This window comes from Polyangium sp. y55x31 (assembly GCF_029946505.1).
Lineage (GTDB): Bacteria > Myxococcota_A > Polyangia > Polyangiales > Polyangiaceae > Polyangium.
Genome location: NZ_JARZHG010000007.1, coordinates 286,859 through 344,529 on the forward strand (window position 1 = coordinate 286,859; position 57,671 = coordinate 344,529).

Genomic DNA, 57,671 nt, shown 5'->3' on the forward strand with positions numbered 1-57,671 from the left:
GCGAGGTCGATGATCGGGTCCACGGTGCCGCTCGTCCCGGGCTTTCTTGCGCCGGGTGAGAGGAGCATGACGAAGGCGCGCCGCGCGGTCGAGCGTTACCGCGCACCCCCGATCGCCGAGGCGCCGATGTCGGTCCGGAAGTGCGCGCCCGCGAAGGAGATACGCCGCGCCGCCTCGTAGGCGCGCTCCCGCGCCTCCAGGATCGAAGCCCCGACGGCCGTGACGGCGAGGACGCGCCCGCCCGCGGTGACGATGCCCTCGGCGGTCCTCTTCGTGCCCGCGTGGTGCACGACCACGCCGGGCACTTCGGCAGCCTCGTCGAGCCCGCGAATCACGTCACCCGCGCGCGGCGTGCCCGGATACCCGGCCGCCGCGAGCACCACGACGACCGCGCTTCGCCCCGGCGCGACGCGCACCGCCGTGGGATCGAGCTTGCCACTCGCGACCGACGCGCACATCGCGGCGAGGTCGCCGTCGAGGAGCGCGACGAGCGCCTCGCACTCGGGATCCCCGAAGCGGACATTGTGTTCGAGCAGCAACGGATCGCCGGTGGGCGTGATCATGAGCCCCGCGAAGAGCACGCCCCGGAAAGGACGGCCCTCCGCGCGCATGCCGTCGATCGTCGGTCGCAAGATCTCTCGCTCGACCCGCGCGAGCAGCTCCGGCCCGACCTGCGGCGACGGCGCGAACACGCCCATGCCGCCCGTGTTCGGGCCTCGATCGCCGTCGAAGACACGCTTGTGATCCCGGGCGACGGGCAAGACGAGGAGCGACGTACCATCGGTGACCGCGAGGACGCTCGCCTCCTCGCCGACGAGGGCCTCCTCGATCACGACCGTACGCCCCGCGTCGCCGAAGCGATGCTCGACGAGCATCGCGCGCGCCGCCTCGATCGCCTCCGCCTCGGTCTGCGCCACGACGACGCCCTTGCCCGCGCAGAGACCGTCGGCCTTCACCACCACGGGCGCGCCGCGCCGTCGGATCTCCGCCGCGGCCGCGGCCATGTCCGTCACGATCTCGAAGTCCGCCGTGGGGATCCGATGCCGCGCGGCGAACTGCTTCATGAACGCCTTCGACCCTTCGAGCCGCGCCGCCTCCGCGCTCGGCCCGAAGACCCGGATCCCCGCCGCTTCGAGCGCGTCCGACACGCCCGCGCAGAGCGGACCTTCGGGGCCCACGACGACGAGGTCCACGGCTTCGCGCCGCGCGAGCTCGACGACGTCCGCGGCATCGAGCCGCGCGCCCGCGATGGAGCGAATCGGCGCTGTGCCCGCCCCGCCTTCGTCCACGGTGCCTGCGTTGCCCGGCGCCACGAGGACTTCGGCCGTCGTGCTCGACTTTGCCAACGCCCTGGCCAGGGCGTGCTCTCGCGCACCCGAGCCGAGCACGAGCACCCGCCGCCCCGACGACCGCTCCGATCCGGAAGCCCGCTGATTCACGGTGCGCCGGCTACCACGCGCCCCGACCTCGCGCGAACGAAAAGTGGTCCGGCGCGCCGAACGAGCAGGGACGTGCAGCCGCGCCCGGAACGCATGCCGATCTTTTTTCGATCGGGCGCTCGACAGGCGCGTTTCGATGCAGTACGACTGTGGCCGTTCGGGACCCGTCCCGTTGTGGGTCCGCCGACAGCGCACTGTGAACCCCGCCAGGCCCGGAAGGGAGCAACGGTAGCAGGAAGCGGGTGTGGCGGGCCCTTTTGCTTTTTGTCCCTCGAAGTCCCGCGGGGGTTGCTCTCCCGACGCCTGGCCGTACGCTACGGCCATCGTGGATTTTCTGTCCCCGGGCAACGACGAGCCGCGCGAGAGCCGCGTCTTCCGGTGGGTCGCGTTCGTCGCGTCCGCCGCCCTCGTCGCTGCAGGCCTGCGGTTTGCCCTGCATGAACCGCTCGTCGCCGCCCTCCTGATCGGCGTCCTGCTCGCGGCGCTGGTTGGCCGGTGGCTCTCGCGACGGCGGCTCCGACGCGTGTTGCGATCGGGCGACGTGATCGCGGTCCTGCGGAGCTGGACGGGCGCGCTCGAACGGATCCCCTACCCCGCCACGATGGGCCCGCTCATGGCGGCCACGGCGTTCGCCGCGTGCGGCTGGATCGACAAGGCGCGCGCCGCGCTCGCCGCCGCCGAGCGTGGGCCCGTGTGGGAAGCGGCGCTCGAGCATCGCCTCTTCCTCGACACGCTGCTCCTCACGTTCGAGGGCGACCGCGACGCCGCGCTCGAAAAAGCCCGCCGTCTCGTGCGTTTGCCCTTGCCGCGTGGCGCCAGCGCGCTGCGCGATCGTGTCCTCGCCTTGCGCTCTGCGGCGTTCGCGCTTGCGCGCGCCTTCGCGCACCAGAGCGAGCCCGGCGACGACGCTCTCCTCGAACGAGCGAGCGAGAACAGTCCGCTCGTCTTCTGGGCGATGCGGTATGCGGCGGCGGTCATCGCGATCGATCGCGGCGACAACGACAAGGCCACGCGCCTGCTCGCCGGCGCGCCGCCCTGGCCCGAGGAGTCGATCTTCCGCGCCTTCCACCTCGAGATCGAGGAACGCGCGCGGCTTTCGCCGTCCGCTTGTTCGTGAACGAACGATGGGCGCACGAGGTCGTTCGGCAGCCGAACGGCGGCCGTGCTAGAGCGAGCGCCTGATGTCCGGCCTCGAAGTCTTCAAGCACGCCGACAGCTGGGCGAGCCTCGCGACGCTCACGGGTCTCGAGGTCGTGCTCGGGATCGACAACATCGTCTTCCTGACGCTCACGACGAACAAGCTGCCGGCGAAGCAGCAGCCCGCGGCGCGTTCGCTCGGCCTCGCGCTCGCGCTGTTCATGCGCCTCGGTCTGCTCTTCGGGCTCACGTGGGTGATGAGCTTGACGAGTGATCTCTTCTCGCTCCTCGGCCATGCCTTCTCCACGCGCGACCTCATCCTTCTCGGCGGCGGCCTCTTCCTGATCGCGAAGAGCACGCACGAGATGTTCGAGCGCCTCGAGGTCGAAGGCGAGAAGGACGGCAAGCCCGTCAAGCACATGTCGTTCGGCTTCGCCGTCGCGCAGATCGTCCTGCTCGACATCGTCTTCTCGCTCGACTCGGTCATCACTGCGGTCGGCATGGCGCAGCACTTGACGATCATGGCCACGGCCGTCGTCATCGCCGTCTTCGTGATGCTGCTCTTCGCGGGGGCGATCGGCCGCTTCGTCAACCGTCATCCGAGCATGCGGATCCTCGCGTTGAGCTTCCTCCTGCTCATCGGCGTGCTGCTCGTCGCCGAGGGCATGCGCCAGCACATCAACAAGGGCTACGTCTACTTCGCCATGGCCTTCTCGCTCGGCGTCGAGCTCATCAACATGAAGCTGCGCGTGCGCCAGCAGGCGCCCGTCTCGCTGCACAACCCCTACGAGGATCGCGCGCCGTGACACGCGTCCTTCACCTCGCCGCGCTCGCCGCGTCGATGCTCGCCCTCGCGGGTTGTCCCGAGGGCTCCGCCGTCGCGCAAAGCACCGACGCAGGAGCGCCCGTCGACGCGGGCGTCTCGGATGCACAGGGCACGGTTCCCTGGCAGTCGTCGTCGTCCGCGCCGGCGTCTCCGCCTGCCGAGCCGAGCAGCGAGCGCGCTTCGCTCGAGTTGCTTCAGCTCACGCTCACGTCCGACGTGCAGAAGAAAGAGCCCGTCGACACGCTCGACGTCGCGCCTCCGGGCTCGCGCGTCTACGCGCACCTCAAGCTGCGCAACCGCTCGCAGGACAAGCGCAAGGTGCACGTCGACTTCCTCGTGAACGGCAAGCTCCGCACGCCGCTCGACCTCACCGTCGAGCCTTCGTGGTCGTACCGCACGTGGGGCTACAACACGATGCAAGCCGGCGACACGGGCGAGCTCGAAGTGCGCGTGCTCGACGACGGCGGCTCGACGCTCGCCACGGCGCGGCTGCCCATCAAGGCCAAATCGAAGGCCAAGTAGGCGCCGCGCGCGTGGCGCGCTTCTTCTTCGTTCAACCGCAACGCCTCCAGTGGAGGCGCAGCATCTGCACGCCCCACGCCGGCGTGAGCCGGATGCGGCCCGCGCCGGACGGGTTTCCGACCTTGCTCACGCTCGCGGCCGTGCGGATGTTGAGCGGCCGCTGCGCTCCGCACGGCGAAAACGGACCCACGGCGCCGGCCGGCTCGCGCACCACGAAGCCCTGCGCGAACGGGCCGCGCAGCGTCGTCTGGATCGGGTTCTCGCCGAATTCACCCGTGAAGTACCGCTCGACGTCGAGCGTCGCGGTGACGCCGTCCTCGAGCTCCGCGTAGCCACGGAAGCCGTAGTCGTTCGTCACGGCGTACGAGTAGCCCGGCGTGTAATCGAGATCGAGGATCACCTGGCAAAACACGCGTTGCTCCGAGGGCGGCACGCCGGGCCCCGCCGAGGCCGAGAGAGCGCCGTCGATGAGGACGATGTGCCCACCGTCGTTCGCGAGGATCGCCCGCACCGAACCCGACGGGCATCCGGTGCCGAGCGCCGTGACCGAGCGGAGGGAGACCTCGGGCGGCACCTCGGCCTCGGCGACGGCGGGCGCGAACAGCGCCGAGAGCCCGAGCCCGAACAACACCCGAGCCAACGTCTTTTTCATGGAATCCTCCCCTGGGGCCCGCGCCCCGGTATCGATGTGGGCGGCGCGAACGTGGCGCGCCGGTCGTCAGCACCTCGAGCCGATCGAGCTCTTCGGCAAGGCGATCCGCGCCGGACTCGTTCGCTCTGTTCGCCACGGATTCCCGGGGGAAAACTGATTCGCTGGTCATCACTCGGGGGCTCCGCTCGGACAAGCCGCGCTGTGCGCCCAAACCCCCGTTCACCGTCATCTTCGTCTTCGACTCGGCGTACACTCCGCGTCATGAGCCGCGAGGTCGACGCACCGCTCCGCTCCGACGTCCGTTTCCTCGGTCGCTTGCTCGGCGAGGTGCTCGTCGAGCAAGAGGGCGAGGCGCTCTTCTCCGTGGAAGAGGTGATCCGCAAGCTCTCGATCCGCAGGCGCAGAGGCCCACGCGCCGGGAGGGCCGATGCGCAGAAGGAGCTCGTGCGGCTGCTCGAAGCGCTGCCGATCGAACAAGCCGAGCCCGTGCTCCGCGCGTTCGCGATGTACTTCCGCCTCGTCAACATCGCCGAGCAGCACCACCGCATCCGGCGCGCGCGGGCCCATGCGAGTAACCCCGGCGAACCTCCGCAGCGCGGCTCGCTCGCAGCCGTGATGATCGCCGCGAAGAACGCGGGCGTCTCGGCCGATGCCATGCGCGAGGGGCTCGCGCGGCTCGAAGTCACCCTCACGCTGACGGCGCATCCGACGGAGGCGGCGCGGCGCACTGTGCTCGAAAAGCTCTACCGCATCGCGCGGCGCCTCGAAGAGCGCGACCGGTGCCGCCTCTTGCCGCGCGAGGAGGAGGAAGCACGCGCGGCCATCCGCGAGGAGATCACGCAGCTCTGGCAGACCGACGAAGTGCGTCGAGAAAAACCCACCGTCGGTGACGAGGTGAAGAACGTCCTCTGGTACGTCGAGGAGATCCTCTGGGACCTCTTGCCCGAGCTGCCCGAGGAGCTCGGGCGCGCGTTCGAGCGCGCGTATGGCGAGCCGCTCGGCACGCGGACGATGCCGCTGCGCATCCACGCCTGGCCCGGCGGCGACATGGACGGCAACCCCAACGTGACGCCCGACGTCGTCGAGGACGCGATCCGCGCGTATCGCGCCCGCGGCCTTCGGCGCTTGCTCGGCGCGGTGCGCGAGCTCGGCGGATCGCTCTCGCAGTCGGCGCGGCACGTGCGCGTGCCGAGCGCGCTCATCTCTTCGCTCGCGGGCGACGCGGTGGCCATGCCGGGCGTCGCGGCAGAGGAGAGCGCGCAGACCGAGGGCGAGCCGTGGCGGCGCAAGCTGCGCTTCGTGGAGGCGCGGCTCGCGGCGGCGCTCGAAGCCGTGGAGACGGAGCGGCAGGTCGCGAGGCAACGCGCGCCGCGCGTGGGCAGCGTGCCGCCGCCGGCGCGGGGACTCGCGGGCGCGATCGGAAGTCACGCCGAGCTCGGCGTCGCGTACAGGACGAGCGACGAGCTCCATCGTGACCTCTTGCTCGTCGCCGACACGCTGCGCGACGCGAACGCATCGAACGCGGGCGAGAAGCGGGCGCGGGCGCTCGCCGAGCGGGTGCGTGTCCTCGGCCTGTCGATCGCCGAGCTCGAGCTCCGCGCGCCTGCGGAGGACGCGACGGCTGCGGCGGCGTGGCTCGCGGGCGGCGGCGAGGAGACACCCGGCGCCGCGCGCCTGCTCGCCGCGCTCCGCAAGCTCGGCGAGGCGCAGCGTGAATACGGCGAACGCTCGGCCCGCACGTTGATCCTCTCCATGACGCAACGCGCGGAGGACCTGCTCGCGGCGCTCACCCTGGCGCGTGCCGCTGGATTGTATGACGTCGACAAACAGGCGGTCACGATCGACATCGTCCCGCTCTTCGAGACACACGACGCGCTCGTCTCCGCGCCGGCCATTCTGCGCACGCTGCTCGCGCACCCCGAGTATCGACGCCACCTCACGGCCCGCGGCGTGCAGGAGGTCATGGTCGGCTACAGCGATTCCGGCAAGGAAGTGGGCCTCCTCTCGGCGGCCTTCGCGCTCCGCAAAGCGCAAACCGAGCTGACGAAGGTCTCGCGCGAGGCGGGCATTCCGCTGCGTGTCTTTCACGGCCGCGGCGAGTCCGTGGCGCGCGGCGGAGGGCCGGCGCAGCAGGCCATTCTGGCGCTGCCGGCGGGGAGCGTGGCCGGGCGGTACAAGGCGACGGAGCAGGGCGAGGCGCTCGATCACAAATATGCGCGCCCCGAGCTCGCCTTGCGCACGCTCGAGCTCATGGTCGGCGGCGCCCTGCTACATACCCTCGACGCCGAGGAAAAACCTTCCGAGGAGGACGAGCGTCGTTATGCCGCGGCCTTCGAGGAGCTCGCCGAGGAGGGGCGGCGTGTCTATCGCGCGCTCGTCTGGGAAAACCCTCGCTTCGTCGATTTTTTCACCACGGCGACCCCGGTCGACGAGATCGCGCGATTGCCGATCGGCTCCCGCCCGAGCAAACGCAAGACCGGCGGCCTCGAAGCGCTCCGCGCGATCCCCTGGGTCTTCGGCTGGACGCAGACGCGCGCCATCTTGCCCGGCTGGTATGGCGTCGGCAGCGCGCTCGACGCTTTCGCCCGGCGCGAGGGCGGCGCCGAGCTGCTCGTCGAGATGACGAAGCGATGGCCCTTCTTCCGGACCGTGCTCGACAACGTGCAAATGGTGCTGGCGAAGAGCGACATGGAGATCGCCGCCCGGTATGCCGCCCTCGCCTCGCCCGCCACCCGCAAGGCCGTCTGGCCTCCCATCAAGGAAGAGCACGCGCGCACGGTGGAATGGATCAAGCGCCTCTTCGGCGTGAAACGATTGCTCGACGGAAACCCCACGCTCCAGAGGTCGATCGACCTCCGCAACCCGTACGTGGACCCGATGTCGTTCTTGCAGGTGGCGCTGCTTCGGCGCAAGCGCGCGGGGGATGGATGCTGCGACCGGGGGATCCTGCTCTCGATCAACGGGATCGCCGCGGGAATGCGAAATACCGGCTAGAAGATGCGGTTTCCGTCGAGATCGCAGCCGGGCTCGCCGGGCAGGCACTTGCCGCCCTGCTTCGGGCCCTCGTTTTGCCTGGGCGAAGTCCCCGGGCGCACGCCTGGACGCGTCGCCGGGGCCTCGTTCGCCGCGTTTTTCGCCTCTTCGAGCTCGCGCGCCCGACGCTTCTCCTCTTCGAGCCGCGCCGCCGTCTCGTCGAGCCGCTTTCCATTCGCGTCGAGCTTCGCGCGCAGGCGCGCCGCCTCCTCGCGCGTCGCCTCGACCTCGGCCGACTGATTCGCCAAAAACGCGTCCTGGTCCGGCTTGATCTTGCCGAAGTACAGGCCCATCCCGCCGCCGATCAGCGCCGCGGCGCCGATCACGCTCGAGACCAGCGCGCGCTTCAGCTTCTTCTTCTTCTCGTCCTCGCGCAGCGCCGCGAGCGCCCGCTCGTGCTCGTCGGCCTTGCGCATCATCTCCATGCGCGCCTGGGCCTCGACCTCGGCGCGCGCGCGCTCCACCTCCGCGAGCCGCAGCGCTTCCAGCCGAGCCTCCTCCGCGCGCCGCGCCGCATCTTCCCGGGCGATCCGCTCGGCCTCGGCCCGCGCCTTTTGCTCGAGCGCCTCTGCCTCGCGCCGCGCCGCCTCTTGCCGGGCGATTCGCTCGGCCTCGGCCCGCGCCCGCGCGGCCTCTTCCTCCTCGCGCATGGCCTGGTCGTGCAGAGAAAGGAGCTGGTTCAGCGAAAAAAGGACGGAGTTGTCTCGCGTGGCGGACATGGGGGAATGCCTCCCGATAGGGCAAAAAGGTCACGACACCGACGGGCGCCGCCGAGGGCAGCCATCACGTCGTGCGCATGGATTGGACGCGCATCCCCCGTGGAACTTTGAACCCACCCGGTAAATTTTTCGCCGGGTGGGTCCGCATGCGCTGGACGTCGCGAGACGTCCTCAGTCGACGCACATGTCGCTGGGGCGGCAGTCGGCCATCTGGCTCAGCGCGTCGAAGGCGGCGTCGCAATTGGCCGTGTTGATCTCGTTCAGGCACTCGGAGAGCTCCTCCTGATCGATGCCCTTGGAGCATCCGTACAGGTTCATCTCCTGGCGCTCGGACTGGCGCACGGACTGGATACACGCGTCGCGGCTCGCATAACGTTGCCCGCCGCCGATCTGGTTGCAGCGCATCGCGCGGTCGCAGCGCGCGTCGGCCAGCGATTGCAGGGCGCGGACGACGTCCCTGCGGGGCGACTCGCCGAGGGCGCGATTCTCGCGGCTGCAGGCGCCGAGCGCGACGCCGGTGCCGAGGACGACGAACAGGAGAACCGGAGCGTAGCGGGTGCGGGTCTTCTTCATGCCGCGACCGCAGTGCAATCGGGGCGCCAGCACAGGACCGCGCCGGACGGCACGGACTGTAACGAGCGGACCGCGCGAGCACTGTGGGGACGGATCGGCGGGCTCGGCCACGGATCTCTTGAATGCGTGGCCATTCGCCGCTACGGGTGGGAACATGCCCGACGTCCTTGCCCAGGCCTCCTTGCCCGAGCTGGCCTTGATCGTGCTCGCCTTCTTCGTGGGTTTGACGATCTTCAACGTGCCGATCGGGTTCGCGCTCGAGCGCCTGCTCCCGCATCGCCGCATTTTCGACGTCCCCCTCGCCGAGGGCCAGTACCGCTTCGAGCTCGTGGGAAACCTCGTCTTTCTCGCGGTCGTCGTGACGACGTTCACGGCGGTGCTTTCCTCGGGCCTCGTGCGCTTCGGCGAGACCTCGCTCCTCCGCGACGGCCTCACGTTCCTCGCGATGGGCGCGGGCTTTCAGGTCTATTATTACTTCCTCCACCGGGCCATGCATCACCGGGCGCTCGTGCGGTTTCATCGATGGCACCATCGCTCCCACGTGACGACGCCGCTCACGGGCCAATCGATGAGCTTCGTCGAGTCGTGCGCCTGGATGATCGGTTATGCCGGGATGCCGCTCGCCATGTCGTACGTCGCGCCGATCGGCTTCTGGGGCTGGGCTGCTTATCTCGTGGTCAACATCGGCGGCAACATCGTCGGGCACGCGAACGTGGAGATCACGCGCTCCATCACGGGCATCCGCTGGCGCTCGATCAACGCGAATCCGTTCGTGTATCACGCGCTCCACCACGCCCGCTGGACAGGCCATTACAGCTTCCAGTCCGCGATCATGGATCGGCTCTGCGGCACCGAATGGAAGGACTGGCCCGTCCTCCTCCAGCGCGTCATGGACGGTAAGCCCCTCCGCAGCCTCAAGGAGCGCGCCGAGCCGTCTTGACCCGGACGTCCGGGACCTCCCGGCGACTGAAAAAAGCACGACCACGCCGCTCGGCTCCCTCGTGCCGGCCAAACGCAAATCGGATAGTCTGCCCGCGTGCCGGCAAGCCCTCCCCTCGACAGGAACTCCACCGAGGAGCTCGAGATCTCGGACGCGGAGATCGCCTCCTTCCGGAACGCGCCGCCGCCGCCGCCGCCGCCCGCGGCGCGCCCCGCGCTCACCCCTGCCTCGCTCCCCGTCGTCCCGCGGACGGCGTACGCGGTGAGCGGCGTCTTCGCCGAGGGCGGGATCGGCCGCATCATGAAGGCCCGCGACACGCGGCTCGATCGCACCGTCGCCATCAAGGAGCTGCTCTCCACGGACGCGGCCGAAGCCGAGCGCTTCGTGTACGAGGCGATCATCACGGCGCGCCTCCAGCACCCCTCGATCGTCCCCGTGCACGAGGCCGGCCGCTGGCCGACGGGCGAGCCGTTCTACGCGATGAAGCTCATCACGGGCAAACCCCTCGGCGACGTGATGAACGAGGCGAACACGCTCGAGCAGCGCCTCGCCCTGCTCCCGCACCTGCTCGCCGTGGCCGACGCGATGGCGTATGCGCATAGCCAGCGGATCGTCCATCGCGACCTCAAGCCGGCGAACGTCCTCGTGGGTCGGTTCGGCGAGACCGTCGTCATCGATTGGGGCCTCGCGAAGGACCTGAACGACGAACTCTCCGAGCCGCTCTCCGGCAAACCCCGGCCGCTTGCCTCCGAGGAGAAATCGGTCAGCAGGAGCGCGCATTTGACGTCCGTCGGCGCGATCATGGGCACGCCCGCGTACATGCCCCCGGAGCAGGCCATGGCCAAACCCGTGGACGAGCGCGCGGACGTGTATGCGATCGGGGCGCTGCTTTATCGTGCGCTCTCCGGCGTGGCCCCGTATGACGTCCCGGGCGGGGACGTGATCGACGTGGCCCTCAAGGTCCTCGAAGCGCCGCCCGTGCCGCTCGCCGAACGGCAAAAAGGGATCCCCGAGGACCTGCTCGCCATCGTGGAGAAGGCGATGGCTCGCGACGCGGCGAAGCGATATCCGACGGCGAAGGAGCTCGCGGACGATCTGCGCCGTTTTCAGATGGGCCAGTTCGTCGCGGCACACACGTATTCGCGGGGCGAGATCGTCCGCCGCTTCATCAAGCGCCGGCGCACGCCGCTGCTCGTGGGCCTGGTCGGCGTCGTGGCGCTCTCGGTCGTCGGCGTCTTGAGCCTCACCCGCATCATCCAGGAGCGCAATCGGGCGCAGGCGAACGAGGTCGAGGCGCAAAGGCAAAAGGCCGAGGCCCAGGCGCAGCGCCTCGAAGCCCAGCAAAAGCAGACCGAGGCCACGAAGCGCGCCGACGAGCTCACGATCTCGCAGGCCCGCGGCCTCATGGATCGGGACCCGAGCCAGGCCATTGCGTGGCTGAAGACGCTCTCGCCGAAGAGCCCACGTTTCCCCGCGGCGCGAACGCTCGCGGCCGACGCGCTCGCGCGTGGCATCGGGAGGGTTTTCCGGGCGCACGCCGGCGGCATCAATGCGGTCACGTTCGCGCCCGACGGCCGCACCATTGCGACGGCGAGCGACGATCGCACGGTGCGCGTCTGGGACGTCGAAACGGGCACGCACAAAGTCCTCTCGGGCCACGGCGACGAAATCTGGGCCGCGGCCTTCTCGCCCGACGGAAAGCTCCTCGCCACGGGCGGCAAGGACAAATCCGTGCGGCTCTGGGACCTCGCGACGGGCACCTCGCGTGTCCTCGCGGGCCACGAGCAATGGATCACGAGCATCCGGTTCTCTGCGAACGGACGGTGGCTCACCTCGCAAGGCTTCGGCGACGGCGTCTTCCTCTGGGACGTCGCGGCTGGCACGGGGAAGCGGGTCGCCGTGAACACCGGCGTCGAATTGAGCCGCGGCGCGGTCTTTTCGGGGGACGGCCGCACGCTCGTCCTCATCGAAAAAGGAAAACTCGTCGTCTGGGACCTCGCGAGCGACAACAGCCGCAGTTTTTCCGGTCAATCCTCGGTCTGCTCCAGCATCGCGGTCTCGCACGACGGCATGTTCGTGGCCACGGGCGGCGTCGACGGCTCGATCAAGCTGTGGAACACCTCGAAGGGCGCGCTCCGCACGTTCCCCGGCCACACGAAGGAGGTCACGGCGCTCGCGTTTTTGCCGAATGGCACCGCGTTCGTCTCCGGCGCGAAGGACCGGGCGGTTCGTTACAACGATCTCTCGAACGGCGCGACCAGGCTGCTCGGCCAGTATGGCGGCGAGATCAAGACGCTCGCGCTCTCGCCGGACGGCAGCCGCGTCGCCGTCGTCGGGCAGGATCGCAACGTCGTCTTGTGGGACGTCGGCAATGGCCAGCGCCGCACGCTCGGCGGATTCCAGGACTGGCTCGGGCTCCACGGCGTCGCATTCTCGCCGGATGGAAAACGCCTCGCCGCGGCGGGGTTCGATCAAACGATGCGCGTGTGGGAGCTCGGCACGCAGATCGATCGTGTGGTCGGCGAGCACGACGGCGCGGCGACGACCGCGGCCTTCCTGCCCGACGGAAAACGCGTCGTTTCGGCCGCGGACGACGGCACGGTCCGCCTCTTCGACCTCGCCTCCGGCGCGCCGCAGATCGTCGATCGGCATGGCGCGAAGGTCAGCGATCTGCGGGTTTTTCCGGATGGAACCGCCGTCGCCTCCGCCGGCGAGGACGGCGCCGTGCGGATCGCCTCGCTCGGGGGCGAACCGCCCAAGGTCTTCCGGGGCCATTCGGGGCGTGTCGCGCGTATTGCCATTGCGCCTGACGGCAAACACCTGGCCTCCGGCGGCGCCGACAAGAAGGTCCGGCTCTGGGACGTCGCGACGGGACAAGCCGAGGTCCTCTTCGAGCACGAAAAACCCGTCGAGACGCTCGCGTTCTCGCCCGACGGCGCGGTCCTCGCGACGGGCAGCGCCGACAAGACCGTTCGCATTTATCGATTCGCGACGAAAGAAGCGAAGACGCTCGGCACCTACGAGCGCCCGGTCCGCGCCGTGGCGTTCTCGCCGGATGGGAAGACGCTCGCTTCGGGCAGCGCCGACCATACGATCGGGCTCTGGGACCTCGCGACCGGCCAGGGTCGGGTCATCGACGCGAGCGGCAACGGCGTCACGCAAATCGTATTTTTCCCCGACGGCGCCACGTTCGCTTCGCTCGGCTCGGAGCCCTCGGTGCGGCTCTGGGAGACGGCCACGGGCAAACCCCGGGAGATCCTGCGCGGCCACGGAAAAACCGTGGAGAGCATTTCCGTCTCTCCCGACGGAAAACGTATCGCCTCGGCGAGCCTCGACGGCAGCGTCCGCATCTGGGACCTCGAAAGCCACGAGGACCGGCCGCTCGCCGGGCATGCGGGCGGCGTCTCGTTCGTCGCATTCTCGCAGGACGGCCGCGCGCTCGTCTCGGCGGGCCAGGATCGAACGGTGCGGCTCTGGGGCGACGACCTGCCCTCGGACGAGCCGGGCCTCCGGGCCTGGCTCGACGCGGCGACGAAGGACGTCGTCCACCTGGACGATCGCCCGGCGTCGCCCGAGCCCACGCGCTGACACGCATTCCCCCTTCCGCTGCGCCCCGGGAGCCCTAGCCTCACGGCGGGGGTTTTCGTGGCGAATCGTGCCTCGTCTCGGCGTCGCGTCTGGGTCCTCGTGCTCGCTCTCTGGGCGATGCTGCTCTGCGCGTTCGCGCGCGGGCAAGCGGCGCGGCCCATCGTCCATGTCGCTCCGATTCACGCCGAAATCGATGGTGGCCGCGCGCCGCACGTGCAGCGCGCCGTAAGCGAGGCCGAGCAAGCCGGCGCGACCGCGTTCGTCCTGGAGCCCAAAGCGCGCGGCCGCGACCTCCTGGCCGAGCGTGGTTTGTCCGACGCGGAGATTCGCACGGCCACCCCGAACTGGGCGGAAAAGCTCGTGTGGTTCTCGACCTCGCCCGTCGGCGGCGCGCTCCTGCTCGGGTTCGGCTTGATGGGTCTCTTCGTGGAGATCCACACGCCCGGGTTTGGCGCGCCAGGCATTCTTGGGCTCGTGTGCCTGACGCTGTTTTTCTGGTCGCACGCGCTCCTCGCGCTCGTGGGCTGGGAGGAGCTCGCGCTCGTGGGCGGTGGAATCGTGCTCCTCTTGCTTGAAATTTTCGTGATTCCAGGGTTTGGCCTGGCGGGCGTCCTCGGCGTCGCGGCCTTGCTCACGGGGCTCGGGATGAGCTTCGTCGGACCGGGCGCGACCACGGCGGACGTGATCCATGCTGCGGCCGAGGTCGCCGCCGCGCTCGTGGTCACGTTCGTCGGGGCGGCGCTCCTTTTGCGGGTCCTCCGTCGATTGCCGTTCGGCCGCAGCCTCGTCCTCGAAGCGGGACATCCCGCGCGGGCGCTCCCCTTCGAGGGCTCGCCCCTCGACGCGATCCTGCCCGGCGACCTCGGCACGGCGGCCTCGCCGCTCCGGCCCTCGGGCATCGCGGAGATCACGGGCGCGCGGGTCGATGCGCTCTCCGAGGGGGAATACATCCCCGCCGGCACGCCGATCGAGGTTTTGCGCGTGGAGCAGAGCTACGTGGTCGTGCGGCGGGCCGGCGAGAAAGAAAAAGGGTGAATGGCCATGTTCGGCGTGGAGCTCGGGATCATCGGGATCGTCGGCCTCGTGCTCGTGGGCCTGTTCGTGGTCCTCTATCTGATCCCCTTGCCGCTGTGGATCGCGGCGTGGGCTTCGGGGGCGTACGTGGGGCTGTCGTCGCTCGTGGGCATGCGGTTTCGCCGGGTGCCGCCGGGCGTCGTCGTGAACGGGCGCATCAGCGCGGTGAAGGCCGGGCTCGACGTGTCGACGAACGACCTCGAAGCGCATTACCTCGCGGGCGGCAACGTGACGCGCGTGGTCAATGCGCTGATTTCAGCCGACAAGGCCAACATTCATCTCCCGCTCAAGCGCGCCGCCGCGATCGACCTCGCAGGGCGGGACGTGCTCGACGCCGTCAAGATGTCCGTTTTGCCCAAGGTGATCGAGACGCCGCGGGTCGCCGCGGTGGCGAAGGACGGCATCCAGCTCATCGCGATTGCGCGCGTCACGGTGCGGGCGAACCTCGATCGGCTCGTCGGCGGCGCCGGGGAGGAGACGATCATCGCGCGCGTCGGCGAGGGCATGGTGAGCACGATCGGCTCGGCCGCGACGCACAAGGAGGTCCTGGAAAACCCCGATCACATCTCGAAAAACATCCTCGCGCGGGGGCTCGACGCGGGGACGGCGTTCGAGATTCTGTCGATCGACATCGCGGACGTGGACGTCGGCGCGAACATCGGGGCGAAGCTCCAGATCGACCAGGCGAACGCGGACAAACAGATCGCGCAGGCGAAGGCGGAGGAGCGGCGCGCGATGGCCGTGGCGCTGGAGCAGGAAATGCGCGCGCGGGTCGTGGAGGCGGAGGCGGACGTGCCGCGCGCGATGGCCGAGGCCTTCCGGTCGGGCAACCTCGGCATTCTGGACTATTATCGGATGCGAAACATCGAAGCGGACACGGCCATGCGCAATTCGGTCGCGAACGACGTATCGAGCGACGTGAGGCCGGCGATCGGGCAAGGACGAAGGTGAGGCCGTGGAAGGGCTCGTCTCGCTGCTCGTCGTGATCGTGCTTTTGATGGTGCCGATCCTGCCGGCGCTCCTCCTGCAGGCCACCCGCAAAGCGCAGCAGCGCGCCGCGCTGAGGCTCGCGGAGCAGCGGCGAGCACGCGTGGGAATGGCGCCGATCGTCGGGCTCCCGTCGCCGTCGCACCCCCTGCCCGAGCGCCGATCGATGGTGGAATATCGCTCGCTGGAGGAAATCCCCGCGCGACCGGTCTCGCTCGAAGAGACGCTCGGCGGGCCCTCGACCCCGCTCGACGCGCCGGTGGCGCCGCCGCCGCGCCGACGCACGTCCCGGGTTCTTCTAGAAAAACCCGAGGACGTGCGCCGTGCGATCCTGCTAGGCACCCTGCTCGGCCCGCCGCGCGGCGCCGATTGAGATCACTCGGCCGGGGCCGACTCGGGCGTCTTCGTGATGGGCTTGATGCCGAAGATGACCTCGATCGAGGTCGAGTACGTCACCTCGCCCATCGAGAGCGGCGGGCCGCCGCCGCCCCACTTCGCCTCGGCCGTCGCCATCATCGGCATCGGGCCGATCGGGCCGCGACCGATGACCTCGCTCACGCTGATCACCGGCCCGAGCTCGAGCCCCGAGAGCTTCGCCAGCGCCTCTGCCCGCGCCTTCGCGTCCGCGATCGCCTTCTCCCGCGCCGTCGCTTCGAGGGCCTTCGTCTCGTCGATCCCGAAGCTCACGCTCCACACGTTGTTCGCCCCCGCGTCGACCGCCGCCTGCAAAACGCGGCTCGCCTTCGACACGTCGCGGATCGTGACCTCCACGGTGTTGCTCACCCGGTATTTCACGGACGGCTGCGGCGGCGGCGCCACGGGGGCCGCGGCCGGCGCCGCCGCCGCGGCGGCCTTTCCGCCCTTCGGCGCGGGCGCGGCCTCGGGCACGGGCATGGGCATGGGCACGGGCATCGGCCCCTCCATGAAGGGCCGCTCGACAGAGATCGAGAAATTCGCCGTCTGGATGTCCTTCTCCTCGATCCCGAGCTTCTTCAGCGCGTCGAGGATCGCCTTCATCCGCGCGCTCGTCTGGTTCATCGCTTCCTCGACCGTCGGCGCCGAGGCCTCGACGCCGAGGCTCGTCCGCGCGATGTCGGGTTTGCCCTGGGCCTCGCCATGGCCGACGACCGTGATGTGACGGACCGCCTCCTGCGAGGCGCGCGCGCCCCAGCCGCCCCCATGATGCGGACCGCCGCAGCCGATGAGCCCGAACGAGGCGGGGACGAGCAAGACGAACGCGAGCACGGAACCGAAGCGCATACGAAAGATCCTCCTAACGAGGTAGATAACGCGGGACGACCGCCCAACTTACAGGCGGCCGCCCCGACTCTGGCAGATGGTCCGGCGGGTGTCGAGTTCTCCCATTGTTCCCGAGACCGCTCGATCCGAGTGGAAGGGTTCATGCAACAGGGTTGAATCGTCAGCCCCGCGCGCAATGTTCGTACCCGACACGCACGGGCGCCGCCGAGCGGCGACACACGAGCGCCGCGAAATTGCACCATGCTAGGGCGATCCAAGCACCACGAGCGAAGACAGCCTCCGTACCCGGGCGTCGAGGAACGAAACGGTGGTTCCTGCGCGCAAGCTGCCGCCCGGGCGGGCAGGCCCGATTTTCGCGCGCTCTTCGAGTCCGCGCCCGAGAGTTACCTCGTCCTCGACGCGGACTTCCGGATCGTGGCCGCGAGCGACGCTTTCCTGCGGACGAGGCTGGTCTCGCGCGAGGCGATCGTCGGCCGGGGGCTCTTCGAGGTGTTTCCGGACAACCCGGACGATCCGAACGCCACGGGGTCACGCAACCTCCGCGCCTCGCTCGAGCGCGTCTTTTCGACGGGCGTCGCCGACACGATGGCCGTGCAGAAGTACGACATTCGCCGGCCTGCGTCGGAGGGCGGGGGCTTCACGGAGCGGTACTACAGCCCGACGAATACCCCGGTCCTCGACCGGAACGGGACGGTCACGCACGTCATTCACCGCGGCGAGGACGTGACCGAGTTCGTGCTCTTGAAGAAGCTCGGCGGCGAGCAGAGCCGGCTCGTCGAGGAGGAGCGGACGCGCGCCGAGCGGATGGAGGAGGAGCTCTACCACCGGGCGCAGGAGATCCAGCGAACCAACGAGCAGCTACGTATCGCGAACGAAAAATTGAGCCGCCTCGACGAGCTCAAGACCCGCTTCTTCTCCAACGTGAGCCACGAGTTCCGCACGCCGCTCACGCTCATGCTGGGGCCGGTCGACGAGCTGCTGCGCGGCGCGCACGGCGGGCTCGACGACGAGCAGCGGCGCGAAATCGAGGTCGTCCGGCGCAACGCGCGGCGCCTGCTCAAGCTCGTCAATACCTTGCTCGATTTCTCCAGGATCGAAGCGGCGCGCCTCGAGGTGGCCTACGAGCCGACCGATCTCGCGACGCTCACCGCGGAGCTCGCCAATACGTTCCGCTCGGTCGTCGAGCGCGCGGGGCTCGAGCTCGTCGTCGATTGCCCGAGGCTCCCCGAGCCGGTCTACGTCGACCGCGAGATGTGGGAGAAGATCGTCCTCAACCTCGTCTCGAATGCCTTCAAGTTCACGTTCGAAGGGACGATCGAGGTCTCGCTGCGCTGGGCCGGCGATTGCGTGAAGCTCTCGGTCCGCGATACCGGCACGGGCATCCCCGAGGAGGAGCAGCCGCGGCTCTTCGAGCGTTTTCATCGTGTGCAGCGCGCCCGCGGGCGCACGTTCGAGGGCTCCGGCATCGGCCTCGCGCTCGTCCGCGAGCTCGTGGGGTTTCACAAGGGAACGGTCTCCGTCACGAGCACCGTCGGTCGAGGCAGCACGTTCACGGTCAGCATTCCGGCCGGCGCGGCGCACCTGCCCGCCGAGCGCGTCGGCGCCGAGCGCGAGCTCGGGCTTTCCGTGACGAACGCCGCCGCTTTCGTGGAGGAGGCGGAGCACTGGATCGCGGCGCCCGTGCGGGTCGCGAGCGAGGGCCCGCCCTCCGTGCAGCACCCCGCGCCCGGGGGGGACCGCGCGCGTGTGCTGCTCGCCGAAGACAATGCCGACATGCAGCGCTACATCCGCCGCCTGCTCGAACCGTACCACGACGTCGAGGCGGTCTCGGACGGGCTCGCGGCGCTCTCCCATGCCCGCGCCCATGTGCCCGATCTGATCCTCACCGACGTGATGATGCCGGGCCTCGACGGCTGCGCCCTCGTTCGCGAGCTGCGCGCCGATCCGCGGACGCAGACCATACCCGTGGTGATGCTCTCGGCCCGCGCCAGCGAGTCGGCGCGCGTGGAGGGAGCCGCGCTCGGCGCCGATGATTACCTGGTCAAACCTTTTTCGCCGCGGGAGCTTTTGGCGCGGGTCGAGGCGCGAATCGAGCTGTCGCGGCTGCGCCGGCAGGTGGCGAAGGAAACCGAGCGCCTGCGCGAGAGCGAGCAGCGCTTCCGCACGCTGGCCGACAACGCGCCGGTCATCATCTGGATGACGGACGCGACCGGCGCGTGTCATTACATCAATGCGACCTGGAAGCGGATCACGGGCCAATCCGAGGAGGAGGCGCTCGGCACGGGCTGGCTCGACCTGCTCCACCCCGAAGATGGCCTGCGGGTCGGGAAGATCTTCGAATCTGCCGTGGCCGCCCACGAGCCCTTCGACTTCGAGTATCGGCTGCGCATGCCCGACGGCTCGTACCGGTGGTTCCTCGATTACGGCATCCCGCGGCGCGGCGAGGACGGCAGCTTCCTCGGCCACATCGGCTCGTGCACCGACATCACCGCGCGCAAGCAGGCCGAGGAGATGCAAGCCGAGGCGGATCGGCGCAAAGACGAGTTTCTGGCCATGCTCGCGCACGAGCTCCGAAATCCCCTCGCGCCGATGCGCATGGCGCTGCACATCATCCGCGCGCGGCATGCGAATGCGGCGACGGATCGGCACCTGCAGATCCTGGAGCGCCAGACCGACAACCTCGCGCGCCTCGTCGACGACCTGCTCGACGTCTCGCGCCTGACCCGCGGCAAGATCGAGCTTCGCAGGGAGCGGCTCGACGTCGCGACCGTGGTCTCGCGCGCCGTCGACGCGACACGCGGGCTCATCGAGGGGCGGCACCACACGCTCACGATCGAGCAGCCGGACGAACCCGTGCCCGTCTTCGCGGACGCCGTTCGCCTGGAGCAGATCCTCGTCAACTTGCTCACGAACGCGGCGAAATACACCGATCCGGGGGGGCACATCACCCTGCGCGTGACGCAGATCGGGGCGCAGGTCGAGCTCTGCGTGCACGACAACGGCGTGGGGATCGCGCCGAACATGCTCGACCGCGTGTGGCACATCTTCGAACAGGCCGAGCGCACGCTCGATCGGGCCCAGGGCGGGCTCGGGATCGGGCTCTCCATCGTGCGCCGCCTGGTCGAGATGCACGGCGGGACGGTGGAGGCGCAGAGCCCTGGTCTCGGGTTCGGCAGCACGTTCCTCGTGTGGCTGCCCGTCGCGCCGGAGGTGCCGGCGCTCGCCGAGGCCGCGCCTTCGCAGCCGGCGAGGAGTGTCCCGACAAACCATGTGCATCCAGGCCGGAGGCTCCGCGTCCTCGTGGTGGACGACAACGTCGACGCCGCGAACATGATCGGCGAGCTCGTGCGGGACCAGGGCCACGACGTGCGGATCGTCCATGATGGGCTGAGCGCGCTCACGGCCGCGAGCGAGCAGCGCCCCGACGTCGTGTTCCTCGACATCGGATTGCCCGGCATGGATGGCTACGAGGTCGCCCGGCGCCTGCGCGCCTCGGGGCAGAGGCCGGCCAGGCTCATTGCATTGACGGGGTATGGCCAGGACTCGGACCGACGCCTGTCCGCGGCGGCCGGCTTTACGCAGCACCTCGTGAAGCCGGCCCAGCCCGACGTGGTCCTGGGGCTGCTCGACGCGGCCTCGGCCGCCGCCTGAGCTTACTTCGGTGAATTGCAGGCGCCGCTCGCCGAAGCGGACACGTTGTTGTCGGTGCGGCACTCGGTCCAGGCCGGATGGGGGACGTTCGTGTCGTCGACGACGGCGTAGATCGGCGCAGTCCCGTTCATGACGTCGCCGGGCGCATTGGCGAGCGGGAGCAGGACGGACTCGGACTCCGCGGGATAGAGCACCTTCGAGGTCGTGCCCTGCCCGAGGAGCTCGCCATTGGGGTGGTTTCCCTTGTAAAACCCGACGACGACGCCCGCGGGCAAGGACGCCTCCCCCACGTTGCGCACGATCGCGACGAGCCCGTACGGCCCGAAGCAAACGGGCGCGAGCGAGACGACCGCATCCGGCGCGGCAAACTCGCTGCCCGGCTGCTTGTTCTGGCGGAAATTGTTGAGGCCGGGCTGGAGGTAGTTCGGCAGCTCCTTCGTGGGGATCGTCCCGTCCTCCTCGACGTTCGTGATGTGGTAGGCGTGCTCGTTCCACACCCGCCGCGTGCGCACCCACTTGCCCGAGGTGTCGCCGAAGATCCGCACGCCCGATTGCGCGATGCTCGCGCCGTCGTCGCATTGCAGGCTCGCGCTCGCCTGCCCATAAGCGTTCGACACGGCCACGATGTCGGCGTGCCCGTCGTTGTCCACGTCCGCCACGACGGGATTCTCGATCAAGGTCGCGGTCGTGTTGCACCGCTCCCAGAGCACGTTCCCGGTCGGCCCCTCGTACACGCGGAGGCGCTGCTGATCCGAATAGACGACCTCGGCCTTGCCGTCGCCGTCGAAATCGAAGACCGTGCTGCCCGTCGAGGCGCTCGAACAATCGGACGTCTGCTTGATCCACAAGAACGCCTCGGGCCCGGGCACGGCCGCGTCGACGAGCTTCTTGCCGTCGAGCACCGCATACCCCACGCCGCCGGCCATCGCCACGTCCGGCGTCCCATCCCCATTGAAATCGGCGATCGTGGGCGGGCCCCCGCCGTGCGTGTTGCCCCAGCTCCCCGCGGGGCAGAGCGAGGGCGAGAGCGTGCCATTGATGTCGAGCGCAGGACGCACGATCGTGAATTTGCCAGGCGCCGCCGCGTCGTACCGCCACACGACGAGCGCGTGGTTCAGGTTGTCGACGACGACCACCTCGGGTTTGCCGTCGGCGTCGAAATCGGCCACGGCCGGCCAGGGGCTCTTCCAGTCCTGCGTCGCGTAGAAGCTGCTCTGGTTCGCCGTGCCCGTGTCGAGCACGAGCATGCCGCTCGCGTCGAAGACCTGGCTGCCCGTCACGATGTCGAGCACGCCGTCGCCCGTCACGTCGCTCACGACGAACGAGCTCGAAAGCTGCGTCGAGAACGAGGCCTTCACCGCGCCCGTCGCGCCGTCGAGGATGCCGCCCTCGACCACGACCTCCACCGTCCCGTCGCCGTCGAGGTCCGCGACCGTGGGCATGAAGCAACGCATCGGCGGCGTCGCCCAGAGCAAGCTCCCATCACCTTTCAGCACGCGCACGCCCGCGTCCGCGCCCTCGGCGCACGCGACGACCTCGTTCCCCGCCGCGCCGTCGACGTTGCCCGCCGCGAGCTGCTTCGTCGGGTGAATGCCGGTCGCGGACCACTTCTCCACGACCTGCCCGCCCACGATGCTGATCGCGTGCAGGACCCCAGCGCCCTGGTAGTTGCCGCCCGTGAAGGTCGCGAACACGATCTCCGGGATGTCCTTCGCCGTGATCTTCCCGTCGCAGTCGTCGTCGTCGAGCTCGATCACGATCGGCGACATCATCACGTCCGTCGCGAAGGGCGAAGAGAGCTGACCGCCCCAGGCGAACTTGAGCTCGGGCGCGAACGTCGACGCCGCCGGCTTGTATTGACAGGACTCGAGGCACGTGAGCGGATCCCCCGGCTTCGGCGGGGGCATGCCCGGCGCGCACGTCGGCGGCCTCGGCAGACACTTGCCCGAAGGCACCTGCGCTCCGCCCATGCACCCCGCGTCCACGCCGCCGTCCATGCCCTGCGGATCGCCGAGCGAGAACTCGCAATATTCGCCGGCCGCGCAGTCGCCCGACTCGGCGCAGCTCGCCCCCGGCGTCACGCACTTCTGGAACGAGCAGACCTGACCGCCCCCGCAACACGCGTCGCCGCACGCGAGCTCCACCGCGCAGCACACGCCGCCCGCGCAGACGCCGCCGTCACACGCCTCGCCGGTCGGGCAGCTCCCCGCGTCGAAGAGCGGCTCGTCGCCGCCCGTCCCCGTCGACGACGATCCGCCCATGCCGCCCGTCCCGGTCGTGCTGCCCGAGCCCCCTGCGCCCGTTCCGCCCGAGGACGACGAGCCGCCGTCGCCGCACCCTTGACCCACCGCCGCGAGCAGCGCCGCGGTCGAAGAAGCAAGCACCAAGAACGTAAACCGTCGTCGCATCCCTGGAGGAATTGCACTGCGACGCACGGGCGTGAAGGGCAAATCTCTGACGCTTCCCCTTCCAGGCTCCGGTGATGCCCGAGATCAGCGTCGGGGTTCGCTTGACCAACCTCGTCACCCCATCCTAGGCTCGTGGTCCCGGATCGTCGGGGGGAACTCCATGCCTCAAGCCGAGCGGATCAGGACCGCGCTTTTCGTCGATTTCGACAACATTTACCTCGGGCTCCATCGGGTGGATCCGGAAGCGGCGGAGGTCTTCGCCACCGAACCCACGCGCTGGCTCGCGTGGATGGAGCGGGGCCTCATCGCCAAGGCGCAGAGCAGCGAGTCAGGCGGGACGCCCCTCTCCGTCCTCGTCCGCAAGTGCTACCTGAACCCGAAGACGTTCCACAAGTACCGGCCGTACTTCACCCGCGCCGCGTTCGAGGTCGTCGATTGCCCGCCGCTCACGTCCCTGGGCAAGACGAGCTCCGACATCCGCATGGTGATGGACATCCTCGACACGCTCGGACACCCGACGCGCTTCGACAAGTTCGTCATCATGTCCGGCGACGCCGACTTCACGCCCGTGCTCCTCCGGCTCCGCGCCCACGACCGGCGCACCGTGGTCGTGGCCGTCGGGTACGCGGCCTCGGCATACACCGCCGCGTGTGACAGCCTCATCACGGAAGACCGGTTCATCGAGGAGACGCTGCGCGTCCCCGGCGATGGCGAAGGGTTCGAGCCGCCGGCGATCTCGCCGCCGCAGCGCGAGCGGTCGTTCTCGATGTTCCCCTCGGCCTCGATCATGCCCCCGCCGGCGTCGCTGCCCGCGGGCGACGCGGGCGCGGAGCTGCTCTTGCAGATGGCGGCGGCCGTCGTGGGCGCCGCGCGCGCGGCCGGGAGCCTGCCCGCCGCGAGCCTGCCGCGCGTCTACCGCCGCTTCCACGAGTTCTCCGCGGCGAGCGACTGGCTCGGCTTCAAGAGCCTGCGGGCCCTCACCGAAGAGCTCTGCCGGCGCGACACCCGCCTGCGCATCGTCGACGACGAGGCCGAGAGCTGGCGCGTCACGACCGACCTCCCGCCCGCGCCGTCGCTCGCCGCGCCCACGGCGCCCACGCAGGCCCTCGTCCCGCCGCCGCCGCCGGTGCCCATGCCGATGTCGAGCCCGGCGCCGAGCATCCCGCTCCCGTCGACCCCGAACCCGAGCATCCAGCTCGCGACCGCGATCGAGCCCTCGCCCGACACGCTCGCGCGCCCCTCGGATCTGCGCGCCGAGATCGTCCGTGTCCTGCGCGACTACGTGTCGAGCTCGCCGCGACCCGTGACCATGGCCTCGGCCTCGCAGGAGGTCATCCGGCGGCTCGGCAACGTGGTCGTCGACAGCCGCTGGGCCGGGACCGGCAGCTTCAAGGACCTCTTGCTCCACGCGGGCAACCCGGGGTTCGTCGTGCACACGGCGAGCCCCGGACACCTCTACGATCCCACCCGGCACGAGCCTCCGGAGGCCGAGAGCGAGGACTGGCCGCCGCCCTCGCGCGACGAGTTCGGCGTGCTCCGGCGCGTGCACGAGATCACGGGCGTGCCCGTCCTCCGGCCGCCGGAGTTCGGCCTGCTCTTCAAGACAATCGCGGACATCCTCGGCAAGAACTCGTTCCAGGTCACGGCGACCTCGAAATCGGTACGTGACGCCCTGCTCGCCGAAGGCCATTCCGTGTCGCGATCGGCCGTGACGTTCGTCCTGCGTGGCATCATGTACGGCGGGCTGCCGCTGCACGAGGCGCCGAAACCCTGGGGCGCGCGCCTGCTCGCCGAGGCGTTCCAGCGCAACGTGCTGGCGATGTGCGAGGACGCCGAGCTGAACCTCTCCACGGCGGAACGCGCGGCGATCGAGCGCTGGCTCATCGGCGCCACCGAAGATGTGCCCGTCGCGGAGACGACCGACGTGAGCGGGACGGCGCAAGAAGCCAAAGCGTGAGCCTCGAATCCAAAGAGTGTTTTCCATGGGACTCGCCGAAGACCTCCTCCTCGCGCTCGACAAGAAGAGGCCGAGGCCCCGCGCCTTCCGGCCGAACCCTTACCTCGAAGGCAATTTCGCGCCCGTCGGCCGGGAGAGTGATGCGCCGTCGCTCGACGTCCTCCGGGGCGAGGTCCCGCGGGATCTCCGGGGCACGCTCTACCGGATGAGCCCCGGCCCCCGGTTCGAGCCGCCGAACCCGGACCTTTATCATTGGTTCGACGGCGACGGGATGATCGACGCGTTCGTGCTCGAGGACGGCCGCGTCTCCCACAAGAATCGCTGGGTTCGCACGGAAAAACTCGCCCTCGAAGAGCGCGCCGGCCACGCGCTGTTCGGCGGGATCCGCGACCTCGCGCTCTCGACGACGATCGAGGGCTGGCTCGCGCTCGGCTTCTCCGGGACGGAGCTCCTCGCGATGCAGGCGCAGGCGCTCCTCGGCAAGGGGCCGAGCGAAGAGCAATTCGAGCGCATCCTGCGCGCCGTCGACCGCAGCAACACGAGCATCCAGCACATGGCCGGCCGGCTGCTCTCGCTGGTCGAGGGCTCGCCGGCGCACGAGATCGACCCGATCACGCTGGCGACGAAGGGCCGCTTCGATTTCGGCGGCGCCGTGCGATCCGGCAAGGGCGGCATGGTCGCGCACCCCAAGATCGAGCCGGGCACGGAGACGATTTACACGTTCGGCTACTGGGGCGGACGCGGGGGGCTTTCGTATCACGTGTTCGGAAAGGACGGCTCCGTGCGGCTCTCGCGCGACATCGAGGCGCCGTACCCCGCCATGATGCACGATTTCAGCGTGACCGAGACCCGCGCGGTCTTCTATCACCTGCCGGCCGTGCTCCACATGGACGACATGAAGAGCCCGAACACGATCCGCTGGCAGCCCTCGCGCGGCGCGCGGCTCGGCGTGGTTTTACGGGACGACCCCGCGGCGCCCGTGCGCTGGTACGAGATCCCGCCCTGCTACGTGTTCCATCCGATGAACGCGTTCGACGACGGGAACGCGGTCGTCCTCGACATCGTCCGTTATCCCCGCTTGCCGCTCTTCGATCCGGGCGGCGAGACCATGAACCCGAACATTGAAGAATACCCGCCGGGCTTGCTCGTGCGGCTCCGGCTCGACCTCGACACCGGCAGCATTCGCGAGACCGTCCTCGACGACGCGCCCTGCGAGTTCCCCGTGGTCGACCCGCGCTTCGCGACGCGCCGCCATCGGTATGGCTGGGTCGCGGCGCGGATCGCCCCGACGTGCGGCCGCGGCATCATGAACGCGATCGGCCGCGTCGATTTCGAGACCGGCGAGGTTCGATATCGCAACCTCGGTCGATCGACCTACACGAACGAGGCGCTCTTCGTCCCGCGCACGGAAAATGCGCCCGAGGGGGATGGGTATCTGATCACCACGGTCTACCACGCCGACGAGGGCGTAAGTGACCTCTTGATCCTCGACGCGACGAACCTCGACGCCGAGCCCGTCGCCGTCGTCCGCGCCCGCCAGCGCGTTCCCTTCGGCTTCCACGGCACGTGGGTGCCCGCTTCAGCCGGATAACGCGCCCCAGAGCTCGCAGAGCTTTTCCGTCGAGAGATCGCCCCGATACTCCTCCGGATCTCTCCCCTTCCCCGCCTCGAACGCCCGTACGCAGCGCATGGCCGTGGCCGCCCCGACCCGGGTGATCCGGACAATCTCCTCGATGGACAAACCTTTCTGGTGCAGCCGGACGACGAGGTGGGGCCGCCCTTTTTTCGTCCGCGCCGGCTCGATCGTGAATCGATAGGGCCGCCCGAGAAAGGCCCGCCGTTCGGGCGTCGCGCCCTTCTTCAAGGTCAAACCCACGCGCGGCGAATCGAAGACCTCCGCTGCGCCGCCCTGGGGATCCTCGTGGGCGAGGTACAGCGGCGAACCCTTCCGCGGATCGATCGAGCCGTCGAACGAGCCCGCGAGCGCCGCGACGCTCTCCTTGCCGGTCCGCGAGAGCACGTGATCGACACACGTGCACGACCCTTCGATCAGGGTATCGCTCGCCGGATCCACGAGGCTGCGAATCAGAATGCCGACGTAGGTATCGGGCCTGCGCCCCATCGCGATGTCGACGCCCTTGTACGTCCCGCCCTTGTACGTCCCGCCCTGCCGATGAAAATACCAGACCCCGGAGTTGACCTGGATCGGATCCCGATGCGCGAACGGATCCTCGTGCCCGGGTCCGTACCAGTAAAACTCGATTTCGGCCAGGCGGTAGGATGATCCGGCGACGAACAGCGTCGCGTGATTGAGCAGGAGCTGCGCCGCCCGGCAAAAGGCCTGCGCGTACTCTGCGTCCGGATCGCCCGGCCCGGGCAACATCGATGCGAGGACGGGCGTCAGCGGGGCCGGGCTCGGCATATCACGTCCTCGGGCTCGGCCGCCCCTGGCCATTGCCTGGTTTCGCGGCGTGCCGGCGCTTTCGCCCCTCCGCCGCCGCCCGCATGCCCGCTCGGAGGTCCGCGTACGTCACGAGCGCGCCGAAATCGACCCCGAGGTCCACGATCGTACGCGCCACGTCCGGAGACACCCCCACGAGCGCGGTCTCCGTGCCGAGCAAACCGGCCGCGCGCGTGGCCCGGAGGAGCTGCTCGGCCACGGAAGCGTCGATCGAGGGCACGCCCGTGATGTCGATGAGCACCGTCTCCGCCTGGTGATGCTGGATTCCCGCGAGCAGCGCCTCCATGAAATGCTGCCCCCGCGCCTCGTCCATCTGCCCCACGAGCGGCGCCACGAGCACGCCCTGCGAGAGCGGCAAGAGCGGCGTCGAGAGCTGCCGGACGAGCTCCATCAGCTTCGTCTGCGTCTCGAGCAGCACGAGCTCGCGCCGCTTCGCTTCCTCGGCCGATTTCCGGTCCGTGATGTCCTCGCTCATTCCGATCAGAAAGAGCGGCTGCCCCGCCTCGTCGTACAGCGGGATTTTGCGGGTATGGCAAAGGCGCAGGCCCGCGTCGTGGGTCGGGACCTCCTCCTCGGGGATGTCCACGATGACACGACCCTCGAAAACGGCCCGATCGGCCGCGGTGAACTCGTCGGCGGTTGCCTTCGGAAAAATCTCGTGATCGGTGTGCCCGATCCAGCCGACCGACGACCAGAGGCGCTCTTCCATGTATTTGTTGATGTGGACGTACCGGAGATCCTTCGCTTCCTTGATGAAGATCATCATCGGGATGTTGTCGAGGATCGAATCGAGGAACTGCGACGTGCTCCGGAGCGATTGCTCGATTTCACGTCGCTTCGTGACGTCCTCGAAGATCGCGCCCACGCATTGCCCCGAGAGCGGGAAGGCCTTGATCGCCCAGGAGATGTCCCCGCCCGTCTTCTCGTCCGTCACCGCGTAATCGATGTCGACGGTCTTCCTCTCGTGGACGACCTCGAGATATTGGTCGATGAGCCCTTTTTGCCGCGGGACGCTGGTGACCTCGTCGAGCAGCTTGCCCACGAATTTCGCCGTGGGCCTTTGCGTGAGCTGCTCGGCCGCGGGATTTCCATAGACACAGCGCAGCCCCGACTCGCCGCCATTCGATTCTTCCAGCCGGTAGACGTAGAGCCCGAGCTGCATGGCCTCGACCACCTCGGCGCAGCGCGCGCGGTGCTCCTCCTCGGCCGTACGCAGGCGCACCCGCACGAGCGCGCCGCGGCCGCCGTCGACCGCACATGCAATCGCGAGCAGCGAGCTGCCCGGGGCCCCGAGGTCGAGCTCGAGCCGCTCGCGCGCCCCCGCGAGCACGTCCTCGATCCCCCGCGCGGCCGCGAGCGCCGCGCCGTCGAGCACGCTCGTCGGCAGGAGCCGAAACGCGCCATGACGCTCGAAGAACGGCAAAAATCGCGCGCCCTCCTCCGAGGCGAACAGGCGGTCCATGCGCGGGTTCGTGAGCCGAACGCGGCCGCGGCCGTCGACCAGCGCCGTCGCGTCGTCGAGGACCGAGAGCAGGAGATCCGGGTGGATCGAGAACGAGGCTGGCGCTCCGTCGGGGGTTGCCATGACTTTACCAGGGACGATAACACGACCCGGCAAGTTGGGCGACGGCGCGCGCGAAGCGGCGGGCACGCCTCGGACGAGGGCGCCCGCACTTCTGCGTCATCTCGCTGTCACGGAACGACGAACACCGCGCCGTTCATGCCGAGCGTCGCGTGCGGCACGCAGTAGAAGGGATACGTGCCCGGCGTCGACAACGTGAAGTCCTGCGACGTGCCCGAGTTCGTCACCGGGACGAACGGGCCGCTCGCGGCGGGCGTGGCCACGCCGTTCGCGACTTCGCCGCCCTGCAGCGGATGGCTGGAGAACGTACCCGAGAACGTCACGACCGTCCCCGCCTTCACCTTGATGCACTTCGGGTTGTAGGAAAGGCCGCCGAACGTCACCGTCGTCGCCGTCTCGGCGGTGAGATCCGTCGCCGACGCGGGCGTGCAACCATTGACGCTGGCCACGCACTGGCCGCCGTTGCAGATCCCGCTCTGGCATTCGTTGTCGGCCGAGCAGGCGCCGCCATTGCACTTCAGACAGGTCGCGCCGCCGCAATCGACGCCGGTCTCGTCGCCGTTCTGGATGCCATCGTTGCACGAGGGGGGCGCCACGCACTGGTTTCCGACGCACACGTTGCCGTTCATGCAATCGCCGTCGACGTTGCACACGACGCACGCGCCCATGGCGCTGCAGACCGAGCCGCCGGACTCCATGCACGCCGTCCCCTCCATGAGGGGGGTATACTCGGGCGAACCATTGTTGCAGGTGTCCGTCGTGCAGGACTTCCCGTCGTCCGGGAGGTCGAGGTCGTCGTTCTCGACCATCGCGGCGCCATTACCGTCGCAAACGTGCTTCTTGCAGTCGCCGACCACTTCCTTTGAGGTCGGCGTACCGGCCATCTTGGCTTCCACGCCGCACATGCCACTCGTGCACGCCGCCTGCTGGCACTCGTTCTGCGGGGTCGGACAATCGGCCGCCGTGAGGCAGACGCCCATCATGCCACCGGCGCCGCCCGTGCCGCCCATTCCACCGGCGCCACCCATTCCGCCAGCGCCGCCCATACCGCCGACGCCCATGCCACCAGCGCCGCCCATGCCACCGGCGCCGCCCATGCCACCGGCACCGCCCATGCCACCGGCACCGCCCATGCCACCGGCACCGCCCATGCCACCGGCACCGCCCATTCCACCAGCGCCGCCCATTCCACCGGTACCGCCCATTCCGCCGGTACCGCCCATTCCGCCGACGCCGCCCATGCCACCGGTACCGCCCATGCCGCCGACGCCGCCCTCGCCGCCGACGCCGCCCGTACCGCCGGTCCCGCCGCCGACGCCGCCCATGCCGCCGGTCCCGCCGCCGACGCCGCCCTGGCCGCCCGTACCGCCCGGGCCCGTCGTGTCGATCTGTGCGCGGTCGACGGTCGCGATGAGCTCGCAGCCCGAAGCGAGAGAAACGAGCCCCGCGGCGGCCAGCACCGCGCCGGTCAGGATTTTTGCGTTCTGCATCTTCATGACATGCCTCGAAGGGTAAAAGTCATCCGCGCGGCCGCCGAGCGGCCTGGGCGGCAACGCAATTGACAAACTTTCACGCGCCTGTCAAGGATCTTGCGCGACGAAAACGTTGCAACTCCCACGGTTCGCACCGAGGGGATTTTTGTTCAATCGGTGGATTTGCAATCCGCCGCGCACCCGTCGAAGCCCACGACATTCCCGTCGTCGCACACCTCCCCCGCGTCGAGGATTCCATCTCCACACGCAGGAATCGTGCAATCGAGACGACAGGCAGAGGGTACGTCGCGCGAGACGATCCGAGCCGTCGCGGTGCGATCGAGCACGATCGTCTCGCCACTCCCGTCCACCCATTCCCAGCGATCGATCCCCTGGAGAAAGCTCGGCACGACGTCGATCACCCACGCGCCCGGCGAGAGCAGGCCCGAGAGCGCGCCGCCGTCCGTGTTGCCGTCGAACTGCCACGCGCCGTGCGCCGTCGTCGTGTCGAGCAGCGAGAATTCCGCCTTGGCGTCGTCGGAGACCGCGACGAACGTGCCCGCAGGCAAGCCGAAAAACGTGAGCTCGACGCGCGCCTCGGGCTGGATTTCTCCGCTCGCGTTCTTGTCCACGCCGTGGATCGTGACGAGCCCGAGGAGGCCCTTCGGCGTGACGTCACGATACAGGAAAAGCTTGCTCGCCCCGAGTTCCTCGAACCCCGTGTGCGCGCTGGCCGAGCCGTAGTCGTAAAACGAGACGAGCGGCATGGGCCGCGTGACGGGCAGGACGTGCCGCGCGAGCGCACCTTGCAGGAGCAAAAAAGCCGGGCTGTCGGCGTTCGCCGCGCCCGCGTCGCAGGCCTCCACGCCCGCGTGCACGAAACCGTCGCCGCACGTCGCCGGCAAGCAACGCGTGGGGCAATCGTCCGTGTCGATGCCATTGCCGTCGTCGCAAATCTCGCCCGGCTCGACGATACCATTGCCGCAACTCGGCAGCGCGCAGTTCGCCGTGCAGCCGTCCCCGGAGACCTGGTTTCCGTCGTCGCAGGCCTCGACGAAGGCCCGGACGATGCCGTCGCCGCAGCGCGCGAGGGCGCAACCGGGGACACACGCGTCGGTGGCGACCTCGTTGTGATCGTCGCAGATCTCGCCGGGATCGAGGATCCCGTCGCCGCAAAAAGGATCACGCCGCTCGGCCTCCGGGCCGAAAAGCGTGCTGCGCGCGCCACACGCGGCGGCGAGGCCGAGGAGCGCGACGACGGCGAGACCACGTGCGTGCATGCGAGCGACCCTACCACGATCGCTGCGCCTCTTGCCGCGCGCGCGGCGCTCCGATAAAGCTTTTCCTCGTGGGAGGACCTGACCTTCGCCTTCGTTTGGCCCTGGCGATCGCGATCGCCTCGCCCCTCGCTTGCTCGTCGCCCAAGGACACGCCCGATGCCTCGGCGCCCGCGCCTTCGGCTTCACAAGCCGCCGTCGCGCCGCCCGCGACGAGCGCCGCGCCCACGCCGTCGAAGCCACTTTCGCCGGCCGAACGTCAAGGCAGCGTGATCGCGCGGAGCCCAAAGGGCGATGCGCTCTTCGTGGCAGACGAGGATCACAAGGTCCTGCGTAAAATCCCGCTCCCGCTCGCGCCGGGCGCGTCTGCGACCGAAGTGCCGCTCCTCGGCGCGCCGGCCCAGGTCCTGCCGATCGACGGCGCGGTGCTCGTGACGATCCGCGATCCGGGCCTGCTCCTCGTGCTCAAACCCGACGCGTCGGGCGTGCTCGGCGAGGCGAGCCGCGTCGCATTGCCTGCGGACGCGTGGGGCCTCGCGGCGACGGCGGACGCGCGGCATGCGTTCGTGACGAGCGCGTGGACGCATACGGTTTCAAAGATCGATCTCGCGGCCGGAAAGGTCGTGTGGTCGGCGGACGTCGCGCGTGAGCCGCGGGGCATCGCCGTGCTCGGCAGCGGCGAGATCCTCGTGAGCCACCTCGTGGGCGCGGACGTGACGCACATCGGCGAAGAATCGGGCGCGCCGGTCGTGAAGACGATCGGCGTGATGCCTTCGCCCGTGCGCGCGCCGTCGGGCAAAAAGCTCCACGCGTCGCTCGGGTATTCGCTCGTGACCTCGCCCGACGAGGGACGGCTCTTCGTGGCGCGGCACGCGGTGGGCGCGCTCGCGCGGCGCTCGTGGTTCGGGCAGCCGACGGTGGATGTCGTGCTCCTGCCCGGGAAAAATGGCCGCACGGCGCCCGAGCAGCTCGCCGCGACGCACGTGGGCGGATTGCCCTCGCAAAAGAGCCGGGTCGCAGATTTGACGATGACCGCGGATACGCCGGTGTCCATCCCGGGCCGCGACAAAGGCCCGTTCACGCAGCCGCGCGCGATGGTCTACCGCGCGAAATCCGACACGTTGCTCGTCGCGGGCGAGGGCGACGACGTGGTCGCGGAGCTCGACGCGGTCGCGCTCGATCCGACGCTGGCGATCGTGCGTATCTTCCAGGTGGGCCAGAAGTACGACCCGGGATACGGCGCTGCGGGTGAATGCGGCGCGCCCGCGGGCATCACGCTCTCGGCCGACGAGGACACGGCGTACGTGTTCTGCCGCTCGACGTACGACGTCGTCGCGATCGACCTCGCTGCAAAGGCGCCCGTCGATCCCATCGTGCGGGATCGACAAACCCTCGTGCACCTCGCCGACGACACGCTCTCGGCCGAGGCGCAAAAAGGGCGACGGCTCTTCTACAACGCGACGGATCCCATTCTGAGCGGCGGCCTCGGCTGCGCGGGTTGTCATCCCGAGGGGCGCGACGATGGGCACGTCTGGCACGAGGCGACGTTCGACACGATCGACGGTCTGCACACGAACTTCGTGGGCGTGTACGAAAACATCCCCGATCTCGCGAAGACAAAAGGTTTTCCGCGACGAACCCCGATGCTCGCGGGCCTCGTGAACGCGGCGGGGCCTTATGGATGGCACGGCGAGAGCCCGGACCTCGGCGCGCGCATCACGGCCGGCATGGGCCTGCATCGCTGGGGCGGCATGCCGCAGAACATCGGCGGCGCCGCGGTGGGGCGCGCCTCGCTCGTCGCCGCGTTCGTGCGCGAGGGCCTCGTCCCGCCGCCGCGGGAAAACCGCGAGCTCACCGACAAGGAAAAACGCGGCCGCGAGCTTTTCCTCAACAAGGGCACGAAATGCGCCCACTGCCACGTGCCGGAGACGCAATACACGGATCGCACGCCGTATCCGCTGAAGCGCTTGCCGCCCGTGAGCGGCTTCGAGGACGAATCGAAGCAGGAATTCAAGACGCCCTCGCTCCGGTTCGTCGCCGGAAGGGCGCCTTATTTCCACGACGGCCGCGTCTCGACGCTCGAAAAGCTCGTCGAGCTGAACGGTGATCGCATGGGGAACACGAGCCACCTTCCCGCCGAGGACCGCGAGGCCCTCATCGCCTTCCTGAAGACCTTATGAGCCGCGCCCGGACCCTCGCCGCCCTCACCTTCCTCGTGCTCTTGCCGGCCGCCAAGGCCGATCCGCCGGCACCGGCGAACACGAACGAGGAGGAAAAACCGATCGATTTCGAGCCAATTCCCGTCGAGGAAGGCACGCCGAAGCCGCCCACGCCGGCCGAATGGCAAAACGCGACGCGCGTGCGCATCACGCGCAAGGGCCCGCGCGCCGAGAACTGCCGGGCGTGGCGGGCGCGGGGCTGGATCAAGGTCCATTGCGATACGCAGACCACGGCGGCCTCGCTCGTCGGCGGCACGAACCGGGGCGTCTCGCTCTGGATGCCCGAGCCCAAGGAGGGCGTTCCGGCGCCCCAGGCAGGCCAGGTCATGTTCCCGATCAAGCCGGGCGATCGGCGGATCTTCGAGCTGTTTTCGTTCGGCGAGACCTACGGCGGCTCCATGGTCTCCCCTGGGCTCATCCTGCAAGAGCACTGGATCGAAGGGGAGCCGGCGCCGACCCTCGTGCTGCGTTGACAAACCGTTTTTCTTTTCGTCGTCGGAGGATGGTTTCCATGAAGGCTCTTCGTTGGCTCACGTTCGGTACGGCGTTCCTCGGCTTTGGCCTCGCGGCCGCATTCGGCTGCGGCGGCGGCGCGCAGGAGGGCGGCGGCGCCGTGAAGGAGCCGGGCGCGGGCACGACGGACGCAAAGCCCGCCGAGACGGCTGCGAAGGCCGACCCGCCGCCGAAGAGCGACCCTGAGCCCGCGAAGACGGCCGAAGCGACGCCCGAGCCCGCGAAGACGGCCGACGCCAAGCCGCCCGAGGCCCCGAAAGCGCCGCCGAGCCCGTGCCCCGAGGGAATGGCGTTCGTCAAGGGCGGCACGTACAAGATGGGCTTCCTGAAGAACGAGGCGAAGATCGCCGATTTCTGCTTCGACAAGACGGAGGCCACGGCGAAGGACTACGAGGCGTGTGTCGCGTCGAAGAAATGCAACGACGCGTTCGCGACCTGCGCGCCCGAGGCGACGTACAAGAAGGCCGGCAAGGAAGATCATCCGATGGTCTGCGTCGATTTCCAGCAGGCGATCGATTATTGCACGGCGCAAGGAAAACGCCTGCCCTCGGACGAGGAGTGGGAATGGGCGGCGCGCGGCGGCGAGGAGGGGCGCGCCTATCCCTGGGGCAATGAGGCGCCGAAGGATCAGCTCTGCTGGTCGGGCGGGAAAGAGGGGCTCTTGAAAGGCACGTGTCCGGTCGCGGCGCACCCGGCCGGCGCGAGCAAGGACGGTCTGCTCGGCATGGCGGGCAACGTCTTCGAATGGACGACGAGCGCGCAGGACGCGAAGACGAAGGACCGCGTGGGCCGCGGCGCGAGCTGGCGCGACGGCATTCCGAACATGTTCCGCGTGGAGCGGCCGGGCCGGTTCCAGGTGACGTACCGGTGCGGATTTCTGGGCATTCGTTGCGCAATGCCTCCCGCAGGGGCGGCAGGCAAATAGGGCGATCATGGGGGGGCTCCTGTTCGTCCTGCCGCCCGCGCTCGGCCGCGCCAAGGCGGAAGCGCGCGCCGAGCTCATCCGGGCCGCGCTGGAGCAGAAGCTCGGCGAGAGCGTGGAGACCCACGTGGCCATGAATTACGCCGATATCGAGGAGCGCACGGCCTCCGGCGAGGCGCAGCTCGTATGGGCGCCGGCCGGCGTGACCGCGAAGCTGCCCGCGGCCCGCGCGGTCCTGACGATCGTGAGGCAGGGACAAACGAATTACTGTTCGGCGATCGTGGCCCGGAAAAACGCAGGATTGCGGCTCTCGGCGCTCGCCGGGACGAAGGCGGCGTGGGTGGATCCGCTCTCGGCCGGAGGGTATTTGCTGGCGCTCGCGAAGCTCAGGGCCGAGGGGATCGACCCGGCGAAGACGTTCGCGTCGCAGATCTTCCTCGGCTCGCACCGGGCCGCGGTGGAGGCGGTGCTTCACGAGACGGCCGACGTCACGGCCGTCTCGTCGCACAAGACGGACGCGGCGAGCATGGCGGAAAAACTCCGCTGGTATGCGGGGCCCGCCGGGGACAAACTCACGGCGATTGCGTTCACGGAGAGCTGCCTGAATGATGCGATCGTGCTGCCCGCTTCGCTCTCGGAGGCGAAGGCGATCACGCTCGCGCAGAAGCTCGTGCCCACGACGCCGAGCGAAATCGCGCGGTCGCGGCTGCTCTCGGCGCTGGAGGCCGAGGGGCTCGTGCAGACGCCCCTCGAAGAGTATCACCGCCTCGCGCCGCTCTTGACGCCGCCGCCGGCGGAGGACCGGATCACGCTGATCCCGCCCTCACGCTCGTCGCGGCCCTCGTGGCATTGAGCTACCAGCGGCCCTGCTGCACGCGGCCGATCATCTCGTAGGGATATCCGGGCTCGAAGGCGCTGGCCTCGTCGAGGCGCTTCATGTCCTCGGCGGAGAGCACGAGCTCCGCGCCGGCGAGGCAAGCGTCGAGCTGTTCGATGTTGCGCGCGCCGAAAATGGCGCTCGTGACCGCGGGCTTGTGGATGAGCCACGCGAGCGCGACCGCTGCCTTCGTGCTATTGCGCTCCTGGGCGACGGCGGTGACCGTGTCGAGAATGCGCCAGTTGCGCGGGGTATCGAAACCGGCGAGCTGGCTCTTCCACTTGTCGAGCCGCGCGCCCCCGGGCGGAGGCTGGTTTTTCTGGTACTTGCCGGTGAGAAACCCACCCGCGAGCGGCGACCACGGCAAGATGCCGAGCCCGAATTTCTTGCAGAGCGGCACGTGCTCGCGCTCGAGCTCGCGCGAGACGAGGCTGTATTGCATCTGGAGCGACACGAACGAGCTCAAATGCGAAGTCCGGCTCGTCCAGAGGCTATCGGTGAGCCGGTACGCCGCATAATTGCTGGCGCCGATGTAGAGGACTTTTCCTTGGCGCACGAGGTCGTCGAGCGCGCGGAGCGTCTCTTCCTCGGGCGTGTCGTTGTCCTGCATGTGAATCTGGTACAGGTCGATTCGATCGGTGCGCAGGCGCCGGAGGCTGTCCTCGACGCAGCGCATGATGCGATATCGCGAGGCGCCCGTGCCGTTCGGGCCGTCGCCCATACGAAAGCGGAATTTCGTGGCGAGGACCGTGCGCTCGCGGTGCTTGCCCTGCACGAGCCAGTTCCCGACGACGCGCTCGGACAGGCCCTCCTGCCCGTAGACGTCGGCCGTGTCGATGAAATTCACGCCGCGGTCGAGGGCGCGGCTCATGATTGCGTGGGCTGTGGGCTCGTCACAGCCCACCTTGTGCATGAACGATTTCTCGTCGGCCTCGCCGAACGTCATGGCGCCGAGGCAAAGGGTGGAGACCTTGACGCCGCTGTTTCCGAGGGTGCGGTATTCCATGCGGTCCTCTCGCTTGGTTTGATGGGCCGTCCGAGTCTAGCGGCGAAAGCGCCGCTGTCGACCCCACCGGCGTCACGGTCCCCTCGGCCCAGGGCCCCGTCACCCGGCGCTCGGCTGCGCTCGAGGCGGCGCGTGGCGCGACGTCTCCGTCCCCCGCTTCGTAGCGCTTCCGGGCCATTGACGCGCGCCCGCCGCGCAGGTTACCTGCGGGGATCATGAAACGTCGATTCTCCCGCGCTCGGATGTCCTGCGTCTCGCTCCTCGTCCCCCTCGCGCTCGTTTCTGGCTGCGCGGCCGGAGGCAATACGACGTCGAGCTCGAGCAGCGGCGGCCAGGGCGGCGACGGCGGCGAGGGGGGCTGGGGCGGGCCCGGGGGCACCGGCGGCACCGGCGGAATGGGCGGCACCGGCGGAATGGGCGGCACCGGCGGAATGGGCGGCGCGGGTGGGAGCGGCGGCCAAGGCGGCGTGGGTGGAAGCGGCGGCGCGGGCGGCAGCGGCGGCGGGAGCGTGTGTACGCCCGGCGAATTGGATGCGTGTTATTCGGGCCCGCCGGGCACGCAAATCATCGGCCTGTGCAAAGCTGGGCTCAAGACGTGCCTCGACGACGGGAGCGGATATGGCCCGTGTGTCGGCGAGGTCGTGCCCGTGGCCGAATCGTGCCAGACGATGGGCGACGACGATTGCGACGGACTCTCGAACGAGGAGGGCTGCGCCTGTAACCCCGGCGCGACGGCGCCTTGTTACACGGGGCCGATGGGCACGCTCGACAAGGGGTCGTGCAAGGCGGGCACGCAGACGTGTAATGCCGAGGGCACGGCGTACGGGGCCTGCAATGGGCAGGTTTTACCGGCCGCCGAGACGTGCCTTTCTCCGGCAGACGAGGATTGCGACGGGCTCGTCAACGAGAGTGGTACGGGCTGCGTCTGCACTCCGGGATCCACCACGGTTTGTTATACCGGACCGGGCGGGACGCTCGGCGTCGGCATTTGCAAGGCGGGCACGCAGACGTGTAATGCCGACGGCACGGCCTATGGGCCCTGCGTGGGGCAGGTTTTACCCGCGACCGAGACGTGCGCGACGCCGGACGACGAGGATTGCGACGGGCTCATCAACGAGAGCGGCGTGGGCTGCGTCTGCCAGCCGGGATCCACCACGGTTTGTTATACCGGGCCGGGCGGGACGCTCGGCGTCGGCATCTGCAAGGCGGGCACGCAGACGTGTAATGCGCAGGGCTCGGCGTACGGGCCTTGCATGGGCGAGGTCTTGCCCCAGGCCGAGAATTGCATGACCCCCGAGGACGAGAGCTGCACCGGGCCCGTGGGCGACATGTGCGCCACGATGGGGTGGATCCGGTCGTTCGGCGATACGTTCGATCAGGACATCATCGACGTCGCCACGGACGCGCAGGGCAACGTGATCGTCGTGGGGCAGTTCGTCGGGACGATCGATCTCGGCGGAGGGCCGCTCTCGACGCCGAACACGGTGCACGACATCCTCGTGGCCAAATACGACGCGCAGGGCAATCACGTCTGGAGCCATCGATACGGCGCGAACGGCACGGACGGGGCGCGCGGCGTGGCCGTCGACAGCGCGGGAAACATCGTGGTGACGGGGGTTTTCCAGTCGACGGTCGATTTCGGCGGCGGGCCGCACGTGAGCGTGAGTGGAACGAGCGACGTGTTCGTGCTGAAGCTCTCGTCCGCAGGCGCGTTCCTGTGGAGCCGGGCGTACGGGGCCGCGGGCGGGGACGAGGGCTCGGCGATCACGGTGGATCCGGCGGGCAACGTGATCGTGGCGGGTCATTATCGCAACACGGTCGATTTCGGCGGCGGCGCGTTGACGGCCGCGGGTCTCGACGACCATTTCGTGCTGAAGCTCGATCCAGCCGGGCTCCACGTCTGGAGCCGGAGCTACGGCGACGCGAACAGCCAGGGGATGCGAGGCGTCGCCACGGACGCGACCGGCGCCGTGTATTTCACGGGCTTCATGGAGGGGACGGTCAATTTCGGCGGAGCGGACCTCATCAGCGCGGGCGGTCAGGACGCGATGCTGGTCAAGCTCTCGGCGGCGGGGCAACATCAATGGAGCCGCCGCCTCGGCGGAATCGGCACGCAGGTCGGCAATGGCGTCACCGTGGACGGCGCGGGGAACGTGATCGTGATCGGCACAGCCGCGAGCACGGTCGATTACGGCGGCGGAGACATGACGAGCGCGGGCAGCAACGACATCTTCGTCGCGAAGTACGCCGGCACGGGCGTGTTCCAGTGGGCCAAGCTCTTCGGGGACAGCGGCGATCAGGTCGGATTCGCCGTCGCGACGGACGCGCAAAACAACGTCGTGCTCGCGGGCCGGATGACGGGCTCGGTGAACTTCGGCGGCGCCTCGCCGATCGCGAGCCTGGGCGGCAACGACGCCTTCGTCGTGAAGCTCGACGCCCTCGGCGCGCACGTGTGGAGCCGCCGGGGCGGGGACAACCTCGAGCAATGGGGCCGCGCCGTGGCCGTGGACGGGTCGAGCAACGTGCTCGTCGGGGGGCGATTCCAGGGCACGCTGGACCTCGGAACCGGCTTCGTATCGAGCGCCGGCGCCAATGACGCGTACGTGGCGAAGCTCTTGCCCTGACCGCGATCAGATCATGACGCCGAGGTGGGCCGCCACCTCGCCCACCGCCGTATACGCGGCTCCGACGGCATTCTCGAACGCGGGCAGGCCGTCGGAGTCGTGGCAGGCGAAGCTGATCTTGCCGAGCGGCTTCTTCGCCGAGAGGCGCGCCGCGCCGAAGACGAAGCCCTTTTCGGCGGTGAGCATCGCGTGCCCCCAGCGATAGATGTCGACGCCGGTGACGGTCGCGCGCACGCCGGGGATGACCTTCTCCAGGTCCGCGAGGATACGCTCCTCGTACTCCTCGAATGGCTTCGTTTGCAAGTCGATGCGGGCCGTGGGCCCGAAGAGCGGGCAATAACAGGAGAGCACGTTCGGCCGATCGAGCGGGGCGGCCGCGGGATCGGCGTGGCTCGTCCAGTCGGCCACGATGAAGTCGGTGAAGATGAAATCGCCGTGGACCCAGTTGTCGAAGCCGAGGTTCGGCGGCGTCTCGTTCACGTACACGGCCGCGACGATGTAGGGCGTGTATCGATACTCCTTGGCCTCGTCGCGCCCCGCGGCCCCGAGCTCGGGCACGACGTGCTTCGCGATGTACCGGTTCGCCGCGTAAATCGCGGTCTTGGCACGGATCGTGGTGATCGCGCCGTCGATCATGAAAGAGACGTGGACCTCCTCGCCCTCGTTTTTCACGCGGAGGACGAATGCGCCGGTCTTGATGCGATCGGCGCCGATCTTCTCGGCGAGCATGAGCGCGAGGTAGGCATTGCCGCCCGGCTGGGAGAGGACCGGGCCGAATTCTGAGCAGAGAAACCCGATCGCGGCCCAGGCCGAGACCTTGTCGTGCGTCGTGCCGAGCGCGGAGCGGACGTACGGGTCGAAAAACTCGCTGACCTCGGGCGCCCAGCCCTTCGCGGCGACGTATTCGGACAGCGTGAGGTTGTCGAGGCCGCGGACCTCGGGATCCGTGGTGGAGTTGTCCGTCGGCGTGTCGAATCCGAATTTCTGGTCCTGGCCCTCGTAGCTGTACCAGCCGATCATGTCCTGGCGGAAGGCCTTGAGGTCGTCGATGACGTCCGTCGGATAAGGCAGGGCATCCATGCCCGCCTCCCAGCCGTCCTCGTACCATTTGCCATCGAACCAATCGCCGTTCGCCGGGCCCTTGACGATGTATTTCTCGTCGACGATGGGCCCGCCGTCCATGTCGTAGCCCGTGATGATGCCGAGGTCCTCGTACGTCTCGTTGAGGTTGTCGTTGTACGGAAAGACGGTGTACGCCGCGGCCTGGCCGTGCGTGCGGTCCGGATCGCCGCCCTTCTTGGCGACGCCGCCCACGGGGTCCTCTTTTTCGAGGAGGAGGATGTTCGTGACCCCGCTCCGCTGCAATTTGCGCGCTGCGACGAGACCGCTGATGCCGCCGCCGATGATCACGCAATCGTAAAGATCCCCCGAGACGGCGGGCAATTCGAAGGACTTGCCGTCGCGGACCTGGTGACAGATCGTGAAGACGTCGCCCTTGTACTGCGCGCCCGGCGGCGGGGTGCCCGTGCCCCCTTCGTCGCTGCATCCGGTGCCGAGGCCGCCGAGGAAGATCCCGGAGGCGCCGACGAGCAGGCCATTGAGAAAGTCGCGGCGTCGAATGCCAGACGCCAGCGTCCGGACGGGCTTCTGGTTCGGGGGGTCACTCTTGAATTTCATGCGCACCTCCTGAGGATCCGGGAGGCGCTCAAGATACCCCTTCGGCCCGGAGCGCGTCTACGAGGCGCGTATATTCTTCCGGATCGTTGTAGATTTGCGCCGAAATACGGAGAACCCTGCCGCGCGGGGGCGGAAAAGGGATCACGGGGACCTCGATGCCATGACGCGAAAAGAGGGCCTCCTGCAAAGGGTCGAGGAAAAGCGGGGGCGCGAGCGGATCGCCTCCGGCATCCGGCAGGCGGACGGCGGCGAGCGAGCCGATCATGGACGCGGGCGCGGGCGGAGGCGTGCCGAGGGCCTCGCACAAACGCTCCCGCGCGGCGAGAGCTGTCCGCCGGTTGTGCTCGGCGAGGGCCGGCGCGCCGCCCGGGAGGAGAGAATCCAGGAAACGAATCGCCTCGGGGAGGACGAGGTACGGCGTGGGATCGTGCGTGCCGGTCCAGTCGAATTCGAGCCGGAAGCGCGATAGATCCGTCCGAGGGCTGTTCGCGCCGTGGCTGATCGAGAGCGGGCGGATCTGCGCCTGTTTGTCAGGGCGCACGTGGAGAAACGCGGCTCCCTTGGGGGCGCACATCCATTTGTGGCAATTGCCGGTGTAATAGGCGGCGCCGAGCGCGCGGAGGTCGAGCGGGACCATGCCGGGGGCGTGGGCGCCGTCGACGAGGGTATCGATGCCGCGGCGGGCGAGCTCGGGGACGAGGCGCTCGACCGGGAATACGAGCCCGGTCTGGCTCGTGACGTGGTCGACGAGCGCGAGGCGGGTGCGTGGCCCCGTGCAATCGAGGACGGCTCGGACGACGTCGTCGGGGGATTCGAGCGGAAATGGTACCGCAGCGACGACGACGCGGGCCCCGGCGCGCGCGGCCGCGGCCTCGAGGGCATTGCGGCAGGCGTTGTATTCGTGGTTCGTCGTGACGAGCTCGTCGCCGGGGCGGAGGTCGAGCGAGCGAAGAACGGTATTGACACCGGCCGTCGCATTGGGGACGAACGCGAGGTCCGCGGCGCCCGCGCCGACGAAATCCGCGAGGGCCCGAAGGGCAGCGTCGAGGAGCGGCTCGAGCTCGCGGACGAAAAACCGAACGGGCTCACGCTCCATCTGCGCCCGGAATCGATCCTGCGCCTCGCGAATGCGGAGCGGGCAGGCGCCGAAGGAGCCGTGATTGAGGAAGGTGATGGTGGGGTCGAGATCCCAGAGCGCCCGAACGCGGGCTGCGTGGGAGGGAGGGTATTCGTGAAGGGTCATCGGGTGCGGCGGTTCAGCGGCTGGCGATGAACAGGAGGCTGCCGCCGATGATGAGCACGTACAGGCCGAGGAGCACGACGGTCATCATGCCGACGAACGCCCAGAATTCGCGCTGGCGCTCGATCGCGGTCGCGATGAAATCGAGGCGCCCGTCGGTGGCGATGACCTGATTGATGCTGTCACGATACCGGAAGAGGCGCGAGCCGATGACGGCGTAGAGAACGGCGAGCACGAGGTACACGATGAAAGCGACGGCGCCGACCTCGCCGATCGCTCGTGCCATCGGGGACGAGGTCATCGCATAGAGGCCGAAGACCACGAGGCCGACGGCGCCGATGTAGCTCAGGGTGCCGAACAGGGTGATCCAGGGCCGCGTTTTCTGGAGCGAAAAGACGATCGCGTCGATCGAGGGATCGTGCGGGGTGTCGTCTTCGGCCGGCTTCTTTTTCTTGGGCCGCTTCGTGGTGTTCGTTTCCTTGGGCGCTTCGTACGGATTCAGCTCGTCCTCTTTCGACACGATTCCCTCCCTCCCGCACGTGGGATCCACGCGAGAGTGGCTCCATGCAAATAGGATTATTTCGACAGGATCTCCTCGACCTCGCGCTGCCATTTCGCGCCGAGCTCGGGGTGAATCATGCGCACGTACGCCGCGTACCCGCGCAGCCAGGCCGGAAAGTCGGGTTTTCCGCGGGCCTGGGAGGCGACGCCGTGGCGGCGGCAGTTGTTGAGGATGGCCTTGAACCGCCTCCGCTCCTCGCGCGGGATGGACGGCTTCTGGTCGACGACGAGGCCCGTCACGCGCTGGCGATTGCCCTTGCGCATGATACGGCGCTTCTTGACGTTCTCCGCAAAACCCTCCTGCTGGAGGATCGCATTGACCCACCAGAGGAACCGCCCGAGGCGCGCGGGCGGGTCGCGGAAGGAGAACGTGAGGTCGTCGGCATAACGGGTATACGTCGCGCCGGTCTTCTTGGCGAGCGCGTCGAGGCGCGCGTCGAGGCGGCGGCAGACGAGGTTCGCGAGGGCCGGCGAGGTGGGCGCGCCCTGCGGCAATGCGCCCGGCCAAGCCACGGCGCCATCCGGCAGCTTGGCGCGGTGGGTCGTGAGGCCGGCGAGCGCGACGGCGACCTCCTCGTCGTAATGGCGCCGGAAGAAGCCGACGACGCGGCGGTAATGGACCGTGGGAAAGAAGTCTTCGATGTCGACGCGCACGACGACGGCGGCGCCGACGTGGGGGGTCGCATTGGTGAGCGTGGAGCGCTCCTCGATGAAGCCGTGGGCCGCGGGGTGCGCGGGGATCTTGGCGAGGATCTCGCGCAAAATGGCGCGCTGGACGCCCTTCAATCGGACGCGGGGGGCCGAGATCTTCCGAAGTCCGCCGGTGCGCTTCGGGATCTCGAACTCGACGTATCCGCTCCCCTTGCCGGTGCCGGGGCGCATGAGGGCGGGCAGCTCGCCGAGCTCGACGCCGACGAGCTTGGCCACATGGGCGCGGCTGCTCAGCTTGGGGACATCGACCTTCGGCGGGGTCCGGGTCGGGGCCGCGCCGCGGCGGAAGACATACCGGGAGCGAAAGAGGCCGAAGGTCCAGCCCGTGGGATTCCAGCCCCCGGGCGAGAGGGGGCTCGAAAACCGCGACGGGGAGGCGCGCCGATCGGGCGGCGCGACATCCGCGAGGCCGAGCGTCTGGACGGCGCCGCGCGCGGCGCTCGCGACGGCATTGTCGGCGTCCTTGACCATGCGGCGAAGGTGCTGCGCCGCGTTTCCCCGAGCGAAGACGAGCGGGACGATGCGGACGCCGCGGAGCCGCTCGCGCGGATCCTCGCTGCGCAGGAGCTTGCCGACGGGCCCGACGAAGGCGCGGCCCGCGTAGAAGCGCGCGACCTCGTACTCGGCGAGGCCCTGGTGTCGCTCGAGCAGCTCGGCGACGCGATCGAAGTTCGCGTCGGGATCGGCGAGCAAGGGCTTGAGCTCGAGGAGGAGGCCGACCAGGCTCATGGCGGCGCATCCTACCAGGGATGGGGGGAGGTTTTTAAGGGGGATGGAAGCGATACGCGAGGAGCTCAGCGCCCGCGGGGGCGGCGCTGCGGGGACTTGCGCGCAGGGGTCTTTCGGGCGGGCTTCGGCTCAGCCGGGGTATCGGTGCCGAGGACCTCGGCGAGCGTGGAGGCGGTGAGGATCCGGTCCGCCATGCGGTCGAGCGCCTCGATCGTGGCCGCGTCGAGGACTTCCTTGACGGAGACGGGGAGTTCGCCGAAGCGGAGCTTGAGCTGGCGTGCGAGCGTGTCGCGACGGCCCTCGCGTTTGCCTCGTTCGATCCCTCGTTCAATCCCCCGTTCGATCCCTCGTTCGAACCCCTTCTGCTCGAGCCGCTCGCCGGCGTGGAAGATCTGATCGAACACGCTGTCGCCCACGGCTTTCCGCACCGCCATGACTACCTCGTCCTCCTCTCGTTTGCCGACCTTCCGAAGATACATCATCACCGCCGTGATCGCAGCATCCCCGTCCGGCGCACGTACCACCTGCTGGAGCACCTCCGCCCACCGGCCGAGCCCTGCGAAGAGCTCCTCCGGGCTCCGTGAATGACGGAAGAGGTACAGGACCAACCGACCGAGCATCGTCATCGCCCGCCGCGACAGCTCCGCGTCGTCCACGCGGCTGATGTCGTCCAGCACGAACCCGAACCGAGGCACGTGTTCGAGCACGGAAAGGCTCGCCGCGTCGATGTCCACGAGCTCCTCGAACCGCCGTGCCGCGCGCCACCCGGTCTTGCTGTGGTGCAAGACGACCGGAACGATCGGCGGCAACTTCCTCGCCCGCGGGTGTTCGTCCCGGTACGAGCGCCAGATCCGCACCATGTACTCGAGCAGCCGCAGGAGCAGCCACGCGTCCACGTAACTCTGGTGCTCCCAGAGCACGTAGATGAAGGCGTCGCGGCCCGCGATCTTGGCGGAATACAGCAGATCACTCCGGTGCCCGTCGAGCTCCGGATCCACGAAATGCCCCGGGGCGAGCGCGAGGGTCGAAAAGTCGACCTTCTCGGCGAGCGCCGCCGGGAGCATCGTGCGCAGCGCCGGGGCCGCGTGCTCCGGATTCGAGAAGACGTACTGGAAGAGCGCGTCGTGCGGGTTGTCGGTCATGCGCCGACAAACGAGCGTACCTGGAAAAACCCGGACGTCCAGCCGATATTCTCAACGCGGCGCCAGTCGCTCGCGGCCCTTGTCGAGGACATTGCTCAACAGGTCGGCGAGCTCCCGTAGATCTTCGGGCGCATGCTCGGCAATCCACTGCGTCAGCCGCACCGAATGCTCGGTCTTCTGGTACGAAACCCGTGTCTCGGAAAGCTCGGTGAACAGCCGCTCGAGAAGCTTGGCGCCATGGATCGAGTCTTTCCAGCGGTCTCCGTCGAAGGATGCGGAAGCGAAATACTTGTGCCGCTTCACCTCGGTACTTCCCTCGCGCCAGGCATCGAGCTGACCTCGAATCCACGCATCCACCTCGGCATCCGTCACCGGCTTCTCTCGGAAGTCGGTGATTTCGTTGATCACCGCGGCGATGGCGCGAGGGTTGAGTAGATAGTTTTCGTAGAGGCGCCGCGGCGTGAAGGTGACCACGCCGTTGCTCTGCGTTCGGATGTCGGACATCTGCTTTTCGGTGCGTTCTTCCTTGTCGAAGACGAAGCCGACGGCGGGGGGTAGGAGCCCCTTGGCTTTGCTGAGGCGCTCGTAGATCTCGAAGACCGTCTTCGCGTGGCGCCCTTCGAGATCGCCGGTGCTGTTCACGGCGATGATGGCCGTGCCGAGGAGGGGCTTGCGCGCGACCTTCTCCAGGATGATCGGAACACAGATCTCTTCGGTGGGCCCCTCGACCCAGAGGACGTCATCCGCGCCGAACGCGTCCGAAAGGCGGGCGCCGATGTCCACGAGGTAACGCCGCAGTTGCTCGTTTTCGGCGGGATCGATGACGACGAAGTCGCTCGCACCGTCGCGCTGCGTGACGAGCGTGATGGTCGACGGGTTCGCCGCGGCGATGACGGTGGGTGAATGGGTCGTGAGGATGTACTGGTGCTGGGGATGCTCCTTGAAGACCTCGATGAGCTTTCGGACTGCGCCCGGGTGAAGGAAGCTTTGCGGCTCGTCAATGAGGATGGTGCGCGGACTGTCCGAGTTGAGGACGACGTAGAGCATGGCGAGCACCTGGCCGACACCGGTGCCGCATTCGTCCAACGGGACAGCGAGATCGAGGCGCTCGGTGGAGGGGTCGTGGGGCCAGGTAAGAAGTTCGACCTTGTTATCGGACAGGTTGCGAACCGTGACCTGACGAATCTGTGACAGGACGCGGTGCAGTGTTTCGTTGTACTTACGGAAGCGAAATGGATTGCTTTGAAGGTTCGAGAGGACCTCTGCAAGGTTCGATGCGTCCGATCTGAGTACCGTGTTAGGACCGAACGCACAGATTCCGAGGTTGAACCGCTCGGCACGAAAAGAATATGCGGTACGCTGATATTGTTGAGCCAAACTAATACTGGGACCAACGCTACCCGTACTTTGAACATAATGATCAAATTTAGGCATCCCATTGGCATCAACACTAAATACGACACGTCGGTTCGGGTCAAACTCGTAGTCGATATGCTTGAGCCCAATGCCCGGATGCCAGGCTACTCGAAATATATCCTTTCCGAGCAGCCAAGTTATCAGCCTATCATTTCGGTGCTCATCAGTGTTTGAGTATGTGAAGCCATGCGTCCCAGAAAACCGCGATCCTTGTTTGGGCTGAGCTAGCTGTACCTCACGGCCAGGAACCAGGACTAGGGCGCGTAACTCGTCCTGGTCGATCCGAAAGCTTACGCGTAGTGCTGACGGTGTCGAAGATGCCTTCCCCACCTGCGGCACGGTCGCCAAGCTGCGATGGGGCTTGTCCGAGATGGACAGCGAGAGAGCTTCGAGCAGCGCCGTCTTCCCCGCGTTGTTCTGCCCCGTGATGATGTTGATCCCAGTGGTCAGCTTCAGCTCCGAGGACTCGCGATAGCTCTTGTAGTTCGTGATCTGAATACTCGCGATGTGCACCGCCGCCTCCTGGTCTGGCCATCCGCGCGCCTACCAGATGGCCCAGGACGCCGCAAGGCACCTCCAGGACACCCCTCCCCTTCCAGGACACCGACCTCCGCCTCCAGGACACCTCCCTCCCCCTCCAGGACAGCAGGACGCCCCCTGCCCAGTCCCGCCCGAACGCAAAATTCCTGCTCGGACCATTGCAGCCTGACAGACGGTGATTATCCCCAGCGTTCACTCATTTCGGAGGCGGGCTCATCCTCCTCCGTCGACCGGAGCGCTGCCGGCCGCGTTCGGCTCGTCTGCGCCCCAGGGAGCTTTACATCATGTCGAAGCCGAGCACCGATTTCGTGCGGTGGTCCGAGGTCGTTCGTTCCATGAACGTCGACGCCGAGGCGTTGCCCCAGTCGCCCGTGCCCTTGCACGTGCTCTTCGGGGAGGCCGTGGACGTCGCGCGGTTCTTCGAGAAGTATTACAAGACGCAGGTCGGCGAGGGAGGCGTGGTCCTCCGGCGCGGACTCGATTCCGTGGCAGGCCGCGGGAAGGGGAAAGGCGCGCGGAGGATCGGGCCGAAGACGGGCAAGGAGATCCTGTCGATCCAGCGCGCCGCGCAGGAAGCGCAGACGCGGTATCTGCTCACGGTCGATACGGCAAAGCCCGACGAGGATCCGCTCGAGCGGGGGCTGTTTTTGCTCGGTGAGATCAAGGCCGCGCTCACGTACCATTTCGATGACGGAGTGACAGACGCGGCCGATGCGCAGCTTGCGCGAGTGAGCGCGGCGCACGAGGCGGATCCACGCTCTGCCGACGCAGTCGCGGCGGCGCTCGCAGATCATGCGGCGCTCGCGGCTACGTACGAGAAGGAGCTCGACGGGTTCGGGGGATTCTCGGCAGCCTACATCGACGAAGCGAAGAAAGTGGCGGCAGCGCTCCGAGAAAAGCCCACACGCGTGGCCACGAGCGAGGCGACGAGGGACGCGCTCTTGCTGCGGAATCGGCTCGTGGCGCTGCTCCTCGAGCGAATCGGGATCGTGCGGGCTGCCGCGCGGTTCGTGTTCCGCGATCGACCCGAGATCGTGCGAGAGGCGACCAGCGAGTACGCCCGCAAGCGGCGCGCGGAGGCGCGGCGCACCAAGGAAAGCCCCGCGGAGACGGCGGTCGGCTGACCCGGACGGCGAAGAAGGCTCCCGGAGACCTCGCCACTTGCTCGGCAGAGGCGTGCACAAGACCTACAGCTGCAAGCTGTATCGCCCCGCAGGGCGGTCTCGTGACGCATCATTCTTACATGGGGTACAGGTCGCAGCCGCGACGTGACATCGCGGGGTGATAGCTGGCTGCTCGTGTCCCCGGGAGCCGTCCCCATGGGAACATATTTTCCCGACGCAGGGAAGCCCCGAAAGAAAGCCGCTCACGAGAGGCGCCGCCACCTGCTCGGCAGACGCGTACGGGGACGAAAAGCCCTGCGGGGCGGTCCCCGTAACGCTTCGTTCCCCATGGGGAGTCGTTCGCAGCCGCGACGTGACATCGCGGGGTGATAGCTGGCTGCTCGCGCCTCCCGTGAGCCCGGCGATGACATCACATCTTGGGCTCGGGCGGAAGGGCGTCGTCGGAGCGCGTCGTGTCTTCGTCGAGCAGCGCGCGCAGACGGTCGCGCGGGCCGCCCGGGGCGCGGCGGACCAGGGCGTCGAAGCGCCGTGTCTCGGCCCGGATGCGCTCGCCGTGGGCGCGGAGCGCGGGGAGAGCCTCCGCGGGCAGGGTCGGGCGGGCGAGGACCGTGAGGTTTTCGACGAGCTCGCGGTGGCTGCGCGGCGCCGTGAGCGTCGCGCTCACGCCGGGCTGCGTGAGCGAGTAACGGTAGCAATCGGGGGCATTCGGGGGTTTTGTCTCCGGGGAATCGCCCGGCGTGGGGCGGAGGAGGCGGCCGTAGGAGGTGGCCGTGAACGTGAGGACGCCCGTCCCCCGCGCGCGGGCCGTTGGGAGGAGCGTGGTTTCGGCGCCGGGGTGCGCGGCGCTGTGGCGGGTCATCACGACGGGCCAGGGGTGCTTCTCGAGCGCGGAGACGGCCACGGCGCGGTCGTGCGTGGAGAAGCCGAAGGCGCGCAGCTTGCCTTCGTCCCGCAGGCGCGCGAGGGCGTCGTAATCGTCGTCGGCGAGGCGATCCGGGGAGCGGACCCAGAACAGGAGGAAGACGTCGATCCAATCGATGCGCAGGCGCGCGAGCGTGCGCTCGACGTCGGCGCGGAGGGCGTCGGGGCCCGAATGGTAGGTGCCGGCGACGAGGACGAGCCCGTCCCGGCCGGCCCGGCGAGACCGCAGGAAACGCGTCAGCTCGTGATAACGTGGCTCCCAGAAGAAGGCATTGACCCCGGCGTCGCGGGCATCGGCGAAGCTCGACGCAATGAGGCCGTGGGCGCCCGAGACCACGAGCGGCGACACGAAAAGCCCCGTGGTCCCGAGGGGCCGGAGGGTGACGCCTTCGGGCCGCGCGGACGCCGGAGCCCGCTTTCGCGCCGGCTCCGCGGCGGGCGGGGGCGCCGCCGGGCGGTGCTCGGCGAGGGAGGGCTGCTTGGAAAATGCCTCGTCCGGGAGCACGAGCGTCAGGGCTTCGAGGTGCGCCTTCACGAGGGCCCCTTCCGCGCCGGGTGCGAGGGCCGCGGCGAGACGCGCGAGGGCGCGATCGTCGCCGTCGCGAAGCAGCCAGGTATAGGCCGAGGTGCGGACGGCCTCGTCGGGCTCGGGTCTCGACGGGTCGAGCAGCACGAGGAGCCGGTCTTCGAGGCCAACGACGGCTTCGAGGGCGCTCGCGGCGGCGGCGCGGACCATCGGGGCGCGGTCCTGGGAGAGGCGGAGCAGGGTGCGGAAGGCTTCGGGGTGGAGCGCTTCGTCCTCGGGCGCGAGCAGATCGGCGGCGCGGGCGCGAAGGAAAGGGTCGGCCGCGAGGGCCGAGGCGAGCGCGCAGGCGCGGACGTCGTCCGGCGCGAGCGTATCCCGATGGCGGAACACGAGGGTCATCGCCTGCCGGCGGATCCACGGGTCGGCGTCGCTGACGGCGGCGGCGAGGGCCACGTCCGGGTCGAGGACGGCCGCGCGAATCCAGGGGTCCTCGTCGGCGAGGGCGCGGGCGCGTTCGGCCGGTGGCAGATCGCCCCCGGCGGCGCGGGCGGCGAGGGCGACGGCGCGGGTCGCGGGGTCCGTGTCGTCGGCGGCGCGGGCGAGCAGGCGGTCGTCGCCGAGCAGGGCCGCGGCTTCGGCGACGGCGCGACGTTCGCGGACGGATGCGGCGCGGGGAGCGGCGACGACCAGGGCCTCGGCCCAAGCCGCCAGAATACGCGGCGACCCGGGCCGCCTTTCCCACCCCGCGAGCGCCGCCGCGCGGACCTCCTCGTCCGGATCGTCGAGCGCCCCGAGCACGACCGAAAGCGACCGCTGATCCCGCAGCAATCCCGTCACCGCGGCCGCCCGCAGCCCCGTCGCGCCGTTCTTCGCCAAGCCCCGCACCCGCTCCAGGTCCTCCGCGTTCCCCCGCACCGCGAGCACCTCCGCGGCCCACGCGAGCGCCCCGGGGGACGGCGGATCCGCCACGAGGACCCGCCGGGCGAGCGGCAGATCCTCCCCGCTCCCGAGCCGATCGAGCACGGCGCGCACCTCGGCGGCGGCGTGGGGGACGCGTGGCTCGTCGAGCCATCGCAACGCGAGGAGGAGCGCATCGGAGTCGTTCCGCTCGCGCAAACGACGACGCGCGAGGGCGCGTAGCGGCGCGTGGGGATCACCGAGCCAGGCGACGAGCGCGGCGGCGGGCACGAGCGCGGGGTCGGCCTTTTCGAGCCGCGCGGTGACGACGGCGGGATCCTCGTCGGCGAGGCCTTCCGCGAGGAACACGGCCGGCGAAGCGGCCGCGGCCGGCGTATCGGCGGCGCCGGCCCACGCGGCGCCGAGGTAAGACGCGGCGGAGGCGACGGTCCCGGTCGGATCCTTCGCGGCGGCCTGGGAGACGGCGTCCCGCACCTCGAAATCGTCCTCGCCGAGCACGACGAGCGCCTGCACGGCCGCATGCCGCACGCGCCAAAAAGGATCCGCGAGCGCCTCGACGAGCAGCCAAAGCGCCTCCTTCCCCCCGGCCGCGGCCGCGGCGCGCACGGCCGATCGACGCACCCACCAGACGGGCTCCTTTCGAATGGCGCGGGCCGCGTACGGCAACACATCACGCGCTTCGAGCCGGGCGAGCGCGCGATAAGCCCGATCGCGCACCGAAGGCATCACGTCATCGAGCGCCTCGACGAAGGCGACCGTGAACCGACGACTGCGCAGCTCGCCGAGCTTCTGGGCGGCGGCGGCGCGCACCCCGGCGTCCTCGTCGCCGAGCATGGCCTGGCGCAGGGCGAAGCGGGCGGGCAGCGGGCGCGCGTCGAGGGTCTCGACGGCGTCGCGCCGGACCTCGGGGTCGTCGTCGAGGAGGCGGACGAGCGCGGGGGGGTTCGCGGGGGCGGAGCGGTCCACGGGATCGCCTTCGAGCGGGACGGCAAAGTGGAGCGAATGTCAAGCGGCGCGGCATTCCGGCTTGCCGGGCTCGTTCGCTCTTGATTACCCTCGCGGCCGCTCGGAGGGAGGTGTTCATGTCGAAGGTCGGCGAACAGGTGCAGAATCAGATCCGCGTGAGCGACAAGGTGGTCGCCTCGGCCCGTACGCACGGCGTGGCCGTCGCGGAGGTCCTCGCGGCGCGGTCGCAGGAGGTCCAGGGGCCGCTCACGAAAGCCACGAAGCACTCGTACCTCGCGATCTTCGACGCGCTCGCGGACGGCCTCGCGCGGGCCGCGGCGGAGCTCGGCAAAGCGGAGGAAGACCTCGCGGCCGAGCGGGCGGACGACATCCCGGTGCGCGCCTCGCGCGACGCGGCGGCCGCGGCGCTCGCGACCTTGCTCGGCCTCTTGCGCCGGACGATCGAGGACCACATGGGGGCGGCGGCGCTCGCGACGTACGGCCTCTCGACGGAATCGCCGCGCGTGCCGGCGAAGCTGCTCCAGTACACGAAAACCGTGGCGCGGCTGCTCGGCGAGCACCCGGCGACGGTGGTCTCGCCGCTCGGCTCGACGTTCGACACGGCGGTCGCGTTGCAATCGGTGAACAAGCAATCGAGCCAGCTCGAAGCGGCGGTGGGGGACGACCACCGCGAGGCGCGGGAGCTCGAGACGGCGCTCGCGGCGCGGGACCGGGCGGCGGCGGCGTGGTCGGATGCGTATCAGGGGACGGCAGAGGCGCTGGAGGGGTTGTATCGGCTGGCCGGATATCGGGACCTGGCCGAGAAGGTGCGGCCGACGCAGCGGAAGATCCGCGGGGAGGACGAGGGGGCGGAGATCGAAGGGGCGGAGCCGGCGAAGGAGGGGTGAGGGTCAGGCGTCCGAGGGGAGCCAGAGGTCGGACAGCGGCAATTCGATCGCCTCGAAGGGCTCGACCTGCGGGCGGTCGTCGTCTCCCCACGTGCCGAGATCCTGCCAGCGGCCGTTCCGCAGCCGATAAGCCGTGAGCACGTGGGCCTCCGGGTCGACGATCCAGCACCACGTCACGCCGTGTTTCGCGTAAAACGGCTTCTTGATGCGCTGGTCGTAGTTGTGGGTGCTCGGTGAAAGAATCTCGCAGACCCAGTCGGGCGCGAGCGTGATGGCCTCTTCCGGCAGATGGGGCATCCGCTCGCGGCGCCATCCGGCGACATCCGGGACGACCTCCGGCGCGTCTGGCAACTCGATGCCGGGTCGAATGAGGATCCACCAACCCCCCGGGCCACGCCAGCCACTATCGAAGGGGCTGCTGAGGTGCCCGCCGAGGATCGTCGCGGTTCGCATGTGCGCGGGCCCCGGATGCGGCGGCTGGCTGTCCATGTCAGCCCTTCGCCGGCAACCAGAGATCGGACAGATCGATCTCGATCGCATCGAACGGCTCGATCCGCGCGTGGTCGTCATTCCCCCACGTACCGATGCTCACCCAGCGGCCATTTTCCAGGCGATATGCCAGGAGCGCACGCGCTTCGGGATCGATGAACCACAACCATCGAACGCCATGCCTGGCGTAAAACGGCTGCTTGACGACTTGATCGTAGCCACGCGTGCTCGGGGAGAAGATCTCGCAGACCCAGTCGGGTACGACTTTGATGGACTCGTTGCTCGGCAACTCGGGCAACCGCTCGCGACGCCACCCGGCCAGATCTGGGATGACCTCGGGCGAGTCGGGCAGGTTGATGCCGGGCTCGGGGAGGATCCACCAGCCACCGGGGCCGCCGATGCCACGGCGGAAGGGCGGACCGATCTGCTCCTGCAGGCTCGCCGCGCCGAGGGCGTGTCGAGGCAAGGGCTGCGGCTGCGTATACAGCACCCCATCCAGGATCTCCCCCTTCACGTTGGGCGGGAGCGCCAGGAGGTCCTCATACGTCGCACGTTTCCGCGCAGCATCGGCCGCCATGCCATGAGGTTGCCCGAGCCCGGAGCCCGCCGCAAGCCGCCAGGGACGCTGGGAAACACCTTCGCGCCGGCCGCGAGGACGACTTTCCCATGGGAAACGCCTTCGCGGACGCCGCGGATCCGTTGTTTCAACGACGGACGCCTTCGCAGACGCCGCGAACCCGCCCGTTCGGCGACGGACGCCTTCGCCGTCGCCGCGAACCTCTCCGTCAGCCGACGGACGCGTCCGCGGTCATCGCGAACACGTTTCCCACCGCGAAATCGGGCGTGCGGGCTCCGCGAACGCGTTTCCCACGGCGGAATCCCGATCGCGGGATGGGCCCTGACCTTCCCGGGCGGTTCTGGTAGAGTCGCGGCCATGCCGGACGTCCTCGCCATCGTCAGCAAGGCCGTGTTCGAGAAGGAAGCGGGCGGGCGCAAGCCGGGCAAGGTGTGGCCCATCGACACCTACCACAGCCAGAGCAAAGGCCTCGCCCCGCTCGCCGGCGGAGGACGGCTGTTCATGGTGACCGTGCGGCCGCCGGCCGATACGCTCTGGCTCGTCGCCGTGCTGGAAAACCCGCAAAGCTCCGGCAAAGGATGGCGCGGCGGAAGGAACCGCGTGCCGATCAGCGACATCACGCCGCTCGTGCCGAGGATCCGGTTCGCGAATGGAAAAGGCATCACCTCGGCGCCCGGCACGCTCGGGATGTCGCTTCAGACGCCACGCGTGCTCGACGCGCCCTCGGCCGCGCTGCTGCTCGGCGCGGCCTGGAGCGCAGGCGTGGCCCCGGCCGTGAATGTGACGAAACACGAGGCAGCCGGGCCCCTGCCGTGCCTGTGCAAGGTGTGCTTTCCGCAAAGCACGGAGCGGGCGGAGACGAGCGGAATGGCGTTCGTCCGGTCGAGCACGGAGGCCGTCGGGCGCGTTTTGCATTTCTGGATGCCCGAGGAGCTCAAGAAGGTCGAGGGCGCCGTGGGCCGCTCGGTCGGCAGGGCGCTCGCGTCCCGCCTCGCAGCGCGATGATTCGACTCGAAATCCTCGGCCCTCACACCCAGCTCCTCTCGACCCTCTGCGCGAAATGCCCGCAAGGGCCGGCAGGCTGCTGCAAAGCACCACCCGAGATGGATTGGTCGGACGTGGGGCGCGTCGTCGCCGGGGGCGGGCGTGATTTCGTGCTTTCGCGGATCGTCAAGAAGGAGCTGATTCCGACGGAGCGCGGGCTCGATCTGCGGCGGGTGAAGCGGCGCGAGGCCCCGACCGACCCGATGGAGCGCAAATGCGTGTTCCACGGGCCGAGAGGATGCACGATCGACCCGGCCATGCGCCCGGCGACCTGCAATTACTTTCTCTGCGAGGATACGTTCATCGAGGGGGGCGAGCGAAAAGGCGAGCGGAGCGCGGTGCTGGCGAGGCAAGCGCACGGCGCGCTGCGGGCCGTGTACGAGCGGTGGGACGCGGAGATGTCCGCGAGGATCGCGGCAAGGTGGCCGGAGGGGCCGGCGTGGGACGCGGCGTTCCTCGATTGGCTCGGGGAAACGTTCGTGGAAATGGAGAAGGCGGGAGGGACGGTGCTTGCCGATTTGCCCGTCCCCGCGTAGAGGTACGCGCGCCCCTGGGAGGGGTCAGCGATCCCGGCAGAGGATGAAGTAGTGGTCGAGGGCTTTTTCGCCCTTGTAGGCCGCGCCGATCGAGACGTGCGTGGAGACCTTGCGCATGTAGTCGCGCGTGCCGTTGTAGACGAACATCTGGAGGCCCTTCGAGTTCGGGATGACCTTGGGCCAGCCCGCCGCGACGGGGCCGTCGGGGACCTGGAAGTAATCGATCACGACGCCGCCGCGCGCCTCCCACTCCGGACGGCCCTTCGTCGGGACGGCCACGAAGAAGCCCGGGCCCACGGTGCCGAGGAACGGCGACTCGTTGTACCCGAAGAGCCGCTCGGAGCCGTCCTCGGGCCGGCAAAACCGCTTCTGGAAGAGCTTGAGGCTCTTCGGCAAGGGGAGTGTGTTGCGGCCGTCGTGGTGGACCGGCGAAAGCTTCGTGATGTCCGTCGGGACGAAGTGGTCGAGCGTGATCAGGGGCGCCTTCTCGGCCCTCTGGTAGAGCTTGCGTTGCTCGTCACGCGAGAGGGTGCGGGTCTCGCTGAGCCTGTCTTCGGCGGAGAGCCCGTCGAGGTAGCTGGCGATGGCGTCGATGGTGGCGCTGGAATCTTGGATGAGCTCTCGAAAGCGCACGTGGCCTCCTCGGTTGCGGGAGGATATACCACCGTCCCCGCGATGATCGTCACGTCGAACCTGGGCAAATCGTACGGCGACCGGACCCTCTTCGAGGAGGTGTCGCTGAAGCTCAACCGGCAGAGCCGCTACGGGCTCGTCGGCGCAAACGGCTCGGGCAAGACGACGCTGCTCGAGATCCTGGCCGGCGACGAGGCGCCGACCGAAGGGAGCTTCAACATCCCCCAAGGCGCACGCATGGGCGTGCTCCGGCAAGACCGGTTCCTCGAAGACGAGGCGAAGATCCTCGACCTCGCCATGATGGGCGACAGGCTCGTCTGGGAGGCGCTCGAAGAGGAGAAGCGGATCGTGGAGGACGGCGCGGGCGACGCGCAGAGGCTCGCCGAGCTCGCCGACGTGATCCGGGCCTACGACGGCTACACGCTGAAGGCGCGGGCGACGTCGATCCTCGTGGGCCTCGGGATCCCGATGGAGGCGCACGAGCGGCCGCTCGCGACGCTGTCGGGCGGCTTCAAGCTGCGCGTGCTTCTCGCGCAGGTGCTCGTGGGCGGGCCGGACGTGCTCCTGCTCGACGAGCCGACGAACCACCTCGACATCCTGACGATCCGCTGGCTCGAAAAATTCCTGAACGCGCACGAGGGTTCGGTGCTCGTGATCTCCCACGATCAGCGCTTCCTCGACAACGTGGCGACGCACATCCTCGACATCGATTACGGGACGGTGACGCTCTATCACGGCAATTACACGGCGTTCGTGAAGGAGAAACGCGCCGAGCGGGAGCGGCAGCAGGCGGAGATCGAGCGGATCGAGGAGGTGATCGCGCACAAGCAGTCGTACGTGGACCGGTTCCGGTACAAGGCGACGAAGGCGAAGCAGGCGCAGAGCCGGCTGAAACAGATCGAGAAGATCGAGGTGCCGGAGCTCGAAGAGAGCTCGCGGCGGACGCCGGTGTTCAAGCTGTCGATCGCGCGGCCGAGCGGGAGGGACGTGCTCGAGGTCGCGGGGATCAACAAGTCGTACGGAGAAAAGCGGGTGCTCACCGCGGTGTCGCTGGCCGTGCGGCGGGGCGAGCGGGTGGCGGTGATCGGGCCGAACGGGATCGGCAAATCGACGCTGCTCAAGATCCTCGCCGACAAGCTCGAAAAGGACGCGGGCACGGTGCGCTGGGGGCACGAGGCGCGCGTGGGGTATTTCGCGCAGGATCACCGGGAGGTCCTCGACGATCCGGAGGCGACGCCGCTCGGGATCATGAAAGCCGCATGCCCGACGGAGCCGGAAGCCGCGGTGCGGGGGCGGCTCGGGCGGATGCTGTTCT

At 69.0% G+C, this 57,671-nt stretch carries 44 protein-coding genes and 1 other RNA gene (2 of these 45 running past the window's edge); 23 read left to right on the forward strand and 22 right to left on the reverse strand.

What is annotated here, in order from left to right:
• Positions 1-23: the 5' end (the start) of a hypothetical protein gene (locus tag QHF84_RS16370; RefSeq protein ID WP_281314235.1), read on the reverse strand. It extends 439 nt beyond the left edge of the window; 23 of the gene's 462 nt are visible here — the first part of the coding sequence; it begins with the start codon at positions 21-23; its stop codon lies beyond the left edge, outside the window.
• A gap of 72 nt (positions 24-95) precedes the next feature.
• Entirely contained in the window at positions 96-1,439 is a 1,344-nt protein-coding gene (gene purD / locus QHF84_RS16375; protein WP_281314236.1) for a phosphoribosylamine--glycine ligase, read from the reverse strand.
• A 173-nt stretch (positions 1,440-1,612) separates the two neighbouring features.
• On the opposite strand from purD, the gene ffs reads away from it, so the two are divergent.
• From ffs to QHF84_RS16395, 4 genes are all read left to right on the forward strand, one after another.
• An RNA gene (ffs, locus tag QHF84_RS16380) (signal recognition particle sRNA small type) lies at positions 1,613-1,700 on the forward strand.
• A gap of 64 nt (positions 1,701-1,764) precedes the next feature.
• Complete coding sequence (locus QHF84_RS16385; RefSeq protein ID WP_281314237.1) at positions 1,765-2,556, forward strand: hypothetical protein; 792 nt, start codon at positions 1,765-1,767, stop codon at positions 2,554-2,556.
• Positions 2,557-2,620: 64 nt separating this feature from the next.
• Positions 2,621-3,382: a TerC family protein gene (locus tag QHF84_RS16390; protein WP_281314238.1), complete on the forward strand. Its 762-nt coding sequence runs from the start codon at positions 2,621-2,623 to the stop codon at positions 3,380-3,382.
• A complete protein-coding gene (locus QHF84_RS16395; protein WP_281314239.1) occupies positions 3,379-3,924 on the forward strand; it encodes a hypothetical protein in 546 nt (181 codons plus the stop codon). Before QHF84_RS16390 ends, QHF84_RS16395 begins: the two co-directional genes overlap by 4 nt.
• Positions 3,925-3,955: 31 nt before the next feature.
• On the opposite strand, the gene QHF84_RS16400 is transcribed toward QHF84_RS16395, so the two are convergent.
• Positions 3,956-4,576, reverse strand: a complete 621-nt coding sequence (locus QHF84_RS16400) for a DUF4360 domain-containing protein (protein WP_281314240.1) — start codon at positions 4,574-4,576, stop codon at positions 3,956-3,958.
• A gap of 261 nt (positions 4,577-4,837) precedes the next feature.
• On the opposite strand from QHF84_RS16400, the gene QHF84_RS16405 reads away from it, so the two are divergent.
• Entirely contained in the window at positions 4,838-7,570 is a 2,733-nt protein-coding gene (locus tag QHF84_RS16405) for a phosphoenolpyruvate carboxylase (protein ID WP_281314241.1), read from the forward strand.
• On the opposite strand, the gene QHF84_RS16410 is transcribed toward QHF84_RS16405, so the two are convergent.
• A complete protein-coding gene (locus tag QHF84_RS16410; RefSeq protein ID WP_281314242.1) occupies positions 7,567-8,328 on the reverse strand; it encodes a hypothetical protein in 762 nt (253 codons plus the stop codon). The two genes, QHF84_RS16405 and QHF84_RS16410, sit on opposite strands and share 4 nt — an antisense overlap.
• 171 nt (positions 8,329-8,499) lie before the next feature.
• Entirely contained in the window at positions 8,500-8,901 is a 402-nt protein-coding gene (locus tag QHF84_RS16415) for a DUF6184 family natural product biosynthesis lipoprotein (protein ID WP_281314243.1), read from the reverse strand.
• Positions 8,902-9,055: 154 nt separating this feature from the next.
• On the opposite strand from QHF84_RS16415, the gene QHF84_RS16420 reads away from it, so the two are divergent.
• The 5 genes from QHF84_RS16420 to QHF84_RS16440 all read left to right on the forward strand — a co-directional run bounded on the left by QHF84_RS16420 (position 9,056) and on the right by QHF84_RS16440 (position 15,863).
• Positions 9,056-9,841, forward strand: a complete 786-nt coding sequence (locus tag QHF84_RS16420) for a sterol desaturase family protein (protein WP_281314244.1) — start codon at positions 9,056-9,058, stop codon at positions 9,839-9,841.
• 96 nt (positions 9,842-9,937) lie between these two features.
• Entirely contained in the window at positions 9,938-13,429 is a 3,492-nt protein-coding gene (locus tag QHF84_RS16425; RefSeq protein ID WP_281314245.1) for a protein kinase, read from the forward strand.
• A gap of 99 nt (positions 13,430-13,528) precedes the next feature.
• Positions 13,529-14,464, forward strand: coding sequence for an NfeD family protein (locus QHF84_RS16430; RefSeq protein ID WP_281314246.1), 936 nt, complete (start codon positions 13,529-13,531; stop codon positions 14,462-14,464).
• Between the two features lie 6 nt (positions 14,465-14,470).
• On the forward strand, positions 14,471-15,454 hold the full coding sequence (gene floA, locus QHF84_RS16435; RefSeq protein WP_348652861.1) for a flotillin-like protein FloA: 984 nt from the start codon (positions 14,471-14,473) through the stop codon (positions 15,452-15,454).
• 4 nt (positions 15,455-15,458) lie between these two features.
• Complete coding sequence (locus tag QHF84_RS16440; RefSeq protein ID WP_281314248.1) at positions 15,459-15,863, forward strand: hypothetical protein; 405 nt, start codon at positions 15,459-15,461, stop codon at positions 15,861-15,863.
• 2 nt (positions 15,864-15,865) lie between these two features.
• On the opposite strand, the gene QHF84_RS16445 is transcribed toward QHF84_RS16440, so the two are convergent.
• Positions 15,866-16,750 carry an SIMPL domain-containing protein gene (locus tag QHF84_RS16445; protein WP_281314249.1) on the reverse strand — a complete coding sequence of 295 codons (885 nt, stop codon included), beginning with the start codon at positions 16,748-16,750 and terminating at the stop codon, positions 15,866-15,868.
• A gap of 240 nt (positions 16,751-16,990) precedes the next feature.
• Here QHF84_RS16445 and QHF84_RS16450 point away from each other — a divergent pair, with 240 nt between their 5' ends.
• Positions 16,991-20,401: an ATP-binding protein gene (locus tag QHF84_RS16450; RefSeq protein ID WP_281314250.1), complete on the forward strand. Its 3,411-nt coding sequence runs from the start codon at positions 16,991-16,993 to the stop codon at positions 20,399-20,401.
• A gap of 2 nt (positions 20,402-20,403) precedes the next feature.
• Here the strand turns inward: QHF84_RS16450 and QHF84_RS16455 are convergent, their stop codons facing one another.
• Positions 20,404-22,785, reverse strand: coding sequence for a VCBS repeat-containing protein (locus QHF84_RS16455; RefSeq protein WP_281314251.1), 2,382 nt, complete (start codon positions 22,783-22,785; stop codon positions 20,404-20,406).
• A 184-nt stretch (positions 22,786-22,969) separates the two neighbouring features.
• Between QHF84_RS16455 and QHF84_RS16460 the strand changes: the two genes are divergently transcribed.
• Both QHF84_RS16460 and QHF84_RS16465 read left to right on the forward strand, forming a co-directional pair.
• Complete coding sequence (locus QHF84_RS16460) at positions 22,970-24,766, forward strand: NYN domain-containing protein (RefSeq protein WP_281314252.1); 1,797 nt, start codon at positions 22,970-22,972, stop codon at positions 24,764-24,766.
• Between the two features lie 25 nt (positions 24,767-24,791).
• On the forward strand, positions 24,792-26,357 hold the full coding sequence (locus tag QHF84_RS16465; RefSeq protein ID WP_281314253.1) for a carotenoid oxygenase family protein: 1,566 nt from the start codon (positions 24,792-24,794) through the stop codon (positions 26,355-26,357).
• Here QHF84_RS16465 and QHF84_RS16470 read toward each other — a convergent pair.
• The 4 genes from QHF84_RS16470 to QHF84_RS16485 all read right to left on the reverse strand — a co-directional run bounded on the left by QHF84_RS16470 (position 26,346) and on the right by QHF84_RS16485 (position 31,561).
• Positions 26,346-27,188 (reverse strand): hypothetical protein, encoded by an 843-nt coding sequence (locus QHF84_RS16470; RefSeq protein WP_281314254.1) that lies wholly within the window; start codon positions 27,186-27,188, stop codon positions 26,346-26,348. The genes QHF84_RS16465 and QHF84_RS16470 overlap by 12 nt on opposite strands.
• 1 nt (position 27,189) lies before the next feature.
• Positions 27,190-28,812, reverse strand: coding sequence for a PAS domain-containing protein (locus QHF84_RS16475; protein ID WP_281314255.1), 1,623 nt, complete (start codon positions 28,810-28,812; stop codon positions 27,190-27,192).
• 107 nt (positions 28,813-28,919) lie between these two features.
• On the reverse strand, positions 28,920-30,305 hold the full coding sequence (locus QHF84_RS16480; protein ID WP_281314256.1) for a plastocyanin/azurin family copper-binding protein: 1,386 nt from the start codon (positions 30,303-30,305) through the stop codon (positions 28,920-28,922).
• A 146-nt stretch (positions 30,306-30,451) separates the two neighbouring features.
• On the reverse strand, positions 30,452-31,561 hold the full coding sequence (locus QHF84_RS16485; protein WP_281314257.1) for a DUF4215 domain-containing protein: 1,110 nt from the start codon (positions 31,559-31,561) through the stop codon (positions 30,452-30,454).
• A gap of 68 nt (positions 31,562-31,629) precedes the next feature.
• On the opposite strand from QHF84_RS16485, the gene QHF84_RS16490 reads away from it, so the two are divergent.
• From QHF84_RS16490 to QHF84_RS16505, 4 genes are read left to right on the forward strand one after another with little or no spacing between them, the layout of a single operon-like run.
• Positions 31,630-33,738 (forward strand): hypothetical protein, encoded by a 2,109-nt coding sequence (locus QHF84_RS16490; RefSeq protein ID WP_281314258.1) that lies wholly within the window; start codon positions 31,630-31,632, stop codon positions 33,736-33,738.
• Positions 33,735-34,250, forward strand: coding sequence for a hypothetical protein (locus tag QHF84_RS16495; protein WP_281314259.1), 516 nt, complete (start codon positions 33,735-33,737; stop codon positions 34,248-34,250). The genes QHF84_RS16490 and QHF84_RS16495 overlap by 4 nt, the downstream gene beginning before the upstream one ends.
• A 38-nt stretch (positions 34,251-34,288) precedes the next feature.
• Positions 34,289-35,215, forward strand: coding sequence for an SUMF1/EgtB/PvdO family nonheme iron enzyme (locus tag QHF84_RS16500; RefSeq protein WP_281314260.1), 927 nt, complete (start codon positions 34,289-34,291; stop codon positions 35,213-35,215).
• Positions 35,216-35,222: 7 nt separating this feature from the next.
• A complete protein-coding gene (locus QHF84_RS16505) occupies positions 35,223-36,065 on the forward strand; it encodes a PhnD/SsuA/transferrin family substrate-binding protein (protein ID WP_281314261.1) in 843 nt (280 codons plus the stop codon).
• 1 nt (position 36,066) lies between these two features.
• Here QHF84_RS16505 and QHF84_RS16510 read toward each other — a convergent pair whose 3' ends face one another.
• Entirely contained in the window at positions 36,067-37,095 is a 1,029-nt protein-coding gene (locus QHF84_RS16510) for an aldo/keto reductase (RefSeq protein WP_281314262.1), read from the reverse strand.
• A 215-nt stretch (positions 37,096-37,310) separates the two neighbouring features.
• Here QHF84_RS16510 and QHF84_RS16515 point away from each other — a divergent pair, with 215 nt between their 5' ends.
• Positions 37,311-39,719 carry an SBBP repeat-containing protein gene (locus QHF84_RS16515; RefSeq protein WP_281314263.1) on the forward strand — a complete coding sequence of 803 codons (2,409 nt, stop codon included), beginning with the start codon at positions 37,311-37,313 and terminating at the stop codon, positions 39,717-39,719.
• A 6-nt stretch (positions 39,720-39,725) separates the two neighbouring features.
• Here QHF84_RS16515 and QHF84_RS16520 read toward each other — a convergent pair whose 3' ends face one another.
• From QHF84_RS16520 to QHF84_RS16545, 6 genes are all read right to left on the reverse strand, one after another.
• Positions 39,726-41,396, reverse strand: coding sequence for an FAD-dependent oxidoreductase (locus tag QHF84_RS16520; protein WP_281314264.1), 1,671 nt, complete (start codon positions 41,394-41,396; stop codon positions 39,726-39,728).
• 28 nt (positions 41,397-41,424) lie between these two features.
• A complete protein-coding gene (locus tag QHF84_RS16525) occupies positions 41,425-42,639 on the reverse strand; it encodes an aminotransferase class V-fold PLP-dependent enzyme (RefSeq protein WP_281314265.1) in 1,215 nt (404 codons plus the stop codon).
• Between the two features lie 13 nt (positions 42,640-42,652).
• On the reverse strand, positions 42,653-43,156 hold the full coding sequence (locus QHF84_RS16530; protein ID WP_281314266.1) for a hypothetical protein: 504 nt from the start codon (positions 43,154-43,156) through the stop codon (positions 42,653-42,655).
• 56 nt (positions 43,157-43,212) lie between these two features.
• A complete protein-coding gene (locus tag QHF84_RS16535) occupies positions 43,213-44,637 on the reverse strand; it encodes a reverse transcriptase family protein (RefSeq protein WP_281314267.1) in 1,425 nt (474 codons plus the stop codon).
• 65 nt (positions 44,638-44,702) lie between these two features.
• Positions 44,703-45,779: an Rpn family recombination-promoting nuclease/putative transposase gene (locus QHF84_RS16540; protein WP_281314268.1), complete on the reverse strand. Its 1,077-nt coding sequence runs from the start codon at positions 45,777-45,779 to the stop codon at positions 44,703-44,705.
• A 51-nt stretch (positions 45,780-45,830) separates the two neighbouring features.
• Positions 45,831-47,708, reverse strand: a complete 1,878-nt coding sequence (locus tag QHF84_RS16545) for an AAA family ATPase (RefSeq protein ID WP_281314269.1) — start codon at positions 47,706-47,708, stop codon at positions 45,831-45,833.
• 311 nt (positions 47,709-48,019) lie between these two features.
• Here QHF84_RS16545 and QHF84_RS16550 point away from each other — a divergent pair, with 311 nt between their 5' ends.
• Complete coding sequence (locus QHF84_RS16550) at positions 48,020-48,859, forward strand: hypothetical protein (RefSeq protein ID WP_281314270.1); 840 nt, start codon at positions 48,020-48,022, stop codon at positions 48,857-48,859.
• 409 nt (positions 48,860-49,268) lie between these two features.
• On the opposite strand, the gene QHF84_RS16555 is transcribed toward QHF84_RS16550, so the two are convergent.
• Complete coding sequence (locus QHF84_RS16555; RefSeq protein ID WP_281314271.1) at positions 49,269-52,190, reverse strand: aldo/keto reductase; 2,922 nt, start codon at positions 52,188-52,190, stop codon at positions 49,269-49,271.
• A 116-nt stretch (positions 52,191-52,306) separates the two neighbouring features.
• Here QHF84_RS16555 and QHF84_RS16560 point away from each other — a divergent pair, with 116 nt between their 5' ends.
• Positions 52,307-53,077, forward strand: coding sequence for a hypothetical protein (locus QHF84_RS16560; RefSeq protein WP_281314272.1), 771 nt, complete (start codon positions 52,307-52,309; stop codon positions 53,075-53,077).
• Between the two features lie 3 nt (positions 53,078-53,080).
• On the opposite strand, the gene QHF84_RS16565 is transcribed toward QHF84_RS16560, so the two are convergent.
• On the reverse strand, positions 53,081-53,530 hold the full coding sequence (locus tag QHF84_RS16565; RefSeq protein ID WP_281314273.1) for a Uma2 family endonuclease: 450 nt from the start codon (positions 53,528-53,530) through the stop codon (positions 53,081-53,083).
• Between the two features lie 37 nt (positions 53,531-53,567).
• Positions 53,568-54,143, reverse strand: a complete 576-nt coding sequence (locus QHF84_RS16570) for a Uma2 family endonuclease (RefSeq protein ID WP_281314274.1) — start codon at positions 54,141-54,143, stop codon at positions 53,568-53,570.
• A 357-nt stretch (positions 54,144-54,500) separates the two neighbouring features.
• On the opposite strand from QHF84_RS16570, the gene QHF84_RS16575 reads away from it, so the two are divergent.
• Entirely contained in the window at positions 54,501-55,148 is a 648-nt protein-coding gene (locus QHF84_RS16575; protein WP_281314275.1) for a hypothetical protein, read from the forward strand.
• A complete protein-coding gene (locus QHF84_RS16580; RefSeq protein ID WP_281314276.1) occupies positions 55,145-55,723 on the forward strand; it encodes a hypothetical protein in 579 nt (192 codons plus the stop codon). Before QHF84_RS16575 ends, QHF84_RS16580 begins: the two co-directional genes overlap by 4 nt.
• 24 nt (positions 55,724-55,747) lie before the next feature.
• Here the strand turns inward: QHF84_RS16580 and QHF84_RS16585 are convergent, their stop codons facing one another.
• Positions 55,748-56,356: a hypothetical protein gene (locus QHF84_RS16585; RefSeq protein ID WP_281314277.1), complete on the reverse strand. Its 609-nt coding sequence runs from the start codon at positions 56,354-56,356 to the stop codon at positions 55,748-55,750.
• A 42-nt stretch (positions 56,357-56,398) separates the two neighbouring features.
• On the opposite strand from QHF84_RS16585, the gene abc-f reads away from it, so the two are divergent.
• Positions 56,399-57,671, forward strand: partial view of a ribosomal protection-like ABC-F family protein gene (gene abc-f, locus QHF84_RS16590; protein ID WP_281314278.1) — the 5' portion only. Its footprint extends 659 nt past the window's final position; the window shows 1,273 of its 1,932 coding nt (coding positions 1-1,273); its start codon is at positions 56,399-56,401; the stop codon falls past the right edge of the window.

What these genes read in the sequence shown, in the direction of transcription:
- QHF84_RS16390 (WP_281314238.1), top strand. Translation starts at nt 2,621, where the DNA reads ATGTCCGGCCTCGAAGTCTTCAAGCACGCCGACAGCTGGGCGAGCCTC.
- QHF84_RS16400 (WP_281314240.1), bottom strand. Translation starts at nt 4,576, where the DNA reads ATGAAAAAGACGTTGGCTCGGGTGTTGTTCGGGCTCGGGCTCTCGGCG.
- QHF84_RS16405 (WP_281314241.1), top strand. Translation starts at nt 4,838, where the DNA reads ATGAGCCGCGAGGTCGACGCACCGCTCCGCTCCGACGTCCGTTTCCTC.
- QHF84_RS16410 (WP_281314242.1), bottom strand. Translation starts at nt 8,328, where the DNA reads ATGTCCGCCACGCGAGACAACTCCGTCCTTTTTTCGCTGAACCAGCTC.
- QHF84_RS16415 (WP_281314243.1), bottom strand. Translation starts at nt 8,901, where the DNA reads ATGAAGAAGACCCGCACCCGCTACGCTCCGGTTCTCCTGTTCGTCGTC.
- QHF84_RS16420 (WP_281314244.1), top strand. Translation starts at nt 9,056, where the DNA reads ATGCCCGACGTCCTTGCCCAGGCCTCCTTGCCCGAGCTGGCCTTGATC.
- floA (WP_348652861.1), top strand. Translation starts at nt 14,471, where the DNA reads ATGTTCGGCGTGGAGCTCGGGATCATCGGGATCGTCGGCCTCGTGCTC.
- QHF84_RS16445 (WP_281314249.1), bottom strand. Translation starts at nt 16,750, where the DNA reads ATGCGCTTCGGTTCCGTGCTCGCGTTCGTCTTGCTCGTCCCCGCCTCG.
- QHF84_RS16450 (WP_281314250.1), top strand. Translation starts at nt 16,991, where the DNA reads ATGCTAGGGCGATCCAAGCACCACGAGCGAAGACAGCCTCCGTACCCG.
- QHF84_RS16460 (WP_281314252.1), top strand. Translation starts at nt 22,970, where the DNA reads ATGCCTCAAGCCGAGCGGATCAGGACCGCGCTTTTCGTCGATTTCGAC.
- QHF84_RS16465 (WP_281314253.1), top strand. Translation starts at nt 24,792, where the DNA reads ATGGGACTCGCCGAAGACCTCCTCCTCGCGCTCGACAAGAAGAGGCCG.
- QHF84_RS16470 (WP_281314254.1), bottom strand. Translation starts at nt 27,188, where the DNA reads ATGCCGAGCCCGGCCCCGCTGACGCCCGTCCTCGCATCGATGTTGCCC.
- QHF84_RS16475 (WP_281314255.1), bottom strand. Translation starts at nt 28,812, where the DNA reads ATGGCAACCCCCGACGGAGCGCCAGCCTCGTTCTCGATCCACCCGGAT.
- QHF84_RS16480 (WP_281314256.1), bottom strand. Translation starts at nt 30,305, where the DNA reads ATGAAGATGCAGAACGCAAAAATCCTGACCGGCGCGGTGCTGGCCGCC.
- QHF84_RS16485 (WP_281314257.1), bottom strand. Translation starts at nt 31,561, where the DNA reads ATGCACGCACGTGGTCTCGCCGTCGTCGCGCTCCTCGGCCTCGCCGCC.
- QHF84_RS16495 (WP_281314259.1), top strand. Translation starts at nt 33,735, where the DNA reads ATGAGCCGCGCCCGGACCCTCGCCGCCCTCACCTTCCTCGTGCTCTTG.
- QHF84_RS16500 (WP_281314260.1), top strand. Translation starts at nt 34,289, where the DNA reads ATGAAGGCTCTTCGTTGGCTCACGTTCGGTACGGCGTTCCTCGGCTTT.
- QHF84_RS16505 (WP_281314261.1), top strand. Translation starts at nt 35,223, where the DNA reads ATGGGGGGGCTCCTGTTCGTCCTGCCGCCCGCGCTCGGCCGCGCCAAG.
- QHF84_RS16510 (WP_281314262.1), bottom strand. Translation starts at nt 37,095, where the DNA reads ATGGAATACCGCACCCTCGGAAACAGCGGCGTCAAGGTCTCCACCCTT.
- QHF84_RS16515 (WP_281314263.1), top strand. Translation starts at nt 37,311, where the DNA reads ATGAAACGTCGATTCTCCCGCGCTCGGATGTCCTGCGTCTCGCTCCTC.
- QHF84_RS16520 (WP_281314264.1), bottom strand. Translation starts at nt 41,396, where the DNA reads ATGAAATTCAAGAGTGACCCCCCGAACCAGAAGCCCGTCCGGACGCTG.
- QHF84_RS16525 (WP_281314265.1), bottom strand. Translation starts at nt 42,639, where the DNA reads ATGACCCTTCACGAATACCCTCCCTCCCACGCAGCCCGCGTTCGGGCG.
- QHF84_RS16535 (WP_281314267.1), bottom strand. Translation starts at nt 44,637, where the DNA reads ATGAGCCTGGTCGGCCTCCTCCTCGAGCTCAAGCCCTTGCTCGCCGAT.
- QHF84_RS16540 (WP_281314268.1), bottom strand. Translation starts at nt 45,779, where the DNA reads ATGACCGACAACCCGCACGACGCGCTCTTCCAGTACGTCTTCTCGAAT.
- QHF84_RS16550 (WP_281314270.1), top strand. Translation starts at nt 48,020, where the DNA reads ATGTCGAAGCCGAGCACCGATTTCGTGCGGTGGTCCGAGGTCGTTCGT.
- QHF84_RS16560 (WP_281314272.1), top strand. Translation starts at nt 52,307, where the DNA reads ATGTCGAAGGTCGGCGAACAGGTGCAGAATCAGATCCGCGTGAGCGAC.
- QHF84_RS16565 (WP_281314273.1), bottom strand. Translation starts at nt 53,530, where the DNA reads ATGCGAACCGCGACGATCCTCGGCGGGCACCTCAGCAGCCCCTTCGAT.
- QHF84_RS16570 (WP_281314274.1), bottom strand. Translation starts at nt 54,143, where the DNA reads ATGGCGGCCGATGCTGCGCGGAAACGTGCGACGTATGAGGACCTCCTG.
- QHF84_RS16575 (WP_281314275.1), top strand. Translation starts at nt 54,501, where the DNA reads ATGCCGGACGTCCTCGCCATCGTCAGCAAGGCCGTGTTCGAGAAGGAA.
- QHF84_RS16580 (WP_281314276.1), top strand. Translation starts at nt 55,145, where the DNA reads ATGATTCGACTCGAAATCCTCGGCCCTCACACCCAGCTCCTCTCGACC.